Here is a 57671-nt window from a genome sequence, read left to right on the forward strand (position 1 = left end):
TCTTATTATTATCAATACTTAACTCCTTTTCTTTAGATCCATCTAGGTTAACTAAATAGGCTTTGGAGTAATTATTATAAATATTAATATTAACTTTTCTGATATCTTCAGAAGTATTATAAATTCTTAAGCTAATATCTCCAGAACTTTTTCTAATGATTGAAGAATAACTTATATCCTTTAAATCTCCTTCTATTTCTATTAACTTATTTGTATAAGTATCTATATTGCTTTGCTTTGTAATAACCTTGCTCCTTATTACATTTTTATTATTAATATTGAATTTTTCCTCTCCAATAACTAATCCATAACTATAAACATGTTCTCTTAGACATTGAGCTCCTGGAGTTTTGTATCCTGGTCCTGCTCCTCCCCCTCTAGTTCTTAGGTCTCTTCTAGATAAATCTCCTACAGCTCTTATAGCTGTTATAAAGCAATAATCTTCATTTTTGTATTCAGTAACTTCATACTCCTGCATTCCTTCATGAATTAATTGAAAATCATTTGCATAGATCGTTGATAAAGTTGGATGTTGATTACATTCAAGTTCTTCTCTTTCCTTAACTTCAAAGCTTTGATTTCTTAGAACTCCTCTCTCTACTAAATCAAAAGCTGTATCACTGTAATGTTTATTGCATTTACCAAGATTAAAACCTATTCTTAATTTATGATTTTTAGCAGTATTATTTATCTTAGTTTCAAATAAAATCTTATTAACTCCTTTTATAAGTTTTACTTTAGTTGAAATTTCAACTTTAGTTAATTCATCACTTCCTGAGCTTCTATCTTCACTTAACTCTAAAGGTAAATCTAAATCATAAGTAAAAGTAATTTCTTCAGATATATTACTTATGCGACATTCTCCAACCTCTTTTACTTTTGCTTCACTTATAATATCTCTTTTAGGTGGTGAATAATTGTAACTATCTCCAGCATCAAGAGATGAAAGTATTATATTTTGATTGTAGTACCACTTATTATTTTTTTTATCTAAAATTTTTACTCCATAATCATTTATCTGAACCTTATAATAGTCATTTTCAATTTCATTATTTTCTGTTATAAGTATATTTTTCATCTCATTTCCATTAACTAAATCTATATTTACAATCTTACTCTCTATACAATCAAACTCCATAACAAACCTTACTTTATACTTATAAACTATTGAATAATACGGTTCTATCTTTATATCTCTAAAAAGAATTTCTTCTTCTTTCCTACTTAAAATCTCGAAATCAATATTCTTTCCATTGTACTTTAAACTTATTGATCCCTTATCAGCTTCTTTTGGAACAATTATTTCTGATTCTACAATGTAATTATCCTTAATTGGCACATTATTAATTAAATATAATTTATTATTTACAAACTCATTATTTATGTAATCCCATGGATATAATTCTTCTAGTGTACTTTTCTTAAACTGTTCTATAGCCGAAAGTATCTTTTTAAATCTTACTTCCATTTCCTCGTGAACTTCATCTATACTACAGCCACATATACTGTCATGAGCATGGTTTTGAACTAGTAACTTCCAAATATATTTTATAAATTCATCTGATTTAGTTATTCCATTACTCCATGCATTTAAGAATTCCAAAACATTTATTGCACTATCTTCACATCTTTGATTAGCTTGTTTTAAGTACATTCTACTTGAAAATACTCCTGGCAAAGTAAATATCTTATTTTTGTTTCTTTGTTCTCCAATTATATTACTTTTAGCTAAAAAATTTTCGAATTTCTTAATGTAATCACTCATCAACACTTCATCAACATTTACATCAGGATTTTTTTTCTTAAACTCTCTGATTCGTTCACCAATATTGCTACTAGTATAAGTATGATCTGCTCCATTCATAGATAGTACTTCAGAAGCTCTACAATATGGTTTATTTGCTTTTATATATTCTTCTAATCTATACTCCCAATCATCTTGCTTCATATAAGTCTGAAAGTACCCATCAAATAACGGGAGTACAAAAGTTAATACACTACTACCATCACTTGCTATCCAATTATTTTCAAAATCTTTTGATACAGCCCCTCTCCATATTATTGCATTATTAATCCCAAAGCCTTTTAAAACTTGTGGCATCTGAGATATATGCCCAAAAGTATCTGGTAAATAACCTATTTTATATTCACTACCAAGCTTCTTAGCTATATCTATTCCTAGTTCTAAATTCTTAATTAACGCTTCTCCCCCAACTAAAAACTCATCAGCTAGCACATACCAAGGACCTATTTCAATCTTTCCATTTTTAATAAACTCTTTTAATTTATTAAATTCTTCTTTTGATACTATTTCTTTATAGTCATCTATAACCATAGTTTGTCCATCAAGAAAAAAACATTTTATAATTCCCTTTTCTAATAAATCTTCTATATATCTTATGCCATTTCTCAATTTATATCGAAATTCTTCAAAGGTTTCATACCACTCTCTATCCCAATGTGTATGATGCAATATATTTAATCCTTTAATTTTATCATCCATCTCTTCCGCCCCTATCTGAACTTCCTAAAAACTTTACCATTAATTTTGTTTAAATCTATATTATTTTTTATTGAGTAAGCACAAGCTTCACCTGCTATTTCTCCCAAATCTCTTAAAGTAGGCTGTATCCTAATAGATGCTTGTACTAAGAATGTTGATGAAATACATCTACCTACAACAATGAGGTTCCTTACATCTTTAGTAATTAAACACCTATATGGTATTTCGTAATATTCACCTTTTTCATATCTGTATTCTTTACCTGACTTATTTGTCACGGAGTGAACATCTATATACCAATCGCCTCTTGCAATTCCATCTTCAAATCTAGCTCTATTAAGATAATCTTCTTCATTTAATATGTATTCTCCAAGGATTCTATAAGATTCTCTTACACCTAAAGCACTTGCTTCCCTTAGTAAAAAAGCTTCTTCAAATCCTGGTAAATATAATTTCATAAAGTTAATTAACCTATTAATCATCTCACGTCCTTTAATAACTGCTTTGCTTCTAGTAATAGCATCAGTATTATTATTAACTCCTGGTATATGTGGACAGTTAAATGACATACAATTTCTTTTATTAGGAATAGTAAACCCTTGGAAATACCTAAGATCCTCTTCTATTAGTACTCCTTCACTTAAAGCCTTTTTAAATATAGGTTCCAAAACAAAGCCCTTGTCTCTAACCATTGCAATTTCATAAAATTCTCCTTCTTCTAAAGTACAGAAGGTATCTCCAAGACTTTTCATATATTTTCTTAATTTATCTACATCTATACCACCAACTTCGAACCTAAAGGATACCATTTGATTATTACCATTCTCATCTCCTGATACTACTTTAACCTTTGAAAGTCTTGATAATAAAGCATCTCCTGTAGCATCTACGAAATTCTTTCCTTCTATAGCTACTAAGCCTTCAATAGTATTTACAATTATATACTTTATTCTATCTTCTTCTTTAATTACATCCACAAGATTTGCATCATAAAGTATTTCAGCATTATACTTTAATATTAACTTTTCTAATACATAAACTAAATTTTCTACATTAAACCAAGAACATTTTGATTTCTTATCATCTGTATTACAACCTAGCTTCTCTAGTTCCTTTACTATAAGTGTATTAATTTCAAAATTATCTACATAAGTAGGCATCATAGGAGTTACAAGAGCATTAGTTTGAGTCCCCCCTAGAGAAATATGTTTTTCAACCACCAAGGTTTTATTTCCTGATTTAGCTGAAGAAATTGCTGCAACAGCTCCAGCAGTTCCTCCACCTACAACTACAGTATCAACACTATAAATTAAATTAATTTCTTTATCATAATAGTTAATTTTTTTCATACCATGACCCTCTCCTAAACATTCTTATTCTAAATACTCTTTTTTTAATTCTTTTATTAATTTGATTGTTTTATCTTCAAAGTCCTTATTTCCCTTAGCTAAATAAATATAATCTAAAGCTTTAGGATGAAACTTTAAATTTAATAACTCTTTGCAGAATGCATGAGCTGCTATTTCCCTAGTCTTTAAAATAGTTGATTTTCTTTTTAACGGCCCAATAGAAATAGATACTATTTTTTTCAATTTATTATTTGTATAGTTATCATCTTTAAATTCTAAAAAATGATAAAATTCATGAGCTAAATGAATTTCATATATCTTTTTTTTATTTATTTTTAAGCTACTATCTTTAACTGTATTGAACATTTTATTTATGGAATCTTCATATATTTTGATTTCTTTAGTTTTCTTATCAAAATGTATTTCTGCTCTTATAGAATCTTTTTTCCCTAAGCTATCTTTCTCTACTTTTATCTCTACATTATTTTCCTTTAAAATATTTTCTATATTTTTATCTTTATATTCTTTTGCTAAGTTTTTACCAATATTTATACTTTCTTTTATATAGTATGCTATATCATCTTTACTAAGTTTATGAAATAACATATCTTCTTTTAACTCAAGTAAAGAAAGAACTTCATCATTTAATAATTTTTCTATCTCCATAATCTTACAACCTAGGCTTCTTTGCTAGCTACTGCAATTATTTTAGTTTCATTATTAACAAATTCTAAATCCATATTAGCTAAAGATAATAATTGTTCTTTACTTGTTACTCCTGATAAATCTACTTGCTTTTGTCCAAAAAATAAATATACTTTTGGTAGAGTTGCTCCAGCATCAGAGTATTCTGTCATATCATCAATAAATTCTACAAATTCATCATTTAATTTTGCTTTATTTATAGCTATTACTTTACCACTATTTTTTTGAAGTCTTATAACTCCTTCATCATCTACTATTTTTATTAGTGATTTCTTACTTTTTAAAAGTCCAAATAGCTTTTTTTCTATCTTATTGGCTATAAATGCATTCCATCTTCCTGATTTTGCAACTAATTTTATTTCATTTTCTTCTACTCCAGTTGCTTCCTTAACAGTTTTCATTAATTCTTCATCAGTTTTCTTTGCTGTATTTAAATCTTTAGTTCTAAGCTCAGTTGCACCTGTAGCTATTGCTCTTAATATATTTTTTTGAGAATCTATTTCTACTGTTATTTCTACTGTTTCATGATTTGCTCCTGCTTTAACTACTGCATCCATAACATCTGCTCTAATTTTTCTTATATCTTCCTGTGTTGGATTTGCGACATTCCTTTCAACCTGCTCTCTAACTAAAGCTAGTGCAACTCCTATAGTTGAAATATAAGGAGCATTTTTTGCTATATTATATTTAACCCCCATCATCTCACCTAAATATGGAGTTACTATAGATGCTGATCCCCCTCCACCAACTAGCCTTATAATTGATGTATTTAAATCATAATCTCTTACTAATTCATCTACTATATCCTTAACTTTTTTTATAGCTATATCCATAGCCTGCTTACATGCTTCTTCTATACTAATTCCTAATTTATCTGCTAAAGCCTTCCATGCTAACTTAGCTGATTCTATATTTCCTCTTGCATAATCTTCTTCTGGAACATACCCAAGAATATTTGCTGCTCCTGCTAAAGTTAATGAATAACACTTATCATCATCACATTCAATAACTACATAGTTTGCTTTATCATCAGGTCTTGGTGCAACAAAGTTAACCTTAGGATTTTTTATATTTTCTGTATCTGTAAATAATTCATATTCCTTTTTTGCAATATGTGCTGACCTTGGACCTACATCAGTAATCTTATTATTTTCTACAACTATCATACTTCCCCCAGCAATACCTAAAGTTCTAACATCAAGAGAAGTTAAATATAGCTTATGCCCTCCAACTTGAGCATTTTTTATCATAACCTTACCATCTTTGATAACTGAAATATCTGTAGATGTACCTCCAACTTCAAAAAATATTCCATCAGAAACTTTTTCATACATTAAAGCTCCAGCTACTCCAGCTGCAAGTCCTGAAAGCATTGTAAGTATAGGACGCTTTCTAACCTCGTCTACTGTCATTACTCCACCATCACATCTCATTATCATAAGTGGCTTTTTTATATTAGCATTTTTAACTGATTTTTCAGTCATATTTGCAGTTTCCATCATCTTAGGAATTAAAGCTCCATTAACTACAGCTGTTCTTGTTCTAGCCATAAGTCCATATAATTGTGATATTTCATATCCCCCTGTAGCAAACAACCCAAACTTTTCGCAAAGCTCAATAACTTTTATTTCATTATCAGGATCATCTACGGAGTATGCTTCTGATGCAACAATAACTTCTGCACCTTGTCCCTTTAATTCAGTTATTGCTTTTTCAATTTTTTCTTCATTTAAATTAGAAGATTCTAAATATGTATGTACAGTATTTAAGTATTTTCCCGCTGCTAGTTCTATCTTTCCTACATTAGTCTCTCCCTTAGCTCTTTCCCCTTCCAAGCCTTTTCCCATACCAATGATTCCTGTTTTTGCTACATCACCTTCAAGTAAAGCATTAGTAGCTTGAGTAGTTCCATGAGCAATAAACATTACATCATCAGGTAATATATTATTTTCCTTTAATACCTTATTAATTACTTGTACTATCCCCTTAGCAACTCCCTCTTTTTCATGATGAGTTGTTGGTATCTTCGCTTTAGCTATTATTTCATAAGTAGAGTTGTCTATTACAACTGCATCTGTAAAAGTTCCTCCAACATCTATTCCTATTCTTACTTTCTTATTCATTATTAACACCTCTTACCTTCTATTATTAACTCTATCAATCTTACATCGTTTACACATCTTAATTATAACATATAGAAAAATATTTTCAACATTTTTGAAAATATTTTTCTATATGTTTTGAAAACTTTTTTCATTATTTGATTTTAAAATAGGCTGCCCAAACAGACAGCCCATCCAATTATTGTTTTGATTTTATATACTAAATACTATCTATTAATTATATTTTTTAGTCTCATATTCAGCTCTATTACAGCCATTATATTTCATCCTAGAACAACACAAACGCCGTATAAATTAAAGATACAAATGTTATTAACACTGTATAAGGAAGTGTAGATTTCAATACTGAATTTACATCTACTTTTGCAAAATCTGCAACTATAACATTTTGCGTATTAGTAGGATCTGATACACCTTGTACTACACCAGTAGATCTTAATGCCATACCTATAGCCGCTGGACTTAAAGTTCCTGCTGCTAACATAACATTTGCAATCCCTGATCCTAAGCCATACATATTCAATGGTCCTCTATATAAAGCTAAAGGAGCTCCTATAGTAAATATAATTATGTAAGGAATTGGTGATGTTGGAAGTACAGCTGAAATTAATGGTTGCATTAACGCAACTGCAGCTTGTGAAGATACTCCATTTAATAGGATACCTATCCCCATCATTAAACCTATTACTCCAGCTACATCTTGAATTCCTTCTACTAGAGAGCTAGTAGTGATTTGTATAATTTGTTTAGGCTTTGTTACTACTATTGCAAATATAGTTGCAGTAAGTAGTGCTACTTCAGCACTTAACTTAAATAAGTAAACTAATAAAATTGGTACTAATGGTGAGAGTAATGCTAATATATTAACATTATTCTTTTTAGTTGAAGTTTCTTCAGACGGCATAGCCCAAGAACTTCTAACACTTTTCTTGTTTACGTTAATTATTATGTATAAAACAGTTACTACTAATGATATAATTCCTAAAATTAATGAAGAAGATTTTACAACATCCATACTCATTCCTATTGTATCAACATAGAATTGGTAGTTGGATACATTAAATAGTCCCCCAAGACTTATTCCCATTAAAACTAATCCTGCTGCAACCTTTGCACTAATTCCTGCTGATAACATTAACGGAATAACAATAGTTGAAACCATAATTACTGGTCCAGCTCCACCTATAGCTGAGAAAATTATAGCTGTTGCTAAAGTTAATACAACTGCAATAGCAAAAGGTTTATCCCCTGCTAATTCCGCTGCCTTTCTAATTATAGAATCAGAAATACCTTGTTTTTGAATTACCTTAGCAAACATAGCACCAAATATAGCTGCTATCATCGTACTTGCTAATCTTGCTGATCCTGCCCCTATTACATACCCCATTATAGTTTGTCCGCCTTCTTCTAACGGCGTCTTAAATGGAACACCTGCTATTACAGCTATTATTACACCAAGTAATGGTAAAGCCAGTAAAGTAGGTATCTTTTTCGCCATCATAAGTCCTATAAATAATGCAAATACCAATAAAATTAAAATAACTTGTACATTGAAAACTCCGTCCATTATGAACTACCTCCCATTTTTAATTTGGATTATTATATTATTATTTCCATGAATTAATAATACCACTTGATAACATTTACATCAATACTTTTTGAAATATTTTTTCAATTTTTTCAAAAAGTTTTTTTCACTATTGAAAATAATGAAATATTTTATCATTTTATAATCAAAATTTCATATTCTTTTTAACAAATTCTCTATAATTCTGTGGTTTCTTCCTCATAACCTTTTTAAATATATTAGTAACCTTTTCACTCCTCCAAATCTTGTCATAATATATATCATATTAATAACTAATGAGCTGCCATATGACAACTCATTTCAATTTACAAACTATCATTATCTATTCAAAAAGCTTCCTACTCCATTTATCAGCTAAGTCAATGTTCTTATTTACAAAAATTCCTTCAGTGTACCATTCTATTAATTTTTCCATAGCTTCCCTGCATCCTCTTTTTGCACCTTTAAGCATATTCATAAAGGCTGTTTCATCATTTTTTTCTACACCTATACCATAGTGGAATAATAAAGCATAATAATAGTATCCTGAATTAAGGTTGCCATCCAAAATCTTATTTACATAGCTTAGAATATCTAGTTCTTTATACTCCTCATTATTTAGAAAGTTCTTCATACCTTCATTAACTAGAGCTTCTGCTGCATAAACTGACCCCTTCCTATACGCTGACTTTAAGTATTCTAATCCTTCTTCTTTATCTTCCTCTAAGTAAGCATTTCCTATTAAATATAAGCTATGAGGATCTTCACTATCCGCAGCAATACTTAAGTATTCAAATCCCTTATCCTTATCTTCCCTTACTCCTTCTCCATAGTAATACATAATTCCAAGTCTTTGAACTGACTTTAAATCTCCATTTGCACAACCTTTATAGTAATTCATTAAGGCCATTTTTATATCATTACTTTCTTCATAAAGATTTCCTAATTTATAGTACAGCCCACCATTTCCTTCTACTATACTTTCATTATAAAATTCAAAGGCCTTCTTTTTATCTTCTTTTACATACAATCCCCAATAATACATGTCTCCAAGGCCTTCTAAGCAATTCTTATCTTTTTTAGAAGCTCCTTTAGAAAAATAAAGATATGCTTTTTTATAATCTAATTCTATTTCTTTACCTTCTAAATAGGATTGTCCTAATATATAGAAAGAATCTTCAAAATCATTATCTGCTGACTCCTCAAGCCAATAATAAGCCTTGAAATTACTTTTCTCACAACCTTCTCCATTCTTATAAAGATAAGATAAGGCATATTGAGCAGGAGCAAAACCACTTTCTGCTGCTTCCATATACCACTTAAAAGAATACTGACTATTTTTCTCTACATCTTTACCTTCATAATAAATATATCCTAAAGAATACTGTGAAAATATATTTCCTTTAAGTGCAGCCTTCTTGTACCAATACAAGGCTTTTTCCATATTCTTCTCTCCACCATATCCCTTTTCATAAAACAGACCTAGATAACTTTCAGCATGTTCATTCCCTTCTTTTGCAGCTTTTTCAAAATACTCTTTTGCTTTATTATAATCTTTATCCACATTTTTCCCTAAATAATATAATTCACCTGTTAATAAGTATTCTTCTGAGGATATTTCTTCATCCTCTAAACTATCCTCTAAAGGATTATCTTCTATATCATCAAAATCTAAAAAACTCAATCCATCCTTAGATTCTCTATCTTCAATATCCTCTTTACTTATATCTTCCGTATTTATATCTGCTTCTGATTCTTCATCATCAATATAGTCATACTTAAAATTACCATCATTATTATTTAAGTACTTATTAAAAACTATTTTTTCATCATTATTTAAATTATTTATAAACAAAGAATAATCTTCTTCTCCAGAACTTACAGCAAGCCAAACACAAGCATTATAAATTATGTCCTCATTTATTATCTTTTCTCTATAATCCATAGCTTCTTTTATCTTAGCATTAAGTATTTTCTTGTAGTAATATAAATCCTCAATGTAGCTTGATATATATCTCATTAAGTCATATGGAATTATATTTTTTTTATATAGAATTTCTAAATTCTTGCTAAAGGAATTTTCACTATTATAAAAAATTTTATTATTTAAGTGAGCCTTAATAATTATCTCTTTTATAAACTTAACTAAATTTGAATTAACAGCTCTTATTTCTTCCTCTTCAAATACCTTATTTATAATATAATAAACATCCTTAAATTCTAGTAATAAAAAATCATAGCTATATTTCATAACTGTCTGCCCCCTTAAATTTCTTATTACTATTTTATTTATCTTTAAACTTATTAGAACCAGAGTAACATCGAAGATGTTACCAATTAACATTTAACATGATGTTTATTTCAAATATAATCATAGTAACTAAAAAAACTCAGCCTAAGCTGAGTTTTCTCCTAAATTTTACATTCTTAATTCTTCAATTTTAATTCCACTAAAGTACTTTAGATAAGAAGTCTTTTGTTCTTGGATTCTTAGGATTATCGAATATTTCTTCAGGTGTTCCTTGTTCTACTATATTTCCACCATCCATAAATAATATTCTATCTCCAACTTCTCTTGCAAAGCCCATTTCATGAGTAACTACTACCATAGTCATTCCTTCTTTTGCAAGATCCTTCATAACATTTAAAACTTCTCCAACCATTTCTGGATCTAATGCTGAAGTAGGTTCATCGAACAACATAACATCCGGTTCCATAGCTAGTGCTCTAGCAATTGCAATTCTTTGCTTTTGTCCACCAGATAATGATGCTGGATAGGCATTTGCCTTATCTACTAATCCTACTTTTTTTAATAAGTCCATTGCCTTTTCTTCAGCTTCTGCCTTAGATTTGTTTTTTACATTAATAGGTGCAATAGTTAGGTTATTTAAAACTGTCTTATGTGGAAATAGGTTGAATTGTTGGAATACCATTCCCATCTTTTCTCTTATTTCATTAATATCAGTGTTTTTATCTGTTATATTTTTATCTTCGAAAATTATTTCTCCATCTGTTGGTACTTCTAATAAGTTTAAGCATCTTAAAAAAGTGCTTTTCCCTGAGCCTGAAGGTCCTATAACAACTACAACTTCACCTTTTTTAATATTTTCATTTATTCCTTTTAATACTTCGTTACTGCCAAAATATTTATGTAAATTCTTAACGTTTATCACCGGCCTTCATTCTCCTTTCAATGTAATTCATAAGTCTTCCAAGTGTAAATGTAATTACAAAATAGAATACTGCTGCAACTATTAAAGGTTCAAATCCTCTGAAAGTCTTTCCTCTAATAACTTTAGCTGCATACATAATTTCACCAACACCAATTACAGATGCCATTGAAGATTCCTTGATTATAGTAACAAATTCATTACCTATTGCAGGTAATATATTACTAATTGCTTGTGGCATTATTATAAGCTTCATAGCCATAAACTGACTCATACCTAAACTTCTAGCTGCTTCATATTGTCCCTTATCAACAGCATCTATACCAGCTCTTATTATTTCAGAAACATAAGCTGCTGAATTTAAAGAAACTGCTATAATACCAGCCGGGAGTGGTTGCATGTTTATTCCAAGTAATTCATCAAAAGCATAATAAACTATCATAATTTGAAGAAGCATTGGTGTTCCTCTTATTATTTCAATATAAATAGTTGCTATTACTTTTAATGGATTAATCTTAAATATTGTAAACTTAGATCTTTTCATAAAAGTTAAAATAGATCCAAGAAGAACTCCACAGATTACACTGATTAATGAAATTAATAATGTCCATTTAACACCATCAAAAAAATATGGCATATATTCAGATAAAAAACTAAAATCTAAAGTCAAAGCCTACACCCCTTATCTATAATGTAAAAAATTAATAAATCAAACTTATTTAAAAATTAAGGACTAACTCAGAAGACCTGAGTTAGTTCAAAATATTATTTTTTAATTTTCAGTTTGCTTTTCTGCTAATGCATTAGCATCTACAATAAATTGATCTAATAATTTTTCATCTTTAATTTTCTTAATTGTTCCATTTACTGAATCTAATAACGCTTGTTGTTCTTTTTGCATTGCTATTGCTGAACCACCTTCAGTATCTTTTGCCTTTTCTCCTCCAACTACTAATTCTGGATTGTTCTTAACTATCATTTCAGCAACTGGTAATTCAACTACTAAAGCTTCAATCTTTCCAGTTTTTAAGCTTAATACTAAGTCATTAACATTTGATAATAATTGAAGATCAACTTCTGGTATGTTTTCTTCAGCTATATCAGCTTGAATAGCTCCCATTTGGGCTCCAACCTTTTGTCCTTTTAAATCTTCAAAAGTCTTATACTTGTCCTTATTTTCAGCTTTAACTAAGAAGCCATGTTCTGCAACATAATATATATCTGAGAAATCAACTGATTTCTTTCTTTCCTCATCAGGAGTCATACCTGAAATTGCTAAATCTATTTTACCTGCTGAAACTCCAGCAACTAAAGAATCAAAATCCATATCTTGAATTTCTAATTCAACTCCCATATCCTTAGCTATTTCTTTAGCTATATCAACATCGAATCCAACTATTTCATCTTTTCCTTCTTCATTTATAATATGGAATTCATATGGTGCATAATCGGCACTTAATCCAACTACTAATTTCCCATTTTCTTTTATTTGTGATAGCTTGTCTACATCTTTCTTACCACAGCTAATTAATCCTAAACTCATTACTCCAATTGTAGCTATAGCAAATATCTTTTTTAACATTCCTTTTTTCATATTAAAAATCCCCCTTATTTCTACTGTCCTTTGCGATAGCATAATTATACACCATAAACTAATTTTTATGCAATACTTTTTTATAAATTATTTTTAAAAATTTCATAATTATAATTTTTTTATAGAAATATTATAATTTTATGCAGTAGGACTTATGTAAAACTATGTAAAAACTCATAAGAAATAGACTACATATACTCTGTTTTTGAATAAATTTATATAAAACCGCCTTATTATTCTGTCGAAACTTTGAATATGCATATTTTATTAATATATTATTCAATTTTATGCATTAATATAAAATAATATTTCAGTACCAAAATTACTAAATATACATATATTAATATTGGAAGTTTATAACAGTAATAATTAGGAGTGATATTTTTTGACACAAAAAAAAGAAAGACATCTATTTCTAGGTGGAAATACTTATAGGGGCTTTCATTCCTTTTATAATTTTATAATAAATAAAGAGACTGCTAATAGAGTTTTATGTCTAAAGGGAGGTCCTGGTACTGGCAAGTCTCATTTAATGAAAAGGGTCGCTGCTAATTTCTTAGATAAAGGTTACTCTGTAGAATATCATCATTGTTCTTCTGATAGTAACTCTTTAGATGGAGTAGTAGTCCCTGACCTTAAGATAGCACTTTTAGATGGTACTTCACCTCATATGGTAGATCCTATTTATCCTGGTGCTGTTGATGAAATTATAAATATGGGAATTGCCTTAAATAATGATGCTCTTTCTTTAAATAAAAACGAATTAATTTCCATCTACAAAGAAATAAGCAATAACTTCCAGAGAGCTTATAAATTCCTTGCTGCTGCAAAGCCTATTCATGAAGATTGGAGTAGACTAAATTCTAAAGCTTTAGATTATAGTAAGTTTATTACTATATGCGAAAGCCTTAAAGAAGAAGTTTTTAATAAGCAGAAATCTGGATTCGGTGATGAAAGACATTTATTTGCAACGGCCTTTACACCTAGTGGAATCATCACCTTTGCAAAGGACTTAGTTTCTGATTATAAGCATACTTTTATTTTAAAAGGAGGTCCTGGCTTTAGCAAAACTAAAATCCTAAAAGAATTAGGAAGACTTGCTCAAAAAAAGGGCTACTTCGTTGAATATTTACATGATCCTTTTAATCCAGATAGATTAGAGCATATTTTAATACCTGAAATATCTACATCAATAGTTACTGAAAATGAAATAAGTCAAAGTACATTTAAAGGAAAGACTTATAATATCGAAGATTTTTGTAATTCATCTGTACTCTTAAATAATAAATCTGAAATTGAATATGATAAAGATCATTTTAATGAATTAGTTAATAAGGCTCTCTTTTTAATATCTGAAGCTCATAGAATACATGACGACTTAGAAAGCCATTATATTAAGACATTAGATTTCACTATATTAGATAGTGTTTATAATGACGTAATTCAAAAACTAGAAAAATATATATAAAAAACAAACTCAGCTGATGTAAGAACAAATCTAACTTCTTACAACTGCTGAGCTTTATTTATTTATTTATTTATTTATTTATTTATTTATTTATTTATTTATTTATTTTTAAAAACTCCTTAGAAGTTTTATTTTTACTTATACATTATTCATATTTGTTACTTAACCATGTTTAGCGTAAATATCATTGATACTACTGATATTACTAAACAAATTGATGAATATATATATTTTTCTTTTCCTACTTTATATAAAGAAAATCTTATTGCCCATAAAGCCATAGTTATACTTAATCCTATTTGCAATGGTTGATAGGAATTAAATATTTGCATACTATTCATGAAATGATATGTTGTTAAAAAGGTCAGAACTATTATTGCACTAGTTACTATAGCTGATAAAGTGCATATTAATGTAAGCCAATCCTTTAATCCAAATTTCTTCATTTCCATTACTCCTTTATTAGACCTTCAAATTCCTCTTCACTTAATACCTTAACTCCAAGATCAATGGCCTTAGTTAATTTTGATCCAGCCTCTGCTCCTGCAATAACATAATCAGTTTTCTTACTAACACTTCCTGATACCTTAGCTCCTAATAATTCTAGCTTTTCCTTGATTTCTCCTCTAGAATACTTTTCTAAAGTACCTGTAACTACTACAGTTTTTCCTTCAAAGACACTAGCTATTACTTCCTTTTCTTCATATCTTGGACTTACTCCAAGGCTTAGTAATTCATCTATAGTTCTAATAGATTTTTCTTCACTAAAGAATCCAAGTACACATTGTGCAACTATATCACCAACATCTTGAACAGAAACTAATTCTTCAAACTTTGCATTCTTTAATCCTTCTAGAGATTTAAATCTATTAACTAAATCTTTTGCAGTCTTTACTCCAACATTAGGTATTCCTAAGGCATATATAAATCTATATAACTCACATTCCTTACTTCTTTCAACTGCATCTAAAAGATTTTGTGCTTTCTTAGGTCCAAACTTATCTAAAGTTAATAATTCTTCTTTATTTAACTTATATAAATCAGCAATAGACTTAATTTCTAATCTTTCAAATAATTGTTCAGCTGTTTTTTCAGAGAAACCTTCAATATTCATAGCATCTCTTGAAGCAAAATGAACTATAGTCTTAACCATTTGTGGTTTACATGATAAAGTATTTTCACAGAAATAATGAACACCATTTTGTACTAAGTGAGCTCCACATGCTGGACATAATTCTGGAACTAATATTTCTTCAGTACCTTCTAAAGATTCATTAACTACTCCCATAATCTCAGGAATAACATCATTAGATCTTCTAACAAATACGTCTGCTCCAAGTCTTACACCTTTTCTTCTAATATCATCTATATTATTTAATGTAGCTCTTTTTACTGTTACTCCTGCAAGTTCTACAGGCTCTAAAATTGCAGTAGGACCTACTCTACCACTTCTACCAACATTCCATTCAACATCTAATAATTTAGTAGTAGCTTCTTGAGCTTCAAACTTATAAGCAATTGCCCATTTTGGGAACTTCACTGTATAACCCATAAGTTCTCTAGTTCTTATATCATCTATTGCAATTACTACTCCATCAATATCATAATTCAACTCAAATCTTATGTCATTTATATAAGCAATTTCTTTTTGAATTTCTTCTAAATTAGTACAATACTTAACATAATCATCCATTGGCAAACCCTTAGATTTTATGAAGTCTAACATTTCTTCATAATTTCTAAAAGGTCTTCCTTCCTTATATCCCACATCATAGAAAAAGGCTGATAAATTTCTTTTAGCTGTTTCCTTTAAGTTTAAGTTTCTTAAAGCTCCAGCTGCACCATTTCTTAAATTTTTAAGTGGTACATCTGAATTCTTATTATAATTTTCAAAGGCTTCCGTAGTCATTATGGCTTCACCATGTACTTCAAAAACATCTTCATTACTTATCTTAAGAGGAATTGATTTTATAGTCTTAACTTGAGCTGAAACTTCTTCACCAACTTCTCCGTTACCTCTAGTAGCTGCTGCAACTAATACACCATTAACATCATAAGTTAAGTTAATAGTTAATCCATCAAATTTCTTAGTTAAAACATATCTAGGACTAGGAAGATTTTCTCCCCTTAAATTCATTTCATTAATAAACTTTAAATTTCTATTATGCCAATCTCTTAATTCTTCAAAACTTTGAGCCTTATCTAAGCTCCATAGCCTTGCTTTATGAGCATATTTAGTAAAACCTTCTAACACTCTATCTCCAACTCTTAATGTAGGAGAGTATGGAAGAACATAATTTGTTTCCTCTTCAAGAGCCTTAAGCTCATAGTATTTTTCATCATACTCTTTATCTGAAACTGAAGGGTTATCTAAAGAATAATATTCATAAGCATATTTATTTAATTCTTCTACTAATTCTTCGATTCTTTTCTTTTTATCCACTTATAAACACCTCGCTGTAAAAGGTACTTTCTACCTTTTAAATTAAAAATTAAGAATTAAAAATGAAAAATTAAGGAAGTAATTCCTTGGGAATTACAAAAATGATTAAATTTCAAGAACTCCTTGGGAGTTTTATCCTTAATTCTACATTCTTCATTTTTCATTCTTCATCGTGCGTAGCACTCTTCATTATTTCATTATGCTCCAGCACTCCTATACTAGTTCTAAATTAGCTACTGATAATAGAAGTATCTTTATCCCTTGATTATCAAAAGCTATAGTTACCTTCTTATCACTTCCTGCATTTGTAACAGATACTACTGTACCTACACCAAACTTATTATGTTTAACTTTTCTTCCTATAGTAATTTCATCACTAGATACTGTGCTTTGATTTCTTTGCACCTTAGGTTTTTGCATAGTATTAGAGCTATTTCTTAGACTATGAGGATTATTATAGTTATTTCTTGCTTGGAACATACTGCTTCTATTTTCTGTCCTTGAAGTTAGTGATTCACCTGAAACATATTCCTTAAGATCTGATTTTATTTCATTAATAAAATCAGATTGTGGATAAGCAACAGTTCTTCCAAATTGTCTTCTAACTTCTGCTGAAGTCATAAATAATTGTTCCTTAGCTCTAGTTATTCCAACATAGCATAGTCTTCTTGACTCTTCCATTTCAGCTTCACTATCAAAGGATGCTGTTCCTGGGAATATTCCATTTTCCATACCTACCATAAATACTACTGGGAACTCTAATCCTTTAGCACTATGAACAGTCATTAGAACAATTGTGTCTGCATCTTCATCAAGCTTATCTGTATCTTGAACTAATGAAACTTTTTCTAAATATGCTGATAATGTAGTATCTTCGCTACTTCTTTCAAAATCAACAGCATCTGAAACTAATTCCTTTAAGTTTTCAATTCTACTCTTATCTTCTATTTCATTTGATTTTTCAAGCTCTGAAATATATCCAGTTTCCTTTAATATCATTTCTATCAAATTAGAAACAGGTAGTACTTCACTCATCTCAATGAACTTTTCCATCATTTCCATGAAGTTTTCTATTCCACCACAATTTCTAGCTGTTAATGTAGGAATATTTCTAACTGTACTTAATGCATCCCATAAATGTAATTCATAACTTTCTGCAAAATCAGTAACTTTACCTACAGTAGCATCACCTATACCTCTTTTAGGAACATTTATTATTCTCTTTAAGCTTATGCTATCATTAGGATTTACTAATACCTTTAAATATGAAAGCATATCTTTTATTTCTTTTCTATCATAGAATCTTGTTCCACCTAAAATCTTATATGGAATATCATTTCTTCTTAAACTTTCTTCAAAAATACGTGATTGAGCATTAGTTCTATATAAAATTGCAAAATCTTTATAATCTTTCTTTTCTGCACTCTTAATCTTTCTTATTTGAGTTGCAACAAAGTTTCCTTCGTCTGCATCTGAATAAGCTCTATAAACCTTTATCTTATTTCCAGCTTCTTGTTCTGTTCTTAAAGCTTTGCTTTTTCTATTAGCATTATTAACTATTACAACATTAGCTGCATCTAATATATTTCCTTTAGAACGATAATTCTGCTCAAGTTTTATAACCTTAGCATTAGGATAGTCCTTTTCAAAGTCTAAGATATTTCTAATATCTGCACCTCTCCATTGATAAATACAGTTATGGACAACTACATTATTAGCTATATAGTTTCTTGCATGATCAACATTTAAGTCATATACATATCCACTATATTCTTCTCTTTCTTTTTCAACTATTTTCCCTTCAACTATCTTGCCATCCTTAAAAATAGCAATAGTCATTCCTACTTTTAAGCTACCTACTGGCATAAATCTAAACTCATTTTCCTTAGTTAATTTGGCTTTTCTTATAATATCTAAATTTTTCTCTAATGATAATTTCATAGCAAAGTGTTCAACTTCGTCATATTTATTTTCTTCTTGGATTATACTTTCTTCATTTAAAGAATTAATAGCTACGCTATGAGAGTAAACACCTTTACTTGTTAATGAATCTCCAGCAAAGAAGTTTACATTAATATTTCTTTTTTCTTCATTATCCTTCTTATTTTCTAAACTAATATAATGAGGATAATCTGAATATAAATATCTTTCCTCCATTAACTTTTCAGCAGACTCAAAAGTATTTAGCCTAGTATAAAGAGAGTTTATTCTTTCTTCACTTAATACACTATTACTCATATTTGAGTTAAATGAAAACTTGGGAACTCCATACTTAATTGAATAAAGCTCTTCATAATAAATCCCATCACTTAATGAAGCACAAGTTTTAAGGACCCATAATTTATCTGCTTTTTCCTTAAGCATTTCTTTTCTTAAAATATTCGTGTAATTTTCTTCAACGCTACTATCAACTATAACTTTTCCTACCCTATATCCAAGACCTTCTTTATGCATTAAATAAACAACAAAATTATCTTTATTAAATGTTAATCTAGAAAATACTACATGATTAGGGGTAGATTTTATAATATCTCCGTCTTCTGTTACAATCTTTATAATAGTTCCAGAGTACTCTCTTTTTGAGATATTATTTATTGTTAAAAGTTTAGTTTCACCCTTTCCAGATGCAACCTTAACTTCATCATTTTCTTTTAAATCTTCTATCTTTACTTTACCTTTTTCAGTTTCAATTAATGTACCTTCAAGTAAACATTGATCATCATCACCAACAACACAAATATTCTTATGTTTATCAGCAAGTAATCTTACAAATTCATATTGAACCTTATTAGTATCTTGATACTCATCTACCATGATATATTGGAACTTTCTTTGGTAAAACTCTAAGGTTTCCTTATCCTTCTTAAATAATTCTACTGTTTTAGAAATTAAGTCATCGAAGTCTAATGCATTGTTTTCCTTAAGTCTCTTTTGATATAATTCATAAGCTTCAGCAATCTTCTTCTCTCTAAAATTGCTTTCATTTTCTCTCATAAAGCTTGCAGGGCTTATCATATTGTCCTTAGCCTTACTTATTTTACTTATTATTTCTTGTTCACTAATATCCTTATCATTTATATTTAATGCTTTTATACATTCCTTTACTAACGTCTTTTGATCTGATGAGTCATAAATAGTAAAGCTCTTTTTATATCCAAGTTTCTCAATTTCTCTTCTAAGAATTCTTACACAAGTAGAGTGGAATGTAGAAATCCACATATCTTCTGCTCTTTCACCAATTAAGGCTTTAACTCTATCCTTCATTTCCTTAGCAGCCTTATTAGTAAATGTAATAGCTAATATTTTATAAGGAAGTATTCCTAAATCCTCGATCATATGTGCCATTCTATATGTCAATACTCTTGTTTTTCCCGAGCCAGCCCCTGCTAATATTAAAACTTGGCCCTCAACAGTAGTCGCTCCATCATATTGTTCTTTGTTAAGTAACTCTTTTAAATCCATCTAGCTTACAGACTCCTTTCTTATTATATAAGTTATAATAAATATCCTACATTTCATTTAATTATATTTTATATTAATAGTATTTAAGTAATACTATTATTTCAACAACTTATGTAAAAAACTAAATATTATATTCACTTTCAATATTAATGTTTTACTTAAATAAGATTATTAACTTTTAATTTTCTAATAAAACAATTATATGGATAATTAATTTAGAATATATACTAACATATTATATCATAGATACCCTATATATTCTTGCCTAAAAGCCTCTATTACATAATATTAAGTAAAACAATTTTTTGAATTAAATAATTCACTTTTAATGTTCATAGATTTTTTTTATTCATTTGTGTATTTTTTTATCCTTCATTTTAGAATTAACATAATTAAAATTAATTCTAGTAAAAATCTAATATTTTTACTTTAAAAAATAATAAATCCTATAATTTTATTATAGTAAATTTTTCTAAAAAATATATATTATAGATAATAAAACTTTAAACTATTTATGAAAAAGTTTTCTTTTACATAATATAAATACTTTTTCTTTAAGTAAACTTTTACATTTGGACGACAAAAAAACGCAACCCTTGGGGCTAGGTTGCGCTTTAGCAATAAGCAATAAATAAAAAGGGGGCTATTTATTCCTTTTATTTATCCTTGCATAGATATTATAGTGCATATAAAAGCAAAATGCAAGGAAATTTGAAAAGATTATTGTAAAATCTTATTATTATGAATGATTTTACTTCACTTTTTCATAACATTCGTTAAAATCCCCTTAATATTGCAAGTTCCTCATCTGTAAGTTCCCTATATTCGCCTTCTTCAAGCTCTTCATCTAGCTTTAAAGTACCAAATTCTATTCTCTTTAAGTAAACTACATTTTTGCCAACTGCTTCAAACATTCTCTTTACTTGATGGAACTTACCTTCTTGAATAGTAACCTCTACTTCTGATCCTTCATCTGTAGCCGTTAATATTTCAAGCTTAGCTTCCTTACAAAGATAACCATCATCTAAGGTAATTCCCTTTTTAAACTTCTTTATATCTTCTTCAGTTACCTTCTTGTCAATCTTAGCAAAATAAACTTTATCAACCTTCCACTTAGGTGATATTAATCTATGATTCAACTCTCCATCGTTTGTAAGTAAAAGAAGTCCAACTGTATCCTTATCTAGTCTTCCAACTGGAAAAGGATTAAAAACTTGATGCTCCACTTCTAATAGATCCACTACAGTTTCATCTCTATTATCAAAAGTTGCAGAAACTACTCCATCAGGCTTATTCATCATTAAATATATAAACTTCCTATAAAAAATTTCTTCTCCATTTACAATTATTCTGTCACTTTCAGGATCTACTTGCATTCCATTATCTTTTACTATTTCACCATTAACTTCTATAAGACCCTTCTTAACAGCTTGTTTAATCTCTTTTCTACTTCCATACCCTAAATTAGATAAAACCTTATCTAGTCTTTCCATAAAGGCACCTTCTTTCTTAGTTTATTTTGAACTACTATGAATTATTTTATTACTTAAAATGAAAAGACACAAGACAAACAACATATTTATCTTATACAATCTTGCTGTCTTTCCTTTTCTATCTTTTATCTATTCCTTACTCCACCCTAATTCAATGCAAAAAAATATCGACACTTTTGTAGTATCGACATTTCAGTTACAACGATATTTTCTTTTACTTTAGGTTGGAAGGGGCATAGGTGGTAAAGATTTTAGAAAGTATTTTTAGTTTCATCATCTAGAAATTGCTTTTCAATTTTATCTGCCACTCTTCCACCTTTGCCACCTACTCACTGCATAATTAATATTAAGCAGTGTTAAGTTTTATTACTTTTGGTTGATTGACTACTTTCTACTGTTATTACATTTTATGCAGTAATCTTATCCTTAATTTTGCAGTCTCTATTTAAGATAAAATACCTAACGTTATTTCTCCCTCATGGTAGAATTCGATTATTATATTATAATCTGAAGAAACTGCCCATGTATCAAAACTAACAGCTGTAACGTCATCAATAGAATTAATTATATCTTTTAATTCAGATTTTAAACATGGTAAATTCTCCTCATCCCACATTACATAAAACTCTGTAGAACTCTTAATTAATTCATTAATACTAGATATTGTATTTATATTGTTTTTATACTTAAATCTAGAAAAATCCACTCTCCCATTTAATCTAAATGGTATTTTAGACTGTATCTCTTCTAATATTTTATTTCCATCATCATAATTTAAAACTTTTCCTCCAGTAGATTCTATACACTCTTGTAACAACACATTATTTTCCCACGATTTTTGAATTGAAGTGATTCTGTTTTTCTTTTTCAACTCATCATATTTTTTTTTCATTTCTTCATTCATTTTTTTACCACTACCTATTCCATAAATCTATAATTTTCTTATAAGCTTGTTCTGATATATCAATTGGAATCACCTTTTTTACTGCATTTACTCCTTTTCCTTTACTAAAATCTTCAATATTATAGTGTACTCCAATTTTTTCATCAAAATCTAATCTCCATCTAACTTTTCCATCTAAAGATTGTCTTCCCATTTGCTTTCCATACCCATAACTTGATTTTAATCTTCCTTGAGATGGATTTGAACCATTCTTAAAAACACCTGTTGAATCAAGTTCACCTATTAATGTTTTTCTAGCTGAGTCATGAGAAGATGCCGTCTCTAAAAATATTTCTTTTGAATTAGGTTTACTTACCCCCTCAATAGATTGAGAACAACTCTTCATATCAGCCATATTATGCACTAATACTTGCTCTTCACCTACAAAGTAGTTATGATTTCCATCTATACTTAGATTATAGACATAACTTGGATAGTTATTCTTTTCTACATGCACATCTTCAACTTCTAAGTATTCATTATTTTCACTATATAAATAATCCCCTTTTTCTATGTTTATAGCTGTTGTCCACCATTTATCTTTTACCTTAAATAAGTGTCCTGTTGTTGTTTTTATTATATCATTTCCAGCTTTTATAATACAAATTTCATTGCTACTTCTTATAAATACTTCTTTTACTTCCTTATATTCTTCTTGTCCATTTTCCTGGTTTACAGTTAATACTTTCTCTCCGGATTTTATGTCTCTTATAAGTGTAAGTCCACATTCTGTTTTTACTTTCGTTTCTCCTAAAAAGCATCCTGCCATAATGACTTCTCTGCTCTCTGGATGTATATCAGTTTTATTTATATCAAATTCAAAATCATAGCCTTTTTTATTCTTTATATAGTGCTTTCCATTGCCCATATCCATGGTGATATCTAGCATTTTCTTTGCTGCATCTGGATCTTTTATAGCTTTTTCAGTAAATTCCTTACCAGCCTTTTTACTTGCCTTTTGAGCTCCTTCTTTTACAATTGCTCCACCTATATCCACAACTTCATCACCATACTTTAATAAGGCTGCTGCTTCGTCTGTATATTTTAAGAACTTAAAGGAATCCCCTACTAGTGGTATTATTGCAATTAGAGAAATTCCTACTGCTAGCCAGTCTCCTCTAAAGGCTGATATTACTGCATTTACTAAGTCTGCTATATCTCCTACTACTGGAATAAATCCTATTATATCTAAAGCTCCTTGAACAAAGTTTAGTAATGTATCATACCACTCTGTAGTCTCTATTCCATTTGTATTACAGTATTCTTTAACTTCTTTCTTAAACTTTTTTGCCAAGTTTTCATCTACTTCTTCTACATTTTCTATAAAAGATTTAAAGTTCCTTATAAAATCTTGAAGTTTATCATAATCTCCATTAACCTCTCTTAATGCAGAGTTTATATCACTAATCATATTACTATTTCTACTATAATATCTATTTAAGGAACCTAGTTTCCTTTTTAAGCCCTCTAGATCCTCTATCTCTCCATCAAGTTCCCTTAAGATTGGCATAAGATTATTTGTAATAAAGTACTTTGCAGCTTCTGTATCGATCATTAATCTCTTACTAATTTTTCTAACCTCCTCATAAATTCAATTTTCAACCCCTCTATCTTATATCTCACATTAACTTTCATTTTATATATACATTTTAACATAGTATTTACTTATTTTACCACATAGTTCGTTAAAACTTCCTATCACTTGTATTTTTATAAAAAATACACTCAGGTTTCCCTGGGTTAGTTAATACATATTTATAATTTTTTCAATTCTTAATTCTTATTTCTTAATTCTTAATTCTTATTTCTTCATTTAGTATCTTAAATGTAAAATATACTAGAAAAAGAAAAATAGCATATGTGTAGTAAGCATATGCTATTTTTCTTTAACTTTATATTCACTTTTTAATTTCCATTAAGTTGTTTCATTATCTTAGTTACGTAGTTTTGTGTTTCTTGAGGCATCTTGTATAAATCATCAATTGATTTTACACCTCTTCTACTTACTGTTCCCGGCCCTGCGTTGTAAGCCATTAACGCAAGTTCTATATTTCCATCATATAAATCTAAGTATTCTTTAATATGTTGAACTCCAGCATTTATATTTTGATCAATATCAAAAGGATTGGTAACTCCATATTCTTCTGAGTTGAAGTCCATTAATTGCATAAGTCCTTTTGCTCCTGCTGATGAAACTACATTAGGATCAAAGTTTGATTCATTTTTTATTATTGCAAGTACTAAATTTTTATCTACCCCATATTTAGAGCTGTATTTATCTACAGTTGAAAGAATTTCATCCATACTTGCTGATGAAGTACCTTTAAGAGAGTCGTATTTACTAGATATATTATCTTCATTACTATTTACAATATTTTTACTATCTATACTTTCGCTTTCTGATATTGCTGTTCTTATTCTTAATGGAATATCTTCAAGCCTTTGTCCTGCTGATGCCTTAACATAGCTAACTGTAGATTCATCATTACTTTCTTCAGATGATGAATTGTTATTTGACAATGAAAGGCTTCCATTTTCCTCAATTTGCTTTATTAGTGCCTCATATACTAATTCAAACTCCATACCATCACCCATAGCTTGCTTTAGCATGTCCTTACTAATTGTTAAAGTTAATATATCTTCTGCCTTAGTAATCTTCATATTTCTCCTCCATAAAGTCCATCACTTGTTTTATATTCTATCATTCTCCATTTTTCATTCTACATTGTGCCTTGCAACACTTCTGCTTTAACCTTAAATTCTAAATATGCATAATCTTCGTAGTTTACCTTTTTATAATAACTTTTGCTTAATACTAATACCTTATAGTCTCCAGTAGTAAAAGGTAAGAATGTATAATAATTCTTTCTACTATAAGATTGTACCCTAACCCAATTTCCTTTTTCCATTATATAAAATTCGTAACAAACTTCCTTACCACCCTCACTGCTGGCTTCAAAAGTAATTTCTCTACCTTCAATAACTTCTTCTGACTCTAAGGTAACCTTAGTATTAGTTACTGGAGTAGACTCGTTTACATAAATAGATACTTCTTTCTTAGTGTCAAATTCATCTTTACATAATATATTTTTAGCATAAATTCTAAAAGTATATTTACCTGGACACTTTGGTTTAATCTTTAATGAATTGCTCTTAATATATCCTGTATCCTCAACCTCATGTCCATTTATTTTAGTAACATATCTTAGCAATATATTTTTAGTGTTTTGCGCTACTGTCTCAAGTTCTATAATATCTCCAACTAAATATACTTCCTTTTGAGATAATAAAACATAGTCTATTTCAGCTTCTTGGTAGTCTTTAACTTTTAAAAATAAATAATCATGTGCATCATAATCTCTAAGAGAATATTTATCTAAAACCCTAACTTCAACTTCATATTCTCCACTTTCTTCAGGAGTGAAGTTTACCCAGTTCATTGCTCCATAATTAATTCTTTCTTTTTCTTTACCATCCTTATATACTATAAAAGAATATTTTAGTTCAGTACCACCTTCAGCTTTAACCTTTAAATTAATAGGTTCACCTTTTATACAGCCCCTAGTTTTACTAGCATTAACACTTAAAATATTAACTGGCTTCTCACCTTTTTTATCGACCTTAAAATTTATTTCTTTAGTATCTTCATATTCACCATTAAAAGACATATCCTTAACTAAAACCTTAATCTTATATTCACCTTCTGATTTAGTTTCCCAATTAAAGATTTTAGATCTAATATAACCCGTATCTTCTGCTACAGTACCCTCTACTATATATCTATATAGAACTTCATTTCCACCTTGGACCTTTGTTTTAAAAGCTATAGTATTTCCTGATAACTGTGGTGAACTAAGCTCTGAAGAAAAACTCTTAATTTTTATTTCTTCATAAGGTTTAACATAATATATCATTGCAGCTCTATCATCATAAGGCTTGTTTGAAAAAATATCTCTTACATAGCATAGAAGCTTGTACTTTCCTTTCTCTTTTTCATAAAAGGAAATAACACTCTTAGTTGAATAGTCTTGAACACAAGTAGTTCTTCCATTTTTGTCTACTCTTAAGAACTTATATAATATAGTTCTTGAACTCTCAAGATTAACTCCAACTTTAAAAACAAGCTCTTCTCCTACCAATAATTTATCTGATAAACATTCAAAAGATGTTACCTCAATAGTAGGCTGATCCTTTACTTTAAATTTAACAGTAGTAAAATCGTCAACATTATCAGATGAAGAAGGCCTCTTACACTCAATTAAAATTTCTCCATCCATAGCTCTGTTAGTAGTATAAGTGAATTTATTTTCTGGAGTATAATCCCTTAAAGGTTCCCACCCTTGACTTCCTCTAATCCAAAATCTATATAATATTATTTCATCTTCTGAAGTTAATACATCTAAATTTATCTTCTCTCCTAAAGTCAATGAAGTTTTATCTATAATAACATCTTTAATTAACTTTTTATTATTATTGTTAACTTCAGTATCCTCTTCTTTATTAGAAGATTCTATCTCTGTCTTAATTCTAAACTCATTTCTTATTGAAGTATTCTTACCAGCTTCATCTTGTATATTGACCATTATCATATAAGAATCAGCTTTTTCTGGAATCCATATACATTCATTACTCATTGAAAAATCTTGTATAGGAACCCAGCTCCATCTTCTATCAGATTGGTATCCTATAAAAAATTTATATTTATATCCCTCTTTATTATTACTATTAACTCTTATTTTAATTTTCTCCCCTAATAAAGCTGGACTTTCTTTATCAAACATTATTTCAAATTCATTCATACCCTCACACCCTATTTTCAAATATTACCTAACATTATTATACAGTTTACATAAGAAAATATAAAACGAAATTTGTCATCAATATAAAAAAATAAGAATAAACCGTCCTTTATATTTCTACAGCTTATTCTCTTAAGTTACATTCTATTATCTTTTCTAAGGTAGTCTTAAGTCTAATATCATCTTCTTTTGTCCTTTTTCTTGGATTATTAGTCCTTCCACCCGCTTTTCTAATCTTCTGAGAAATATGTCTTTCTTCTAATAACCTATCAATATTTTTATCAGTATAATTATATCCTTTAGGATTAATAACATAAGCTTCCTTACCAAGACAAATAGCTGCAACACCATAATCTTGACTAATAACAATATCATTTTTAATGCAAGTATTAACTACATACATATCTACACTTTGAAATCCTGAATCTACTATCTTTACTTCACCATAATCTAAAGCTATATAATGATTTATGTCACAATATACTATTAAATCTAGATTATAAGACTTTGCTATTTTTTCAATAATGGAGATACCTGGACAGGCATCTCCATCTACTATTATTCTCACTATTTTAATTTAGCTTCTAATTCAGCTTTTAATTCTTCATATCCAGGCTTTCCAAGTAAAGCAAACATGTTTTTCTTGTAAGCTTCAACTCCTGGTTGATCAAATGGATTAACTCCTAAAAGATATCCGCTTATAGCACAAGCTTTTTCAAAGAAGTAAACCATTTGTCCAAAGTAGTAAGCACTAAGTTCAGGAATATTTAATACGATATTTGGAACTCCACCATCATTATGAGCTAATAATGTACCATTAAATGCTTGCTTATTAACAAAGTCTATAGTCTTTCCAGCTAAGAAGTTTAATCCATCTAAATCTCCTTCAGCCTTTTCTATAACTACTTCTCTCTTTGCTTTTTCTACATTTAATACAGTTTCAAATATAGTTCTTCTACCTTCTTGGATGTATTGTCCCATTGAGTGTAAGTCAGTTGAAAAATCTACAGCAGCTGGGAATATACCCTTTTGATCCTTACCTTCTGATTCTCCAAATAATTGCTTCCACCATTCATTAAAGTAGTGTAAACCTGGTTCATAATTAACTAATATTTCAATTTCTTTTCCCTTGTTATATAATACGTTTCTCATTGCAGCATATTTATAACAGTCATTGTTTTTGAAATCATCTGTTGCATAAGCTTCTCTTGCATCAGCAGCTCCTTGCATCATTTCATCTATATTAATTCCAGCTACAGCTATTGGTAATAATCCAACAGCAGTTAAAACTGAGAATCTTCCACCTACATCATCAGGTATAACGAAACTTTCATATCCCATTTCATCTGCTAGTGATTTTAAAGCACCTCTGCTCTTATCAGTAGTTGCAAAAATTCTTTCTTTTGCTCCATCTACTCCATATTTCTTTTCCATGTAGTCTTTAAATACTCTGAAAGCAATAGCAGGTTCTGTTGTAGTTCCTGACTTAGATATTACATTTACACTTATATCTATTCCTTCAATAGCATCTAAAAGATCAGCTAAATATGTTGAGCTTATATTGTTTCCAACGAAAAATACCTTTGGTGTATTTCTCTTATTATTTCCAAGAACGTTATAGAAATTGCTATTTAGCATTTCAATTGCAGCTCTAGGTCCTAAATAAGAACCTCCAATACCAATAACTATTAGTGCTTCTGAGTTTCCTTTAATCTTTTCTGCTGACTTCTTTATTCTGTCAAACTCTTCTTTATCGTAATTTACAGGTAGGTCTAACCAACCTAAGAAATCATTCCCTGCACCAGTTTTGTTCGTAAGAGTTTCATGAGCACCCTTAACCATTGCTTCCATGTAATTTAATTCTTGTTCTAACTTTACATAAGGTTCTACCTTAGATAAGTCTAGCTTTAAACCTTTATTCATTGTTCAACCTCCGTATCTTTCTGGGAATTCCGATGATAATTTCTACTATATTATAGCATAATTTATATAATACATTTCACATTTTTTAATATTTTAATTATATCAATGTGCTTTACCTTAATATTATTATCAATTTTGCTATTTTATATCATTTTTTATTTATATTTCTATTCATACATAAGAAATATTATACCTCATGCCTTTATTTTTTTAGCTTTCTTCACTTCATACATATTCTTATCAGCAACATTTATAAAATCACTTATTTCTATAATTCCATCTCTTCCATATATAGAGTATCCAATACTTACTGATAATTTATACTCTGTATTTTCCTGAATGCTTACTTCTTCTATCTTTCTTTCTATTTCTAATATAAGTGCTTTAATTTCTTCCTCGTTTCTACGTTGCCCAACCACAGCAAACTCATCTCCTCCTATTCTAGATAGAAAATCATTTCTAGTACAGGCTAGGTTAATTCCTCTAACTATTAATACTAATGCTTCATCTCCTACAGTATGTCCAAATTCATCATTTATTTTTTTGAAATAATCAACATCTATCATAAGAAGAAAAAGAACGCATTCATCAGGGACTTTTGATATTTTACATTTAATATAATCTATAAAAGCTCTTCTATTATTAACCTGAGTTAATGGATCCATAATTATTAAATTACTTTGTATATTAATAAATGTTATCAGTAAAGAAATTACACAACAAATATGTGCAATGGATAAACCGTAGCAAAAAGTTTGAATTATAAATCCAATTACAGGGGATAGAAGAAATAATATTAAATATCTAAATTCATTTCTCTTAACTTCAGAGCAATCTTTCATCCCTTTTATAATCATTCTAATTGAATATAATAATGGTATAAAAATTATCAATACATGTATCCAATAAAGCTCTCCTCTATGATAAACATTATTTTCATCTATTCTAAAAATCCATTCTGTAGTGAAACTAATTACTGATAATATAGCATTTATATAAAAAGGTATCATATATATCTTGAATCTTAGTTTTTGTTTACCATCACTTACATAGACTTTACTATCACAATACATAAGCAATACAGAAACCATTGCTACAGTTAATATGTAATAAATTGTTGTAGTATATAGCAATATTTCATTAGCAGCTTCAAATACTAATCCATCTAAACACCTCATGGCTGCATCAAAAACTAATAGTGAAGCTGTAACATATAGTAAATAGTTAAACATTTTTTGGGATAAATCACTTTTAGTTATATTTCTACCCTTCATATATATAGTAGCTAAAATAGCTAATCCAATAGTATTTATTTCTGCATACAAAAATTTTTCCATATTAACTCCTCCTTATAGAAATTATATTAAATCTATTTACTCTTTGAAGTTATTTAAACGGAATTCATACCTAATTTCATCATATATGTTTAATTTATTTTATAATTTTTGAACTTAATATTATACTTTTCAATATAATTATATCACCTTTTTAACATAAAATTTAATATTGCTATAATTTTTAGAATGAATTGTAATATTATGCAAATAAACTTATAATTTAAATAAGTATATATTTTGTATTTTATAGAGGTGATTTTTATGTGTTATATAATTCAAGATAATTGTAAAAATATTATTTGGAATGAAGTAAGAAATATAATTAAAACTGTTGGAATGACTTATGTTGATGCTGAAATACATAAGAAATCCTTTGAAAATAGCCACACTGTAATTTTTATTTTTGACAATGAAAAATTAATAGGATTTGGTAGAGCTATTTCTGATGGTATAAGACAAGCAGCTATTTATGACATTGCAGTTCTTCCAGAATATCAAGGAAAAGGTATAGGTAAATTAGTATTAGAAAATATAATTAAAAAGTTGCCTTCCTGCAATTTTATTCTTTATGCTTCTCCTGGAAAGGAAGGTTTTTATGAAAGTCTAGGTTTTTCTAAGCTTAAAACTGGAATGGGCCTTTATACAAATATGGAGAGAATGAAAAATAGGGGCTTTATAGAATAACTAATTTCATAGCTAATCTCCCCTTTTATTTGTAACAACTATAATAAAATCAACATAGTATAGAATATGTGCATTATAAATTTATATGTGCAAATTTTTAACTAATGAGGATGATTTAATATGGCATATAATGATTCAAAATCTTATGACAAAGATGACTATGATATGTGTTGTAATAAAAAAGAAGATAAAAAACACGAAGATAAAAAAGAAAAATGTTCTTATGAATATTATTGTAAATGCTGGGTAAAGTCTGAAGAAAAGCATCATAAAGATAAAGACTATTGTGATGATAAGAAGAAGGATGACTACTACGAAGAGTACTGTAAGTGCCATAAGAAAGAAAAAGACCATAAAGATAAAGATCATTGCGATGATAAGAAGAAAGATGAATATTACGAAGAATACTGTAAGTGCTACAAGAAAGAGAAAGAAAGAGATCATAAAGACAAAGATTATTGCGATGATAAGAAAAAAGATGATGATTACGAAGAGTACTGTTGTAAGTGCCATAAGAAAAAGAAAGAAAAAGATCATAAAGATAAAGATTATTGCGATGATAAGAAAAAAGATGATGATTACGAAGAGTACTGCTGTAAGTGCTATAAGAAAAAGAAAGAAAGACATCATAAAGATAAAGACCATTGTGATGATAAGAAGAAATATGACTATTATGAAAAGTACTGTAAGTGCTATAAAAAAGAAGATAAACATCACAAAGATAAATGCTATGAAGATTCCAAATATAAAAATAATAATTGGCGTGATGTTCCTGAAGATAAGCACTGTGGATGCAAGCACGATAAATATGAAGACAATTATGATGATTATGAAGAAGATGATGACTACGGCTATGAAGATCATTTCAAGAAATGTAAATCAGATTATGAATCTTCTAAGAGATACAGATAGTCATATATTAATTCAGATATAATTTATAGATAGTATCCTTTAAAAATATGTAAGCTATATCTCTGTATTTACACAATCCAGAGATATAGCTCTTTATATTTATTAACCTTATAAAGTTTGGCTTATCTATATGGCGGGAACCTTATAGATAAGAGTTGAATAAGAGCTTTTTTTATTTAATTTTATATAACAGTTTTAAATGTTTTCACTAATATTTACAAACAATATTTTATTATATTGATTAAATTCAAATAAATTTCTACTTTATTAAGTAAACATATAAGTTAAAAAAGATAGATTTCTATAAATAGAAGTCCATCTTTTTTATATAAATTCATTTTTTAAATTAAAATTAATATAGACAATAAATAAAATTCATTGTCTATATTCTTTATTTAAACTATTTAATTCTAAATATCATATTTAAATTTTATATTATTATAACATTTTTATAAAATCTATTTTATTTACAAATACTAACACTCTTCAAACTTTTTGAAAAATCTAATAGTTTCATCAAAATCATCTACATCCTTATATATGTCACATATAATCCCTAAACTTAATGCAAAATCTACATATTCATTTGCTTTTGCTAACACATATTTATCCCCATTTTTTATATTATTTATAGAGTATTTTTCTTTATCTTCAATACTTATTATATTATTTTCTATTAGTAAATTTACCCCAGCACAAATAGCCCCTATTTTACAATTTTTAGAAACACATAATTCTAAAAATTCTTTTATTATTTCTTCATCTTTTAAAATTTCTATATTTCCACCAGGAATTATAACAACATCATTTTCGCTTATTTCTACTTTATTTATAAATTCATCACATTTTATTGTCATGCCTTCAAATACTTGGACTAAATCTTTATTTATACTTATCATATTTATATTATATTTGTTTTTTAAAAAATAACATGCTAAAATCACTTCAAATAAAGCACATCCATCATAGATAAAAATATATAAATTCATCTTTTATCTTTAGTGAGAGTGTGTATTGTAAGTACCAAACTCTCACTAAATCCCCCCTTCTATCTTAATACTTTTTGTTTTATTAATAGCTCCTTTTATCCATAGAATAGAACTAACTATTAATAGTATTAATACTATTAATCCATCTACTACAGTTGACGCATATCCAGTTTTTATGTGAATTATTGCACTATTTAATCTATTAATAATTATCGGAACTTCATATATTAATCTTATCCCACAAAATATAATTCCTAATATATAAGTTATACTAAATAGTTTTACATAATTTATTTCTTTCGTAGATAAATTATTAAATTCTACTTTATGTTTTTTATTTTTAAAAATACTAAATATATATTCCTTACTTTAATCATATAAACTACTTAAGTCAAAAAATGTTAATAACACTAAATAAAAATCAGTTCTCAAGAAAACCATGATTTGCCACATAAAATTTAGTGTTAATATTAATATTATTAAACTAGATATACTATTAAAAATTAAGTTAATGTTTAAAATTTTAATAATTAATCTTAAAAACATTATTATAATTTCAAAGCATATTCCTGCTAAATATCAAAAATATCTTTTTTCCCTTGAAACTGACCATAATCCATTAATATCTGCTTCTACTACTAACCATACTAATCTCAAACTTAAATTAAATTTAACATTTATATTTAATCGGATAATTGATAAAAAGTGTCCAAGTTCATGTATAAAAGTTAAACTCCATGATATTAAGAAAAATATAATCATATTAATTCCTATTTTATCTTCAATAAAAAATGCATCTTGATATCTAGGAATTAACATTTTATTACTTGACATAATTATTATATTAAATATAAATATAATAGAATAAATTATAGTACTATATTTATTAAATAATAAATTTGATATTCTTATAAATATATTCCCATATTTTTTTCTTCACCACTTATACATTTAAATCCATCTATAGAATATACTAAATTCATATCATATAATGTATTTATAAAATCTTCTACATCCACATCTATATTTTTTGATTTAAAAGTATTTTGGTTATTTCATCTATAGATCTTTCATCATCGCAGTAATTTAGTATTTCTATTGCTTCTTCAGGAACTTCTATAAATACATTGCTAATTTTACTACCTATAACATATGACCCATTCAATTTCTTTTGACTTGATAATTCTAAATTTACTTTAGACGTTGAACTTATATTCATTTTCTAAAGCCAGTTGAAATTTTTATAATATCATCAATAGAAACTGGTTCATCTTCATTACTATTACTTCTATTATATGTTGGGCATTTTTTATTTCTAACTTTAGGATTTATATATTTAACTTGCAATGTATTTGTATTTAATTCTATTGTATGATTCAATTCACTACTTTCACCATAACCTCCTAAATATTTCCCAATTTCAAAAGTTAGTAACCGTGTTAGTATTATATCTATTTTTTTCATATATACTTAATAAATTACTATCTAATTCAACATTTTCAATTAATAAATTCTCATTAAGTACATCAATAACTTCATCTATAATATCATTATCTATTGAAGAAGTTTTATAAATTTCATTTATATCCAAATCTCCATTAATTATATTTAATAATTTAAATATTTCCCCGTCTTCATCATCTATCTCTATATGTGTACTCTTGGTACCGAAAACTATTTTATTATTAATATATATTGGTGCCATTGATTCTTTAATTTTAGGCCTCATAATTAATCTTACTTTCTAATTAAATATTAGATAATAAAGTTATTACTTTATTATCTATTATAATTTTTTCATATATTAATTTTAATAATGATGATTAATTAAAGCAGATTGTTTTTCAACTTTCTTAACAGTAATCTTTTTTGTAGTGTTTGTTACTTCATTACACATAAACAGTACACCATCTTCCATTTATATAAATATTATACTTTTTCTACATATTATCAACCTTTTTTCTCAAAAAATGAGTTTTTCCCATTAAAATCTTTTTTATTTTATATAATGATTATTTTATATGTATTTTTTTGATAAATTATCATTTTTTTAATTTAATATTTGTGATATTATGCTAAAATATATTCGCTAAAAGTATCTTTAGTGAATAACAAAAGCCAATGATCTTAGATCATTGGCTTTATTAATTACGCTAAACTCAACTTTATTGAAATTACTAAAAAACTACGCATAAGAGACAGTACAAATCTATATACTGTCTCTCTTATAATCTTAGTACATCACGTACTATTTATTGTACCAAAATCTATCTTAGGATTGTAATTAAAGTCTGTACCTAAATTGAATTAATTCATTTTAATTTGGAATGTAAATGGTGTAAAATCTAATGAGTAATCATCGGAATAACCCTCAAATATGATATTGAAATCGCCACCATTTATATCTATCGGTTTAAATGTTATAACACCTTCTGTAACTATACCTGGAAGTATTTCACTACTTATTTCTTGGTAATTAGCCTCCCAATTATCTTCTTGTTCAATTTGATTTGTTCCTTGAGTAATCATTGAATTAAAACTATAAAAATTTACTTTGTCATTTGAAGCATTTTCAATCTTTACATAAGCCCTAGTTTCACTTTTAGATATCTCTACTTTTTTAAGAGTTAATTTATATCCAAATTGATTTTGCTCTTGATTAATATCTATTGTTTTTAATGCTGGTGCATATGCTGTGCCATAATCGGTAATTTCTACGCTTTCTGCTAATACTAATGGTAAGTTTAATTCAGCTCCAAAAGCATTAGTTCCTTTTTCTACTCCTTTAACTATTCCTTTTACATGAACTATATCATCAATTTTAACATTTAAATTTGGGTCCTTTATACCCACCAAAACATTATTATCTGACCCTGTTTCATTTGTGAACATTTGCATATAAGTTCCATCATTATCTTTTTCAATATCTGTAAATATTTTTCCGTAAAACTCCACTTCTCTTCCCTCATACTCTTTAGGATTAGAATATACTAAATTAAAATCTTCTCTAGGAATAGGAGCTTTTTCACTATTATTGTTACCTGATTCATCATTCCCTCCACAGGATATAAATGTAAATGTAGTTAAAGTAATTAATAATGCACTTAATACTCTTTTTTTATTCATATAAGTTCTCCCCCATTTATTGTTTTTTATTTAAAATTATACCATATATAAGCTTAGTTGTGTCTAAGAATCTATTTAAATATAAGTAATTTAAGTCTAAAATAATAATATTGTGTATAAAATGGTACTTAAAATATCCTTTATAAGTGTTACGTTTTACAAAAACTTCGCTAAATTTATATTTTTCACGAAGAAATTAAAAATTACGGTTTTAAGCCATTTGTAGGCTATAAAAATTTGAAAAAATCATAGTTTTTAGTTTAATATAAATAAACTTATGCAAAAAAGATACTATTTCGCTATGATCATTGCGAAATAGTATCTTTTTTGAGTAGTCATGTCCTTGTAAAATGTAGTCATGTCGAGTCTATCAATATTTTTGTGTAAACTTTAGAAAATTTAATTTTATTTTAAAGGTTTGAGAGGTTAATATAACATCCAATCTTTATTTACTTTAATTGATAATTTATTATATCATTTTCTGAAGTTTACACAGACTATTTTACACTCTCTAAAAAAAGATAGTGGATATATATTTGTAATACATCCACTATCTTAAATTTAAAGTTACTAATACTTTAAACGAGAACTAACATTATATTCATTACTTAATTATCATATTAATTTATTTTAGCAGCGCTTAGTTTCTCCTATAGGATTTTCTATCAAAGTCGCAACTATAAATGCATGCCTATGGCCATCTCTTTCTCTTGTTACTGCATAAACAAAGTGAACATGTCTACCTTTACCTACTTGAATTGCTGGACCTGTAAATACATCTATAATATGAAAATGATCATTAAAGAAATCTGTTCTAGTTACTATACGGTGTATATGACTTCCCTTACAAGGAACTGCTTCTCCAGTAACTCCAGCAAAACGATGATTATGAACATCATCAGTATTAAGTTCAGCCAATCTTACACTACCAACAAATTCATGAACGTGCCTTTGTCTTCGTTCTTCACAATTATTCATAGCTTGAATTCCTCCTCATTTGTTACATAATATATAGTATTTAAAATCTATCGACTTTGTTACTATTTTGTAAAATAAAAAAACTCCCCTCCAGTAGTGAATTACTTATTAACCATAATTCTCTTCTGAAAGGAAGTTACTTATTTGTTTCTTATAAAACTTCCAATAAACTTTCTATTCTTCCATACTTTTTAAATATTCAACAAATTGACGAGCTGTCCTTCCTGAACGTCCACCTCTCTCCATAGCATGACGCTCTGCAAGTATATCAATATTTTCAATATCTTTAATCTTATACTCTTTTACTAATCCATGGATAATATCAAGATATTCTTTTTTATCTGGTTTAGAGAAGCATACAGATAATCCAAATCTATCTGATAATGATGTTTGCTCTTGTATTGTTTCATTTCTATGAATGTCATCACCATTTCTATCAGAGAAGGATTCTTGAACTAAATGACGTCTATTACTTGTTGCATATAAAACTACATTTTCTGTTTTAGAAGATACTGAACCTTCTAAAATTGCTTTTAAAGCTCCAATTTCTTCATTATTCTTTGCAAAGGATAAATCATCAATAAATATAATAAATTTTAAAGGATTGTTTGCAAGCTTCTCTATTAATTCAGGCAATTTAAGTAAATCCCCTTTTCTAACTTCTATCATTCTTAATCCTATATCTGCAAATTCATTAACTATTGCCTTTATTGTTGAAGATTTACCTGTTCCTGCATCCCCATATAAAAGAACATTAGCAGCTGGTTTATCCTTTAAAAAGGCATAAGTATTATCAATAATTCTTTTTCTCTGCCTTTCATACCCAATATGGCTTGATAATCTAATACTATCAGGATACTTTGCAGGTACTATTTCTCCTTTATTATAAGTAAACATAATATTATTTGCATAAATGCCATATCCTAAAGTAAATAAATTCTTCATTCTTTCTTTATACATCTTATTAAAGTCATATTCTAAGTTAGTTGTCCACTCTGGTAAGAAAATATCACATCCAACTTCTTTCTTTATCTCTTTAGATGTTATCCTTGAGATTTCTTGCAGAGTTTCAAGTTCATGCTTCACACATTCTTCTAGCATTTCAGAAACAACTTTCCTATTAGATAGCTTACGAACATAAATATTTTCATCAAATACAATAAGCTGCCAAACATAATCAGAAAAGCTCTCCTTCTTTTCAAAAAGCTCACGAACAAAATTACTATACTTTTCAACTTTCTCTATTGTACTTCTTTCCTTAGTATCAATCATATCAAGAAATGATTGCATAACCTTGTCCTCAAATATCTTATTAAATACTGTAAATGACTTTACTTTCATATTAATTAGTTCTAATGAACTCATATTATTGCCCCCTCTTTATTTCCTCCATTACTTTAATTTTTAATGCCCAAGTTTATTTTATAAATAATGATATACCTACAAAATTGTACTGTCAATAAATGTTAACCTTAAATTAATTATATTCTATAATAAATTTCATCATCCTATTTACGTATAAAAATAGCAGATAGCCATTAAGACTATCTGCTATTTTAAATTTAGATAGAAATTAAATTACATTATATTCTTTTAATAATTTTTCAATATCTGTTCCTGCTATCTTCTTTAATGCTTCTTTAACTGCAATTTTTTCAGCTAAACTCATACTCATATCAGTAGCGCGTTTTCCATCTCTAAGCTTAACTGTTGCATTTAGTAAATCTCTAACATCAAATGTACTACCCCACACTTCAGGTACACCACGATCTACATTAAGTAATGTATAAACTGCTTCCATACCAGTTCTCATTGAATATTCAGTTGTAAATATAGTATCTCTTGGTGTTTCTGCGAACTGTCCAATGAATGCAAAATTCACTGCACCTTCTGGTACTACATCTGGTCTGTCTCCAGCTGCACGTGGCATAAAGAATGCAGTAATATATGGCATCATACATGGAATAGTATTTGCACTATTAGTAGCTAATTCTTCAATTTCAGCTTCTGGCACTCCAAGATGATATAACCATTCCATACAAATTTCCTTACCTGTACAATCTCTCATAGGCTTCTTTACATAGTTACCTGGCTTATCGCTAAATAAACCATAAATCCATCCAACAAGCTGATCTTTTGGTTGTGTTCTAAATTGTGGTTGTCTATTAAATGTCCAGCTTAATAACCAGTTAGAATCTTTTACAGTAACAATTCCACCTGTTACAACTTTACCAGAGAATGGATCTCTCTTACAGATATTCTTAATATATGGAACAATTTTTTGATCTAATGTAGTAACTGTAGCACTCATCCAATTGGACTCCTCTGGATTAAAACAGAATTTATCTGGGTTACCAAAGGCCGGATCTTGAGCCGCAATTTTTCTCCACATATCCCAGCCACCGCCTGGTTTAATATCAGGATTAAATACAGCTGGTTCATTTTGTGAACCAAGACTAGAATTTTCTACACATCCACCATTTGTAATAAATACAAGATCATTTTCAGTAAGTCCAACATATTCTGTTTTTCCATCTACTAAAAGTTCTATCCTCTTAGCTAATTTTCTGTCAGGTTTGATATCAAATTCTACATTCACAACCTTGGTATTGTAATGGAATTGTACATTGGAACCTTCCAAATATTTAATCATAGGAAGTATCATTGATTCATATTGATTATATTTAGTAAAACGAAGTGCCTTGAAATCTGGCAATCCACCAATATGATGAATATAGCGTTTGATGTATCTTTTCATTTCCAAAGCACTATGCCAATTTTCAAATGCAAACACAGTTCTCCAGTATAGCCAGAAGTTTGACTTTAATACTTCATCATCAAAGAAGTCAGTTATCTTCTTGTCGTATAAATCTTCATCTGGTGTGAAGAATAAATGCATAATTTCCATTGCACCTTTATCTGATATATCAAATTTTCCATCTGTATGTGCATCTTCACCACGATTTATTGTAGCACGACATAAAGAATAATTTGGATCTTTTTTATTTAACCAATAATATTCATCTAGAACGCTAACACCTTCTGTTTCGATTGATGGGATAGAACGGAATAAATCCCACATTACTTCAAAGTGATTATCCATTTCTCTTCCACCACGCATTACATAACCAAGTCCTGGATATTCAAATCCATCACAGGCACCACCTGGAATAGGATCTTTTTCAAAGATGTGAATATGTTCACCTTTCATTTGTCCATCACGTACTAAATAGCAAGCTGCAGTTAATGCTCCAAGTCCAGTCCCAACAATATATGCTGACTTATGGTCTACTCCCTCTGGTTTTTGTGGTCTTGCAAAAGCCTCATAATTTCCACTTGAATAATACATATTAATTCCTCCATTCAATATTTTTATTAACTAAATTTCTTTCATTAACCTTACTATAAAAGTTTTTTCACTTCTTCACCATCAGCAAAAAAGCCTCCATGATAAAAGTTTTATCATGGAGACTTACTTGTATAATTTTTAATCATTTTATTAACTTTGTTTAGTTTTGTCAGTTCGATAATTCTCTAGGGCATTTAAAATATTTCCTTGCATCAGCATAGTAAGCTCTTTAATAATTTCTTTTGGATCTTCTTGCATATCATTCTTAATCCAGTTAAGAACTAATCCAACAAAGGAATACTTATAAAAATCAGCTATAAAACACTTGTCCTTTTCTCTGACAGGTATGTCTTTCGCCATTTCCTCTACTACATCTATAAGCAGCTGATATGTTAACTTATATAAGTAATTCTCAATATGCTCACGACTTAGCGAATGATATACATTCATTACAAATGGCTTGTTATTACTAACTTCCATAAAAATATTATAAAAACCTTCCTGCCATGTTTCATAAGTCTTTTTACCCTCTAACACTTTAGCTGCATCTTCTTCACATGCCCACTCAATCAACTCAAAAATATCCTGAAAATGATAATAAAATGTCATACGATTCACACCGCATTCTTCAGTAATATCGCTGATTGTAATCTTATTTAACGGCTTTTTTAGAAGTAAATTCTTTAATGAAGCTACCATAGCTCTTTTGGTTATCTGTGACATCTTATTACCTTCTTTCATAATCTTTTAATAAATATACGCTTTATCTCATATAATCAATTATAACAAGAAGGTCTTTTGTCCTCAATCCATTTTTATAGTAATAATTTCCTTAATAGAAGGGAAAAAGGATAATCTTTCAGCTACACTTCCATGCTAAAGGCACTATATTTATTATAAATACACACTCATAGCTTTTCTTCTTCAATATTACAAAACACTACCTATAATAAAGAAATCATCTTTTCTTTTATAGATGACTAATAAAACCTTACAATCTATTTAGTAACCCATAAAAATCATTCCGTTGCTATTATTAATTTAAATGTATATAATAAAATCAGTAAATATTAGAAAATATGGTTTATCATACAAATACAAAAAAGCCTATTAATAAACATCCAAAGGCTGGAAAGGATTTATTGTGTTACAGAACAAAGTATTAGTAATTGATGATGATAAAGACTTATGTATATTACTTGAAAGAGAACTAAGACAGGAAAACTTTGACGTAAGAGTATGTAATGATGGGAAAACAGGATTAGATGTTTTTTTAAGTGATAATTATCAGCTTGTAATATTGGATATAATGCTTCCAATACTAAATGGATTTGATATCTTAACAGAGATAAGAAAGAAAAATAATCTTCCTATTCTAATGTTAACAGCAAAAGATTCTGAAGTAGATAAAGTATTAGGATTAAGACTTGGTGCTGATGACTATTTAACAAAGCCATTTTTAATGAGTGAATTTATTGCAAGAGTACAATCCCTTATAAGACGATATACTATCTTTAATTCTCAAAATAGTAGTGATACATTTTTGAAATTTAAAGGATTAGAAATTAATTATTCCTTAAGAAACGTTTATGTTAATGACAATTTAATTCATTTAACTGCAAAAGAATTTGATTTATTGTATTTTTTAGCTTCTAATCAAGGAAAGGTCTTTACTAAAGAGCAAATTTATAATCATGTTTGGCAGGATGATTACTCTTTTGACGATAGTAATATCATGTCTTTCATTAGTAAATTAAGAAAAAAAATAAAGAATTACTCATTAGACTTAGAATATATTCAAACTATTCATGGTATTGGATATAGATTTAATCTGGAGGTTTAGCTATGATTTGGTTAATCATTGTTATCTTATGCGTAATTATTTCATTTCAGTTTTTCTATATTCGAAACACCAAAAATCAGCTGAAAGAAATTTCAAATGCCCTTGATGATGTAGTTAATGGTAATTTAGATAGAAGATTCCTAGCTAACGAGGATAGTGCTATCAGTGAACTAGTATATAAAATCAACGATATTATTATTCAAAATAAAAATAAATTTCTTGAAACTGACAAATCAGAAAAGGCATATAAAAAGCTTGTCACCAGCCTATCTCATGATATTCGTACTCCGTTATCTTCACTCATTGGATACTTAGAAGTATTAGAAAATAACTCCTGTAGTCAAGAGGAACAGAAAAAGTTCTTAAAAATTGCTAAGAATAAAGCAATAATTTTAGGTGAATATATTCAATCATTGTTCCAGTGGCTAAAATTAGAATCTGGAGAGTGGATATATAATTTTGAGAAAGAAAATATCTGTGAGCTTACAAGAGTAATTCTTACTGACTGGATAATAAGATTAGAAGAAAATAATATAAAATTTGAATTTGATATTCCAGAAGAAGCTCTTTACCTTGTTACAGATAAAAATGTATATGAAAGAATAATCAATAACATATTATCTAACATAATTAAGCATAGTGAAGCTAATTTTTTAAGTTTTAAATTAAGTCTTAATCATTCAGATATAGTAATTGAAATTACCGATAATGGAGTTGGTATATCTGAACAAGATTTACCATTTATTTTCAATCGTCTATATAAATGTGATAGCTCAAGGACTGAAAATAGTAATGGTCTTGGGCTTGCTATAACTAAGGAACTTACATCTGCAATAGGGGGAACTATCTATGCTAAAAGTAAATTAAACAAAGGGACTACTTTCGTTTTAAACTTCCATATAAACATGAATAAAGAATAATTGTGGCAAGGTTTTAGCAAGGTTTGAATGCTAAAATTTAATTAAACGAAGGGGGTATTATGAATGAAAGATGAAATCATATTAAGTACAAATAGACTTACAAAAATATATGGAAAACAAACTACAGTTAATAATGTAAGCCTAAATGTAAGAAAAGGACGTATATATGGACTGCTTGGTAGAAATGGTGCTGGTAAAACTACAATTATGAAAATGATACTTGGACTTACTAGTGTTTCTTCTGGTGAAATTACACTTTTCAATAAGCAACTAAAAGGAAATGAAAAGCAAATATTTCCTCGCATTGGTTCTATAATTGAAATTCCTGGTTTTTACTCTAATTTAACTGGTACTGAAAATTTACAAGTCTTTGCAAGATTAAGAGGTACAATCAATAAAGATGCGATAAAGAATGCTTTATCTGTAGTCGGACTACCCTATGGTGATAAAAAAGCATTTTCATCATATTCTCTTGGTATGAAACAACGACTTGGTATAGCTAATGCAATCTTAAATGATCCAGAATTATTGATACTTGATGAGCCAACAAATGGACTAGATCCAATTGGAATTGCAGAAATAAGAGCTTTTCTAAAAAAACTCTGTCACGAACAAGGAAAGACTATTATAATTTCAAGTCATATTCTTTCTGAAATGGCACTTTTAGCTGATGATATAGGTATTATACACGAAGGAGTATTATTGGAAGAATCCACTTTGGAAGATTTAAAAAAGAAGTCTGAGCAATACATTTTAATTCAAGCACCAGATATTCATATTGCTACTTATCACTTAGAAAATATATTAGAAGTAAAAAATTACTCTTTAGAAGATGATAACTTTATACGAATATACGATTCTGATAAAAGTGTTACTACTATAGGCAAATCCTTTTTTAATTCTAATATTGAACTAACACACCTGGAAGTAAAATCTGAAAATCTAGAAGATTATTTTAAAAAGATAACAGGAGGTGTTGGAATTGCTTAATATTTTAGCAAATGAACGTTTGAAATTAAAAAGAAATAAACTACTACTTGTATGTACTCTAATTGCACTAATTATTCCAACATTAATGATTTTAGTTGACATAAAGGATAAAAATTCTATAACTGCTGTAATGTCAGGTATTGAATGGTTACAAAGATTAGTCCTTCCAATACAAGTTATTGTTTATCCTGTTTTAAGTGGTTTTATAATCACCTTCTTAATTCAAAAAGAATATACAGAACGTACCATTATAAATACCTTAACAGCCCCAACAAATAGAATAAAATTCTTGCTTTGCAAATATATCATTTGGACTCTATGGTTTTTAGTAATCACTTCGGGATTTTTATTAATTACCTACGCAGGTTATATCTCTTTATTTGGATTAAAAGAGTTCCAATCTTCAATTAATGTAATTACAGAGTTATGTTTGAAAACAGGTCTTCTAAATTTATTATCAATGAGCCCACTACTGATTGTCTGTATTTTGCAAAGAAATATTTTTTATCCTAGTTTACTTTTCAGTTGTTTCGTATCTGGGATTGGATTTGCAGGACTATATTGGCCTGAAAATATACGTAACCTAATTCCATGGTCCGCTGTTACTTCTATTAGCTTATTAGATACGCAAAAATTATTACCTTATATTTCAATTCTTATTTGTTACTTTCTTGGAATAATTATAAGTTCAATATATTTTAAGAAACAAAACTTATAGAATAAAAAAGTCGTAAAGACCTTATAAATAAGGACTTTACGACTTAATATCTTTTATTCAAATTCAATAGTTGCTGGTGGTTTTCCTGTGCAATCATAAAGCACTCTATTTACACCTTTAACTTCATTAACTATTCTTGTTGTTACTTTTCCAAGTACTTCCCATGGAAGGTCAGCTGATTCTGCTGTCATGAAGTCACTTGTTGTTACAGCTCTAAGTGCTATAGCATAATCATAAGTTCTTTCATCTCCCATTACTCCTACTGATCTCATATTAGTAAGGGCTGCAAAGTATTGACCAATTTCTTTATCAATTCCAGCCTTTGCAATTTCTTCTCTGTAAATTGCATCTGCTTCTTGAACTATCTTAACTTTTTCAGCTGTTACTTCTCCTATGATACGTATTCCAAGACCTGGACCTGGGAAAGGTTGTCTGAATACTAACTTTTCAGGTATTCCAAGTTCTAAACCTGCTTTTCTAACTTCATCTTTAAATAAATCTCTAAGTGGTTCTATTATTTCTTTGAAATCAACGTAGTCAGGAAGTCCTCCAACATTGTGGTGTGATTTTATAACTGCTGATTTTCCAAGTCCACTTTCTATTACGTCTGGATAAATAGTTCCTTGTACTAGGAAATCTACTGTTCCAATCTTCTTAGCTTCTTCTTCAAATACTCTTATAAATTCTTCACCAATTATTTTTCTCTTAGCTTCTGGTTCTTCTACTCCCTTTAACTTTTCGTAGAATCTTTCTTGAGCATTTACACGTATAAAGTTTAAGTCATATTGTCCATTTGGTCCAAATACTTCTTCAACTTCATCTCCTTCATTCTTACGAAGTAAACCATGATCAACAAATACGCAAGTTAATTGGTTTCCTACAGCTTTTGAAAGTAATACTGCAGCTACAGATGAATCAACTCCACCTGATAATGCACATAATACTTTACCATTTCCAACTTTTTCACGGATTTCTTCAATTGTCTTTTCAACAAATGAATCCATCTTCCAATCTCCAGAACATTCACAAGCATTGAATAAGAAGTTTGAAAGCATCTTATTTCCTTCTTGAGTATGCATAACTTCTGGATGGAATTGAACTGCATAAAGCTTCTTTTCTTCACATTCCATAGCTGCAACTGGACATACAGGAGTAGTAGCTATTATCTTAAATCCTTCTGGAGCTTTTTCTATGTAATCTGTATGACTCATCCAACAAATAGTAGATGGTGATACACCTTTAAATATCTTAGATTCTACATCTACATCAACTTTAGTCTTACCATATTCACTTACAGGAGCAGTTGCAACTTTTCCTCCAAGCATATGAGACATTAATTGAGAACCATAGCATATTCCAAGGATAGGAATTCCAGCTTCAAATAATTCTTTTTCACATAAAGGAGAATCTTCACCATATACGCTGTTAGGTCCCCCTGTGAAAATAATTCCCTTAGGATTCATTTCTTTTATTTTATCAACACTTATAGTATGTGGATGAACTTCACAGTAAACACCACATTCTCTTACTCTTCTAGCAATTAATTGATTATATTGACCACCAAAGTCAACAACTAAAACTAATTCTTTTTTCATGTGACCCTCCAACGTAATTTATTTATAGAAACTTAACATATATAAGTTTAAAGGAAAATTGATATATTAACAATAGTTATAAAATGCTAAGCATTTTATTAATGAAAGAATTAAGAAATGAAAAAATGAAAAAATGATAATTAAAAATTTTTGCAGATTTTTATAATATGATTTTCAGAAAATGTTGATTTTGCATAACAAAAACTCCCCTTTTCTTCATTTTTTCATTCTTTCATAACTCAGCTAGTCTGAGTTATTTCCACAATTCTTCATTATTAATTCTTCATTATTAATTCTTAATTCTCCATTATTCATTTACAGCAATTTATTTGCTGTAGTTTGGTGCTTCCTTAGTTATATTAACATCATGTGGATGACTTTCTCTTATTCCTGATGCAGTTTGTACTACAAACTTAGCATTTTCATATAAGTCTTCAAGAGTTGGTGCTCCTAAATATCCCATTCCTGATCTAATTCCACCTAGTAATTGATAAATTGTATCTGCTACAGAACCCTTAAATGCAACTCTTCCTTCAACACCTTCTGGTACAAACTTCTTAGTTCCATTTTGGAAGTATCTATCACTTGAACCCTTTTCCATAGCTCCAAGAGATCCCATTCCTCTATAAACCTTGTAGCTTCTTCCTTGATATATTTCCATTTCACCTGGTGCTTCTTCACATCCTGCAAACATTGATCCCATCATTGCAACAGAAGCTCCACCAGCTAAAGCCTTAACTATATCTCCTGAGTACTTTAATCCACCATCAGCAATTACTGGTACTCCATATTTCCTTCCTTCTTCAGCACAATCCATAACAGCTGTTAATTGAGGTACTCCAACACCAGCAACTATTCTTGTTGTACATATTGAACCAGGTCCAATACCAACCTTTACACAATCTGCTCCAGCTTCTATTAAATCTCTTGTAGCTTCTGCAGTTGCAACATTACCTGCTATTATTTGAAGATCTGGATACTTAGCTTTAATAGCTCTAACTCCATCCATAACTCCTTTAGAATGTCCATGAGCTGTATCTAATGTAATAACATCTACGCTAGCCTTAACTAAAGCATCTACTCTTTCCATCATGTCTTTAGTTACACCAACTGATGCTCCACATAATAATCTTCCCTTAGAATCTTTTGCTGCATTTGGGAAAGCTTTAACTTTTTCAATATCTTTAATAGTGATTAATCCCTTTAAGTTATTCTCATCATCTACTAAAGGTAATTTTTCAATTTTATGTTTCTTTAATATTTCTAGAGCTTCTTGTAAAGTAGTTCCTTCACCTGATGTTATAAGTGGGCTCTTAGTCATAACTTCAGAAACTAATCTATCAAAGTTAGTTTCAAAAACTATATCTCTATTAGTGATAATTCCAACTAACTTAGTTCCTCTTGTTATTGGAACACCTGAAATTCTATATTGAGCCATTAATTCTTGAGCTTCTCTTACAGTATGATTTTCAGATAAGAAAATAGGATCTGTTATTACTCCATTTTCTTGTCTCTTTACTCTATCAACTTCCTTAGCTTGTTGCTCAATAGTCATATTCTTGTGAATAATACCTATTCCACCTTCTCTAGCTATAGCAATTGCCATTTTTGATTCTGTTACAGTGTCCATACTTGCACTCATTAGTGGAATATTTAAACTAATCTTCTTAGTTAATTTAGTTTTTAAGCTTACTTCATTAGGTAAAACCTCAGATTTATTAGGTACTAGTAATACATCGTCAAATGTGTACGCAGTTTTGATAATAGTTGCCATTGTTCTTCCTCCTTGAAATGATTTTTTTCTTTCATTTTATTATACGTATGAATTATTAGCTTCTTATTTTTACTTATTTTTAGGTACAAAAAAAGCACACTAACTTTCTAAGTGAAGTTAATATGCCTAATATCCTATAAAAAATTATAGTTATAGTATATCAAAATCACTCATAGTCGGAAATTTAAGGTTTCCGGTAGATACTCTCTGCCATATTCAGAGGATATACGAGTTTTTTTATTTCTTTGTTTTAATTTATAGATATTATATAACTCCCTACCTAGGTTGTCAATAAGTTTGCAATTTATATTTCAACAAAAATTTCATATGAAATCTATATCATTATATTTAATTTTTAAAATAATAAATTTTCATCAATATTACTTCATAATTTCAATATAAAATTTATAAGTTTACAAAATAAATAAATCTACAATAAAAAGAAAGCGCTGTCGCACAAACAGCCCCATACAAGATTAATTTCCTAATTTATTAGTAGAAATTTATATTACTAAATTTCTAACTTTACTTTAGCTTTAATTGCTTCATTATAATTATCTTTATTAATGAACTTCTCCAATATCAATGTCAAAAAGTCCACTATTATATAATGTAAGTCTTTTTAAATTATTTGCTGCTGGTAGGTAAGTTGGGTCAAAATCTAATGCAGCTCTATAATAACATTGAGCTATTTTCTTACTTCCTGTTAATTCTTCTATTACCCCAAGAAGATTTTCGACTTCTGCACTACTACTATCCATTACTAAAGCTTCTTTTGCATAAAGCTTTGCCTTATCATATTCTCTATTTATTATAGCCTCTCTTGCTTTTTCAATATTATTTAATAAGCCTAATCTTCCTTTAAGTATTTTGATATTATCTTTATTAAAAACCCCTGTCATAAAGATACCTCCATACACTCTAATAATTAAATCAATTATTTATCCTAATTAATCTATAGCCAACCCCTATATGTGTTTGTATAAATCTACCCTTTTCACAGTTCTTCTCAATCTTCTTTCTTAATGTTGCCATAAATACCCTTAAGGAAGGTATATCACTTTCATAAGCTACTCCCCATATTTCCTTCAATATATAAGTATGGGTTAATACCTTTCCTACATTCTTAGCAAGCAAACATATTAATTTATACTCTATAGGCGTTAAATGAACTTCTTCCTCTCCTACAAATACGCATCCTGAAATATAATCTATTTTTAATTCACCATTTATAAATTCAGTACTTTCTTCTTTTCTTGTATTGTCATAATTCATTTTTCTTATAGCAACTCTTATTCTAGCTAAAAGTTCGTCCACACTAAAAGGCTTTGTTAAATAATCATCTGCACCTGAGTCTAAAGCTTCTATCTTATCTTTATCTTCACTTCTTGCACTTACTACTATTATTGGACAGTTTGACCACAATCTTATTTTCTTAATTATTTCAACTCCATCTATATCTGGCAGACCAAGATCTAATATAATAATATCTGGTTTATTAGATGTCACCATTAACATTGCTTGCTCACCATTTTCTGCAATTAAGCAATTATATGAATGTACCTCCAATGTTGCAGATATAAAATTTCTTATTGCTTTATCATCTTCAACTACTAAAATTGAAACCTTCATTGTTAACCTCCACCTTAGTTAATGTAAAACCAATTACCGTACCTTTAGGTTTATTATTTCTTACATAAATTTCGCCACCATGGGCATTTATTATGGACTTACATAAGGCTAGCCCTAGCCCTATACCTCTTCTACTATCACCTTTATTTCCACTTGAAGTAAAGAACATATCAAATATGCATTCTTGATTTTCTTTGCTTATTCCAAGACCATTATCTAAAACTTCAATTATAACCTTATTACCCTTAGTAAATGATCTTATTACAATATCTGTGCCTTCATCTGTGTATTTAATAGCATTGTCTAAGATATTAATTAATACTTGAACTATTAACCTCACATCTACATCTGCCATAATAAAATCATTTTCTAAATCTACCCTTAAATTGTAATTTAGAATCTTACGATTTACATGTGTTACTGCCTCATTAATAATATCTTCTACTAATTGTGGCTCAGTTTTTAATTGAACTTTCCCATCATCTAACCTAGATGCTGATAGTAAATTCTCTACTAAATTAATTAGCCATATAGAATCATCATAAATATCTGATATCAGCTTTTTCTTAGTTTCTTCATCAAAATCATTATTTAATATAGAGCTTGCACTTCCTGATATACTTGTTAAAGGTGTCCTTAAGTCATGAGAAACAGCTCTTAATAAATTAGCCCTAAATCTTTCATTTTCAGCCTGCATTAAAGCAATCTTTTTTGATTCATTTAAAGTATATTTTTCTATAGCAAAAGATATTTGACTAAGTATAGCCTCTAACAATGATTTTTCGCTACTATCTACACTTTCATCCTCTTTTAATACTATAGCTATAACTACCATTACATTTTCTTGACCTATCAAAGGTATATAAGTTGCCTTTGCTCCTGGCAGGGTATCTGTATCTGCCCCAGCTCTCTTTTTATTTTTTATTACCCAGGTAACTATTGCTTTTTCATCTTCAACTATATACTTATTATTAACCTTAACTAATGACTCATTATTTTGCTTATATACATTAGATATTTCTTCATTAGAAACTTCATATATAATGATAGGTTTTCTTAAGAACTTATATAATTGCTTTTGAGCTGTAAAAATTATATCTTCAAGAGAATTAGCTCTTTCAAGCTCTCTACTTGCCTCAAGTAATATATTAGTCCTATTAGCAATAACTGCAGAAACCTTAGCTTGCTTCTTCACCTTATTAGTTAATGTGCTTGTAATTAATGCTGAAGTTAGCATTATAACAAAGGTGACTACATAGCTAGGATCATAAAAGTCTAATGAAAACCTTGGATGTGTAAAGAGAAAATTAAATAATATAACACTTATTAAAGCTGCTATTCCACCATAAATAAATCCATCAGTTTTATTAGAAACGAAAAGAACCCCTAGGATAAATACAGTTATTATATTGGCTTCACTAAAACCTAAATTATAAAGAAAAAAGCTAGCTAAAGTTGCAATTGATAATATTCCAAAGGTTCTTATAAAATCCCTTGTTGACATATCAATATTCTTAACTACATAATTTCTTTTATGAACTAAATCATCACTATCTGGAATTACATATAAATCTATTTCTGGCGCAAGCTCAACTATTTTATCTACATAACCAAGCTTAGACTTAAAGAAGCTCTTTTTTCTTTTAGTTCTACCTATTATTATCTTAGAAACTCCACTTAATTTAGAGTACTCAGCTACTTGGTAAGGAACATCATTTCCATAAACAGTTTCAACTTTAGCACCTAACTCTTCTGCAAGCTTTAAATTCTCTCTAAGCTTTTTAATATTATTTTCACTAAGTTCCTTAGAATCTATTGTCTCTACAAATAGTGCTGTAAAACTTGCATGAAAGGCTTCTGCCATCCTTGCAGCTGCTCTTATAACCCTAGCATTAGTTGGTGATGAGCTTAAGCAAACTAAAATATGCTCATTAGTATGGTACACACTCTTGCTGTAGCTTTTATTTATATTTACTTCCTTATTAACTCTATCTGCTACTTCTCTTAGAGATATTTCACGAAGGGCAGCTAGGTTTTCCTTTGAAAAGAAATTACTTAATGCCTTCTTCGCTTGAATATCTTTATAAATCTTTCCTAAATTAAGTCTTTCAATAAGTTCAATTGGCTCTATATCTATTAACTCAACTTGGAATGCTTCTTGAAAGAATCTATCTGGAACTCTTTCTTTAACTACTACATGAGTTATAGATGCAATAATATCATTTAAGCTTTCTATATGCTGAACATTAACTGTAGTATAAACATCAATTCCGGCCTCTAATAACTCCTCTATATCGCTATATCTCTTATTATGCCTTAGTCCTTCGGCATTTGTATGAGCTAATTCATCAACTAAGATTAATTGTGGTTTTCTATTTAAAGCACCATCTAAATCAAACTCTTGCAGAGTTATTCCCCTATAGTTTACAGAAAGCTTCGGCAAAATTTCTAATCCATCTAAAAGAGCCATAGTTTCAGGTCTTGTATGCGGCTCAATATATCCAACTACTACATCAACACCTGCTTTTTGTGCATCATGAGCAGCTTCTAACATAGCATAGGTCTTACCAACACCAGCTGCATACCCAAAGAAAATTTTTAACCTTCCTCTAGTTTCCTTCTTTTCTTCATCTTTAATTTTTCTTAAAAGCTCCTCTGGATTAGGCCTAGACTCTTTCATTAAATCACCCTTTTTTTAATTATTCATTATTCAAGCTTTCCATCTAAAGCAAGGTTAACTTGTAATACATTTACTGTTTCTTCCCCAAATATACCTAAAAATCTATTATTAGTATATTTATCTATTATTGATTCTACTTCATCCTTACTCATATTTCTTTCTCTAGCAATTCTATCTACTTGATAATCTGCAGCTGCAACAGATATATGAGGATCAAGTCCACTACCTGAAGAAGTTACTAAATCTACTGGAATAGGTTCATCCCCTTTTTCAGGGTTAGCCTTTTGTATTTTTTCAACTCTTTCTTCTACTAACTTCTTATATTCATCACTAGCGGGACTTAAATTTGAAGGAGCAGAGTATAAAAGTACTTCTCCATTTTCATTTTTAAATGTGCTAGTGTCTAAGTTCATTATTCTTCCCCATAAATATTTATCACTTGTAAATTCTTGTGCTAATAATTCACTCCCATACTTAGTGCCATTTATTTCTATAATACTACCATTTGATTTATCTTTAAAGAAAATTTGAGAAATTCCTGTAATAAATAACGGAAATACCATACCACAAATAATTGTAAATACCAAAAGGAATTTAGCTGACTTACCTAAAAGCTTCATAATAAACCCTCCTTATACTATTCCTAAAGCTGTTATTATTAAATCTATTATTTTTATTGCTATAAATGGGCTTATAAGTCCACCTAATCCATAAACTAAAAGATTTCTTGATAAAAGTTTACTAGCTGGAACTTCTCTATACTTAACTCCCTTTAATGCAAGTGGTATTAGAGCTACTATAATTAATGCATTATATATAACTGCTGAGAAAATTGCACTTTCAGAACTACTAAGACCCATAATATTTAATTTATTCAGTTCTGGATATAATCCAATAAATAAAGGTGGAATTATAGCAAAATACTTAGCAATATCATTTGCAATACTAAATGTAGTTAATGATCCCCTTGTCATTAAAAGCTGTTTACCAATTCTAACTATATCTATTAATTTAGTTGGCGATGAATCTAAATCCACCATATTTCCGGCTTCTTTTGCTGCTTGAGTTCCAGTATTCATAGCAACTGCTACATCTGCTTGAGCTAAAGCTGGAGCATCATTAGTTCCATCTCCAGTCATTGCTACTAAATGGCCTTTCTTTTGGAAATCCTTAATCATGTTAAGCTTTCCTTCTGGTGTTGCTTCTGCTAGGAAATCATCTACACCTGCTTCTGCTGCTATAGCTGCTGCTGTAAGTGGGTTGTCCCCAGTTATCATAATAGTCTTAATACCCATTTTTCTTAAGTCTGCAAATTTTTCTTTAACCCCTTGCTTAACTATATCTTTAAGGTGAATAACCCCTAGAACCTTACCGTTCTTAGCAACTACTAAAGGAGTTCCCCCAGTGTTTGCAATATTCATAACTACATCTTCACATTCTTTAGAAAAGCTACCTCCCTTTTCTAAGATATAGTTTTTAATTGTGTCACTAGCACCTTTTCTAATTTCATTTCCATTGAAATCTACACCACTCATTCTAGTTTTAGCTGAGAATTCAACGAAGCTTAGGTTCATATCCTTAATATCTCTTCCTCTTATTCCAAACTGTTCTTTAGCTAAAACCACTATACTTCTACCTTCTGGAGTTTCATCTGCAAGAGATGATAATTGAGCTGCATCTGCAAGTTCTTTTACATCTACTCCATCTACTGGTATAAATTCACTGGCTTTTCTATTTCCAAGAGTTATAGTACCAGTTTTATCCAACATTAAAATATCTACATCACCAGCTGCTTCTATAGCTCTACCACTCATAGCTAGTACATTTGCTTGATTTAATCTACTCATACCAGCTATACCAATAGCTGAAAGAAGTGCTCCTATTGTAGTTGGAGCTAAACATACTAAAAGTGCTATTAATGAAGTAATTGAAGTATTATTAATTTTCCCTGCTTCTGTTGCAATAAAGTGTGAATAAGTGTAAAGAGCAGCTGTTACTATTAGGAAGATTATTGTTAATGATACTAAAAGTATTTCTAAGGCTTTTTCATTAGGAGTCTTCTTTCTTGAGGCTCCTTCAACCATTTCAATCATCTTGTCCATAAATCCTTCACCAGGATTACTACTAATTCTAATTACTATAAAATCTGAAATAACTGTTGTTCCACCTGTTACTGCACTTCTATCTCCACCACTTTCTCTAATAACTGGTGCAGATTCACCTGTGATGGCACTTTCATCTACTGATGCAGCACCATCTATAACTTCTCCATCTGCTGGGATTTGTTCTCCAGTACTAACTATAACAATATCACCTTTTTTAAGATCAGTTGAATTAACCTTAGTAATATTAGTTACTTCTTTTATTGATGGAATCTTATTTGCTAAAACTTCTTTCTTAGCAGATCTTAAAGCATCTGCTTGAGCCTTACCTCTTCCTTCTGCAATTGCTTCTGCAAAGTTTGCAAATAAAACAGTGAACCATAGTAATATTGCTATTCCTAAAATAAAGCTTGGAGAATTATCTTTAATTCCACCTAGAGCTAAGAAATATAAAATTGTTGTTATTATTGATGAAATATATACTATAAACATTACTGGATTTTCTTTTTGTGCTTTAGGGCTAAGCTTCACAAAGGAATCTTTTATCGCCCTCTTTAGAATATTTTTATCTTTAAAAATACTATTACTTTCCTTCATATCATTCCACTCCTATCATATCATTTGGAAGTGCTCCGCTATTGGCCCTAATGCAAGAGCTGGGAAAAAGCTTAAAGCTCCTACAAGAATTACTACAAATATTAACAAACCTATAAATAAAGCATTATGTGTTGCTAAAGATCCTGAGCTTACTGCTACTTTCTTTTTACTTGCAAGAGATCCAGCTATAGCTAAAGTTCCAAACATAGGTACAAATCTTGCAAATAGCATTACTATTCCTATACTAATATTTATAAATGGTGTATTTGCAGCAAAGCCTGCAAAGGCTGAACCATTATTACCACCTGCTGATGAGTATGCATATAGCATTTCTGAAAAACCATGCGCTCCTGAATTATTTAAACTATCTAAAACACTTGGTACTAATGAAGCTATAGCACTACTTACTAATATTGCTATTGGTGTTGCTAAAGAAACTAGCATAGCCATTTTCATTTCATAAGGTTCAATTTTTTTACCTAAATATTCTGGTGTTCTACCTACCATAAGTCCAGCTATAAATACTGCTATTATAGCAAAAGCAAGCATTCCATATAATCCACAGCCAACTCCACCAAATATTACTTCTCCAAGTTGCATTAGAAGCATTGGAATCATACCACCAAGCGGAGTGTAACTATCATGCATTGAATTTACTGAACCATTAGAAGCTGCTGTAGTAAAGGCTGCCCAGGTTGATGAAGCTGCTATACCAAATCTAGCTTCCTTCCCTTCCATATTACCTCCAGCTTGATTTACTGTAGAAATATCAACTGCTCCTCCACTTGCAAGTTGTGGTGTTGCATTTGCCTCACTAACTGCAATAGCTGCTAAAGCAATTACTAAAACTGAAAACATTGCAATAAATATAGCTCGTCCTTGTTTTTTATCCTTAATATTTCTACCAAAGGTAAAGCAAAGTGCTGCTGGTATTAATAAAATTGATATCATTTCAACTGCATTAGAAAATGGTGTTGGATTTTCAAGTGGATGTGCTGAGTTAACTCCAAAGAATCCACCTCCATTAGTTCCTAATTGTTTAATTGAAATTTGACTTGCTGCAGGTCCCTGAGGTACAACCCCCTTAGTTACTACAGTTCCATCTTCTAAAGTTACTGGTTCTAATAATTCTACCTCTTCATATGCTTTAAAGTTTTGTACAACACCTTGAGAATTAATTAAAACTGAAACTACTATTGATAATGGAATTAATATATATAAAACACTTCTTGTTGAATCTACCCAAAAGTTACCTATTGTTTTCTTTTCTGTTCTAGAGAATCCTCTAATTAAAGCAAATAATACTGCTATTCCTACTGCTGCTGACAAAAAGTTTTGAACTGTAAGTCCAAGCATCTGAGTTAAGTAGGATAATTGAGATTCTCCTGAATAAGCTTGCCAGTTTGTATTAGTAACAAAGCTTGCTGTTGTATTAAAGCTTAAATCAAAACTTGTCCCCTTAACACCTTCTGGATTTAAAGGTAAGAAGCCTTGTACAATTTGCAATGCAAATAAAAATATAAAGCTAAGTAAACTGAAGAATACTATTGATTTAAAATACTTCTTCCATCCCATTTCCTCATTTTCATTTACCCCTAGAATTTTATAAATAAATTTTTCTACTGGCTTAATAACCTTACTTAGAAAAACCTTCTCTCCATTCATTACCTTTCCAATATAACTACCTAATGGAATAGCTAAAACTACTAAAACAATTAAATACAATGAATATTGCAATATTGAGTTAATCATTCATTATCACCTCTTAGTAAAATATAAGTTAAATAAACAAATAAGCTTAAAGCTACAAGCCCTACTAAATAAATAACTACTGTCATTATTAATCCCCCTTCCATAATTGAATTATATAAAAATCCGTATAAAGATAGTGTTAGGATTAATC

At 29.0% G+C, this 57671-nt stretch carries 44 protein-coding genes, 1 pseudogene and 1 riboswitch (1 of these 46 only partly in view); of the genes and pseudogenes, 7 read left to right on the top strand and 38 right to left on the bottom strand.

The genetic code is table 11. The features are described 5' to 3' along the window. From GPX08_RS16365 to GPX08_RS16405, 9 genes are all read right to left on the bottom strand, one after another. Positions 1-2503 carry the 5' portion of a hypothetical protein gene (locus GPX08_RS16365; protein WP_156627882.1) on the bottom strand. 53 nt of this gene lie to the left of the window's left edge, so only the first 2503 of its 2556 coding nucleotides appear in the window; it begins with the start codon at positions 2501-2503; its stop codon lies off the left edge, out of view. Positions 2504-2514: 11 nt separating this feature from the next. Then, positions 2515-3852: an FAD-dependent oxidoreductase gene (locus GPX08_RS16370; protein WP_156627883.1), complete on the bottom strand. Its 1338-nt coding sequence runs from the start codon at positions 3850-3852 to the stop codon at positions 2515-2517. A gap of 24 nt (positions 3853-3876) precedes the next feature. Beyond that, the gene (locus GPX08_RS16375) at positions 3877-4518 is read right to left on the bottom strand and encodes a hypothetical protein (protein WP_156627884.1); all 642 of its coding nucleotides are present in this window, start codon (positions 4516-4518) and stop codon (positions 3877-3879) included. Positions 4519-4529: 11 nt separating this feature from the next. Next, positions 4530-6683 carry a hydantoinase/oxoprolinase family protein gene (locus tag GPX08_RS16380; protein ID WP_156627991.1) on the bottom strand — a complete coding sequence of 718 codons (2154 nt, stop codon included), beginning with the start codon at positions 6681-6683 and terminating at the stop codon, positions 4530-4532. A 265-nt stretch (positions 6684-6948) separates the two neighbouring features. Next, the gene (locus tag GPX08_RS16385) at positions 6949-8247 is read right to left on the bottom strand and encodes a transporter (protein ID WP_156627885.1); all 1299 of its coding nucleotides are present in this window, start codon (positions 8245-8247) and stop codon (positions 6949-6951) included. A 343-nt stretch (positions 8248-8590) separates the two neighbouring features. Then, complete coding sequence (locus GPX08_RS16390; protein WP_156627886.1) at positions 8591-10498, bottom strand: sel1 repeat family protein; 1908 nt, start codon at positions 10496-10498, stop codon at positions 8591-8593. 199 nt (positions 10499-10697) lie between these two features. Continuing rightward, positions 10698-11420: an ATP-binding cassette domain-containing protein gene (locus tag GPX08_RS16395; protein ID WP_156627887.1), complete on the bottom strand. Its 723-nt coding sequence runs from the start codon at positions 11418-11420 to the stop codon at positions 10698-10700. Then, complete coding sequence (locus GPX08_RS16400) at positions 11407-12054, bottom strand: ABC transporter permease subunit (RefSeq protein WP_156627992.1); 648 nt, start codon at positions 12052-12054, stop codon at positions 11407-11409. The genes GPX08_RS16395 and GPX08_RS16400 overlap by 14 nt, the downstream gene beginning before the upstream one ends. Positions 12055-12189: 135 nt before the next feature. Further along, positions 12190-13011: a transporter substrate-binding domain-containing protein gene (locus tag GPX08_RS16405; protein WP_156627888.1), complete on the bottom strand. Its 822-nt coding sequence runs from the start codon at positions 13009-13011 to the stop codon at positions 12190-12192. 385 nt (positions 13012-13396) lie between these two features. On the opposite strand from GPX08_RS16405, the gene GPX08_RS16410 reads away from it, so the two are divergent. Next, positions 13397-14479 carry an ATPase gene (locus GPX08_RS16410; RefSeq protein WP_156627889.1) on the top strand — a complete coding sequence of 361 codons (1083 nt, stop codon included), beginning with the start codon at positions 13397-13399 and terminating at the stop codon, positions 14477-14479. Between the two features lie 158 nt (positions 14480-14637). On the opposite strand, the gene GPX08_RS16415 is transcribed toward GPX08_RS16410, so the two are convergent. The 11 genes from GPX08_RS16415 to GPX08_RS16465 form a co-directional block, all read right to left on the bottom strand. After that, positions 14638-14925: a hypothetical protein gene (locus GPX08_RS16415; RefSeq protein WP_156627890.1), complete on the bottom strand. Its 288-nt coding sequence runs from the start codon at positions 14923-14925 to the stop codon at positions 14638-14640. A gap of 5 nt (positions 14926-14930) precedes the next feature. After that, a complete protein-coding gene (gene ligA / locus GPX08_RS16420) occupies positions 14931-16922 on the bottom strand; it encodes an NAD-dependent DNA ligase LigA (RefSeq protein ID WP_156627891.1) in 1992 nt (663 codons plus the stop codon). A gap of 213 nt (positions 16923-17135) precedes the next feature. Then, a complete protein-coding gene (locus tag GPX08_RS16425) occupies positions 17136-20384 on the bottom strand; it encodes an AAA family ATPase (RefSeq protein ID WP_156627892.1) in 3249 nt (1082 codons plus the stop codon). 776 nt (positions 20385-21160) lie between these two features. Continuing rightward, a complete protein-coding gene (locus GPX08_RS16430) occupies positions 21161-21877 on the bottom strand; it encodes a pseudouridine synthase (RefSeq protein ID WP_156627893.1) in 717 nt (238 codons plus the stop codon). Between the two features lie 445 nt (positions 21878-22322). Further along, the gene (locus GPX08_RS16435; RefSeq protein WP_156627894.1) at positions 22323-22781 is read right to left on the bottom strand and encodes a hypothetical protein; all 459 of its coding nucleotides are present in this window, start codon (positions 22779-22781) and stop codon (positions 22323-22325) included. A gap of 10 nt (positions 22782-22791) precedes the next feature. Then, on the bottom strand, positions 22792-24375 hold the full coding sequence (locus tag GPX08_RS16440; RefSeq protein ID WP_156627895.1) for a hypothetical protein: 1584 nt from the start codon (positions 24373-24375) through the stop codon (positions 22792-22794). Between the two features lie 350 nt (positions 24376-24725). Continuing rightward, positions 24726-25481 carry a transglycosylase SLT domain-containing protein gene (locus tag GPX08_RS16445; RefSeq protein WP_156627896.1) on the bottom strand — a complete coding sequence of 252 codons (756 nt, stop codon included), beginning with the start codon at positions 25479-25481 and terminating at the stop codon, positions 24726-24728. A 59-nt stretch (positions 25482-25540) separates the two neighbouring features. Beyond that, positions 25541-27619, bottom strand: coding sequence for a triple tyrosine motif-containing protein (locus GPX08_RS16450; protein WP_156627897.1), 2079 nt, complete (start codon positions 27617-27619; stop codon positions 25541-25543). A gap of 124 nt (positions 27620-27743) precedes the next feature. After that, the gene (locus tag GPX08_RS16455; protein WP_156627898.1) at positions 27744-28187 is read right to left on the bottom strand and encodes a YaiI/YqxD family protein; all 444 of its coding nucleotides are present in this window, start codon (positions 28185-28187) and stop codon (positions 27744-27746) included. Then, the gene (locus GPX08_RS16460; protein ID WP_156627899.1) at positions 28187-29542 is read right to left on the bottom strand and encodes a glucose-6-phosphate isomerase; all 1356 of its coding nucleotides are present in this window, start codon (positions 29540-29542) and stop codon (positions 28187-28189) included. Before GPX08_RS16460 ends, GPX08_RS16455 begins: the two co-directional genes overlap by 1 nt. A gap of 194 nt (positions 29543-29736) precedes the next feature. Then, complete coding sequence (locus tag GPX08_RS16465) at positions 29737-30879, bottom strand: diguanylate cyclase (protein WP_156627900.1); 1143 nt, start codon at positions 30877-30879, stop codon at positions 29737-29739. 261 nt (positions 30880-31140) lie between these two features. Here GPX08_RS16465 and GPX08_RS16470 point away from each other — a divergent pair, with 261 nt between their 5' ends. Both GPX08_RS16470 and GPX08_RS16475 read left to right on the top strand, forming a co-directional pair. Beyond that, positions 31141-31563: a GNAT family N-acetyltransferase gene (locus tag GPX08_RS16470; protein WP_156627901.1), complete on the top strand. Its 423-nt coding sequence runs from the start codon at positions 31141-31143 to the stop codon at positions 31561-31563. Between the two features lie 120 nt (positions 31564-31683). Further along, the gene (locus GPX08_RS16475; RefSeq protein ID WP_156627902.1) at positions 31684-32475 is read left to right on the top strand and encodes a hypothetical protein; all 792 of its coding nucleotides are present in this window, start codon (positions 31684-31686) and stop codon (positions 32473-32475) included. A gap of 476 nt (positions 32476-32951) precedes the next feature. Here the strand turns inward: GPX08_RS16475 and GPX08_RS16480 are convergent, their stop codons facing one another. The 10 genes from GPX08_RS16480 to GPX08_RS16525 all read right to left on the bottom strand — a co-directional run bounded on the left by GPX08_RS16480 (position 32952) and on the right by GPX08_RS16525 (position 41640). Further along, a complete protein-coding gene (locus GPX08_RS16480) occupies positions 32952-33464 on the bottom strand; it encodes a hypothetical protein (protein WP_156627903.1) in 513 nt (170 codons plus the stop codon). A 579-nt stretch (positions 33465-34043) separates the two neighbouring features. Then, positions 34044-34298, bottom strand: coding sequence for a hypothetical protein (locus GPX08_RS16485; protein WP_156627904.1), 255 nt, complete (start codon positions 34296-34298; stop codon positions 34044-34046). 187 nt (positions 34299-34485) lie between these two features. After that, complete coding sequence (locus GPX08_RS16490) at positions 34486-34683, bottom strand: hypothetical protein (protein ID WP_156627905.1); 198 nt, start codon at positions 34681-34683, stop codon at positions 34486-34488. Continuing rightward, positions 34680-34928 (bottom strand): hypothetical protein, encoded by a 249-nt coding sequence (locus GPX08_RS16495; RefSeq protein ID WP_156627906.1) that lies wholly within the window; start codon positions 34926-34928, stop codon positions 34680-34682. Before GPX08_RS16495 ends, GPX08_RS16490 begins: the two co-directional genes overlap by 4 nt. Then, positions 34885-35193: a hypothetical protein gene (locus tag GPX08_RS16500; protein WP_156627907.1), complete on the bottom strand. Its 309-nt coding sequence runs from the start codon at positions 35191-35193 to the stop codon at positions 34885-34887. Before GPX08_RS16500 ends, GPX08_RS16495 begins: the two co-directional genes overlap by 44 nt. Positions 35194-35771: 578 nt before the next feature. Then, the gene (locus GPX08_RS16505; RefSeq protein WP_156627908.1) at positions 35772-36590 is read right to left on the bottom strand and encodes a DUF4352 domain-containing protein; all 819 of its coding nucleotides are present in this window, start codon (positions 36588-36590) and stop codon (positions 35772-35774) included. A 630-nt stretch (positions 36591-37220) separates the two neighbouring features. Further along, positions 37221-37568, bottom strand: a complete 348-nt coding sequence (locus tag GPX08_RS16510; RefSeq protein WP_156627909.1) for a hypothetical protein — start codon at positions 37566-37568, stop codon at positions 37221-37223. Between the two features lie 174 nt (positions 37569-37742). Next, positions 37743-38933, bottom strand: a complete 1191-nt coding sequence (locus GPX08_RS16515; RefSeq protein WP_156627910.1) for a DUF815 domain-containing protein — start codon at positions 38931-38933, stop codon at positions 37743-37745. A 208-nt stretch (positions 38934-39141) separates the two neighbouring features. Further along, positions 39142-40917, bottom strand: coding sequence for an oleate hydratase (locus tag GPX08_RS16520; protein ID WP_156627911.1), 1776 nt, complete (start codon positions 40915-40917; stop codon positions 39142-39144). A gap of 150 nt (positions 40918-41067) precedes the next feature. Next, a complete protein-coding gene (locus GPX08_RS16525) occupies positions 41068-41640 on the bottom strand; it encodes a TetR family transcriptional regulator (protein ID WP_156627912.1) in 573 nt (190 codons plus the stop codon). Positions 41641-42061: 421 nt separating this feature from the next. Here GPX08_RS16525 and GPX08_RS16530 point away from each other — a divergent pair, with 421 nt between their 5' ends. From GPX08_RS16530 to GPX08_RS16545, 4 genes are all read left to right on the top strand, one after another. Continuing rightward, positions 42062-42760, top strand: a complete 699-nt coding sequence (locus GPX08_RS16530; RefSeq protein WP_156627913.1) for a response regulator — start codon at positions 42062-42064, stop codon at positions 42758-42760. 2 nt (positions 42761-42762) lie between these two features. Further along, complete coding sequence (locus GPX08_RS16535) at positions 42763-43680, top strand: sensor histidine kinase (RefSeq protein WP_156627914.1); 918 nt, start codon at positions 42763-42765, stop codon at positions 43678-43680. 63 nt (positions 43681-43743) lie between these two features. Beyond that, positions 43744-44670, top strand: a complete 927-nt coding sequence (locus GPX08_RS16540; RefSeq protein ID WP_156627915.1) for an ATP-binding cassette domain-containing protein — start codon at positions 43744-43746, stop codon at positions 44668-44670. Then, positions 44654-45388: an ABC transporter permease subunit gene (locus GPX08_RS16545; protein ID WP_156627916.1), complete on the top strand. Its 735-nt coding sequence runs from the start codon at positions 44654-44656 to the stop codon at positions 45386-45388. The genes GPX08_RS16540 and GPX08_RS16545 overlap by 17 nt, the downstream gene beginning before the upstream one ends. A 53-nt stretch (positions 45389-45441) precedes the next feature. On the opposite strand, the gene guaA is transcribed toward GPX08_RS16545, so the two are convergent. From guaA to kdpA, 8 genes and pseudogenes are all read right to left on the bottom strand, one after another. Next, entirely contained in the window at positions 45442-46983 is a 1542-nt protein-coding gene (guaA, locus tag GPX08_RS16550; RefSeq protein ID WP_156627917.1) for a glutamine-hydrolyzing GMP synthase, read from the bottom strand. 325 nt (positions 46984-47308) lie between these two features. Further along, complete coding sequence (gene guaB / locus GPX08_RS16555; protein WP_156627918.1) at positions 47309-48757, bottom strand: IMP dehydrogenase; 1449 nt, start codon at positions 48755-48757, stop codon at positions 47309-47311. Positions 48758-48910: 153 nt separating this feature from the next. Then, positions 48911-49008, bottom strand: a riboswitch (purine riboswitch). A 312-nt stretch (positions 49009-49320) separates the two neighbouring features. After that, positions 49321-49593 (bottom strand): annotated as a pseudogene (locus GPX08_RS16560) (hypothetical protein); the annotation flags it as partial. Positions 49594-49690: 97 nt separating this feature from the next. After that, positions 49691-50389, bottom strand: a complete 699-nt coding sequence (locus tag GPX08_RS16565) for a response regulator (RefSeq protein ID WP_156627919.1) — start codon at positions 50387-50389, stop codon at positions 49691-49693. Further along, the gene (locus tag GPX08_RS16570; RefSeq protein ID WP_156627920.1) at positions 50364-53069 is read right to left on the bottom strand and encodes a DUF4118 domain-containing protein; all 2706 of its coding nucleotides are present in this window, start codon (positions 53067-53069) and stop codon (positions 50364-50366) included. Before GPX08_RS16570 ends, GPX08_RS16565 begins: the two co-directional genes overlap by 26 nt. 26 nt (positions 53070-53095) lie before the next feature. Continuing rightward, a complete protein-coding gene (gene kdpC / locus GPX08_RS16575) occupies positions 53096-53689 on the bottom strand; it encodes a potassium-transporting ATPase subunit KdpC (RefSeq protein WP_156627921.1) in 594 nt (197 codons plus the stop codon). A gap of 12 nt (positions 53690-53701) precedes the next feature. Continuing rightward, positions 53702-55768, bottom strand: a complete 2067-nt coding sequence (kdpB, locus tag GPX08_RS16580) for a potassium-transporting ATPase subunit KdpB (protein WP_156627922.1) — start codon at positions 55766-55768, stop codon at positions 53702-53704. Between the two features lie 15 nt (positions 55769-55783). Continuing rightward, a complete protein-coding gene (gene kdpA, locus GPX08_RS16585) occupies positions 55784-57520 on the bottom strand; it encodes a potassium-transporting ATPase subunit KdpA (protein WP_156627923.1) in 1737 nt (578 codons plus the stop codon). Between the last annotated feature and the right edge of the window lie 151 nt (positions 57521-57671).

The sequence above is a fragment of the Clostridium tertium genome (assembly GCF_902652255.1).
GTDB lineage: Bacteria > Bacillota > Clostridia > Clostridiales > Clostridiaceae > Clostridium > Clostridium tertium_A.

Coding starts and splice junctions, on each gene's coding strand:
- GPX08_RS16525 (WP_156627912.1), bottom strand. CDS start 41,640: ATGTCACAGATAACCAAAAGAGCTATGGTAGCTTCATTAAAGAATTTA.
- GPX08_RS16390 (WP_156627886.1), bottom strand. CDS start 10,498: ATGAAATATAGCTATGATTTTTTATTACTAGAATTTAAGGATGTTTAT.
- guaA (WP_156627917.1), bottom strand. CDS start 46,983: ATGAAAAAAGAATTAGTTTTAGTTGTTGACTTTGGTGGTCAATATAAT.
- kdpA (WP_156627923.1), bottom strand. CDS start 57,520: ATGATTAACTCAATATTGCAATATTCATTGTATTTAATTGTTTTAGTA.
- kdpB (WP_156627922.1), bottom strand. CDS start 55,768: ATGAAGGAAAGTAATAGTATTTTTAAAGATAAAAATATTCTAAAGAGG.
- GPX08_RS16540 (WP_156627915.1), top strand. CDS start 43,744: ATGAAAGATGAAATCATATTAAGTACAAATAGACTTACAAAAATATAT.
- kdpC (WP_156627921.1), bottom strand. CDS start 53,689: ATGAAGCTTTTAGGTAAGTCAGCTAAATTCCTTTTGGTATTTACAATT.
- GPX08_RS16405 (WP_156627888.1), bottom strand. CDS start 13,011: ATGAAAAAAGGAATGTTAAAAAAGATATTTGCTATAGCTACAATTGGA.
- GPX08_RS16450 (WP_156627897.1), bottom strand. CDS start 27,619: ATGAATGAATTTGAAATAATGTTTGATAAAGAAAGTCCAGCTTTATTA.
- GPX08_RS16430 (WP_156627893.1), bottom strand. CDS start 21,877: ATGGAAAGACTAGATAAGGTTTTATCTAATTTAGGGTATGGAAGTAGA.
- GPX08_RS16535 (WP_156627914.1), top strand. CDS start 42,763: ATGATTTGGTTAATCATTGTTATCTTATGCGTAATTATTTCATTTCAG.
- GPX08_RS16495 (WP_156627906.1), bottom strand. CDS start 34,928: ATGAAAAAAATAGATATAATACTAACACGGTTACTAACTTTTGAAATT.
- GPX08_RS16425 (WP_156627892.1), bottom strand. CDS start 20,384: ATGGATTTAAAAGAGTTACTTAACAAAGAACAATATGATGGAGCGACT.
- GPX08_RS16385 (WP_156627885.1), bottom strand. CDS start 8,247: ATGGACGGAGTTTTCAATGTACAAGTTATTTTAATTTTATTGGTATTT.
- GPX08_RS16435 (WP_156627894.1), bottom strand. CDS start 22,781: ATGAATGAAGAAATGAAAAAAAAATATGATGAGTTGAAAAAGAAAAAC.
- GPX08_RS16515 (WP_156627910.1), bottom strand. CDS start 38,933: ATGAGTTCATTAGAACTAATTAATATGAAAGTAAAGTCATTTACAGTA.
- GPX08_RS16500 (WP_156627907.1), bottom strand. CDS start 35,193: ATGAGGCCTAAAATTAAAGAATCAATGGCACCAATATATATTAATAAT.
- GPX08_RS16370 (WP_156627883.1), bottom strand. CDS start 3,852: ATGAAAAAAATTAACTATTATGATAAAGAAATTAATTTAATTTATAGT.
- GPX08_RS16440 (WP_156627895.1), bottom strand. CDS start 24,375: ATGATCGATACAGAAGCTGCAAAGTACTTTATTACAAATAATCTTATG.
- GPX08_RS16375 (WP_156627884.1), bottom strand. CDS start 4,518: ATGGAGATAGAAAAATTATTAAATGATGAAGTTCTTTCTTTACTTGAG.
- GPX08_RS16465 (WP_156627900.1), bottom strand. CDS start 30,879: ATGGAAAAATTTTTGTATGCAGAAATAAATACTATTGGATTAGCTATT.
- GPX08_RS16480 (WP_156627903.1), bottom strand. CDS start 33,464: ATGAATTTATATATTTTTATCTATGATGGATGTGCTTTATTTGAAGTG.
- GPX08_RS16460 (WP_156627899.1), bottom strand. CDS start 29,542: ATGAATAAAGGTTTAAAGCTAGACTTATCTAAGGTAGAACCTTATGTA.
- GPX08_RS16510 (WP_156627909.1), bottom strand. CDS start 37,568: ATGAATAATTGTGAAGAACGAAGACAAAGGCACGTTCATGAATTTGTT.
- GPX08_RS16415 (WP_156627890.1), bottom strand. CDS start 14,925: ATGAAGAAATTTGGATTAAAGGATTGGCTTACATTAATATGCACTTTA.
- GPX08_RS16570 (WP_156627920.1), bottom strand. CDS start 53,069: ATGAAAGAGTCTAGGCCTAATCCAGAGGAGCTTTTAAGAAAAATTAAA.
- GPX08_RS16445 (WP_156627896.1), bottom strand. CDS start 25,481: ATGAAGATTACTAAGGCAGAAGATATATTAACTTTAACAATTAGTAAG.
- GPX08_RS16505 (WP_156627908.1), bottom strand. CDS start 36,590: ATGAATAAAAAAAGAGTATTAAGTGCATTATTAATTACTTTAACTACA.
- guaB (WP_156627918.1), bottom strand. CDS start 48,757: ATGGCAACTATTATCAAAACTGCGTACACATTTGACGATGTATTACTA.
- GPX08_RS16490 (WP_156627905.1), bottom strand. CDS start 34,683: ATGAATATAAGTTCAACGTCTAAAGTAAATTTAGAATTATCAAGTCAA.
- GPX08_RS16470 (WP_156627901.1), top strand. CDS start 31,141: ATGTGTTATATAATTCAAGATAATTGTAAAAATATTATTTGGAATGAA.
- GPX08_RS16400 (WP_156627992.1), bottom strand. CDS start 12,054: ATGCCATATTTTTTTGATGGTGTTAAATGGACATTATTAATTTCATTA.
- GPX08_RS16565 (WP_156627919.1), bottom strand. CDS start 50,389: ATGAAGGTTTCAATTTTAGTAGTTGAAGATGATAAAGCAATAAGAAAT.
- GPX08_RS16475 (WP_156627902.1), top strand. CDS start 31,684: ATGGCATATAATGATTCAAAATCTTATGACAAAGATGACTATGATATG.
- GPX08_RS16485 (WP_156627904.1), bottom strand. CDS start 34,298: ATGTCAAGTAATAAAATGTTAATTCCTAGATATCAAGATGCATTTTTT.
- GPX08_RS16520 (WP_156627911.1), bottom strand. CDS start 40,917: ATGTATTATTCAAGTGGAAATTATGAGGCTTTTGCAAGACCACAAAAA.